This window comes from Acinetobacter sp. AOR34_HL, assembly GCF_027854795.1.
Lineage (GTDB): Bacteria > Pseudomonadota > Gammaproteobacteria > Pseudomonadales > Moraxellaceae > Acinetobacter > Acinetobacter junii.
Map to the genome: position 1 here is coordinate 1 of NZ_JAKTID010000082.1, position 57,671 is coordinate 57,671.

Sequence of the window (57,671 nt, forward strand, 5' to 3'; positions counted from 1 at the left end):
AGACAACAAACCAGTAGCAATTAAGTTTGCAACGATAACACTCACTTGTATGTGTTAACGACTGTTTGGGGTTGTATAGTCAAGTAATTAAGTGCATGTGGTGGATGCCTTGGCAGTCAGAGGCGATGAAAGACGTGATAGCCTGCGAAAAGCTCCGGGGAGGCGGCAAATATCCTTTGATCCGGAGATTTCTGAATGGGGGAACCCACCCGCTATAAGGCGGGTATCATAAACTGAATACATAGGTTTATGAAGCGAACGAGGGGAAGTGAAACATCTCAGTACCCTTAGGAAAAGAAATCAATTGAGATTCCCTTAGTAGCGGCGAGCGAACGGGGAGCAGCCCATTAAGTTATGTGTGTTTTAGTGGAACGCTCTGGGAAGTGCGAACGTAGAGGGTGATATTCCCGTACACGAAAGGGCACACATAATGATGACGAGTAGGGCGAGGCACGTGAAACCTTGTCTGAATATGGGGGGACCATCCTCCAAGGCTAAATACTCCTGACTGACCGATAGTGAACCAGTACCGTGAGGGAAAGGCGAAAAGAACCCCTGTGAGGGGAGTGAAATAGATCCTGAAACCGCATGCATACAAGCAGTGGGAGCCGACTTGTTCGGTGACTGCGTACCTTTTGTATAATGGGTCAGCGACTTATATTCAGTAGCGAGGTTAACCGAATAGGGGAGCCGTAGAGAAATCGAGTCTTAATAGGGCGTTTAGTTGCTGGGTATAGACCCGAAACCAGGCGATCTATCCATGAGCAGGTTGAAGGTTGGGTAACACTAACTGGAGGACCGAACCCACTGTCGTTGAAAAGCCAGGGGATGACTTGTGGATAGGGGTGAAAGGCTAATCAAGCCTGGTGATAGCTGGTTCTCCCCGAAAGCTATTTAGGTAGCGCCTCGGACGAATACCATTGGGGGTAGAGCACTGTTTCGGCTAGGGGGTCATCCCGACTTACCAAACCGATGCAAACTCCGAATACCAATGAGTACTATCCGGGAGACAGACTGCGGGTGCTAACGTCCGTAGTCAAGAGGAAAACAATCCAGACCGCCAGCTAAGGCCCCAAAATCATAGTTAAGTGGGAAACGATGTGGGAAGGCATAGACAGCTAGGAGGTTGGCTTAGAAGCAGCCACCCTTTAAAGAAAGCGTAATAGCTCACTAGTCGAGTCGGCCTGCGCGGAAGATGTAACGGGGCTAAAACTATGTGCCGAAGCTGCGGATTTGACATTAGTCAAGTGGTAGGGGAGCGTTCTGTAAGCCGATGAAGGTGTATTGAGAAGTATGCTGGAGGTATCAGAAGTGCGAATGCTGACGTGAGTAACGACAAAACGGGTGAAAAACCCGTTCGCTGAAAGACCAAGGGTTCCAGTCCAACGTTAATCGGGGCTGGGTGAGTCGACCCCTAAGGCGAGGCCGAGAGGCGTAGTCGATGGGAAATTGGTTAATATTCCAATACTTCTGTGTAATGCGATGAGAGGACGGAGAAGGTTAAGTCAGCCTGGCGTTGGTTGTCCAGGTGGAAGACCGTAGGCATGCATCTTAGGCAAATCCGGGGTGCTCTATGCTGAGAGTCGATAGCAAGCTGTACTTGTACAGTGAAGTGGCTGATACCATGCTTCCAGGAAAAGTCTCTAAGCTTCAGTTACACAGGAATCGTACCCGAAACCGACACAGGTGGTCAGGTCGAGTAGACCAAAGCGCTTGAGAGAACTCTGCTGAAGGAACTAGGCAAAATGGTACCGTAACTTCGGGAGAAGGTACGCTGCTGACGGTGATGGGACTTGCTCCCTGAGCGGTTGGCAGCCGCAGAAACCAGGCCGCTGCAACTGTTTATTAAAAACATAGCACTCTGCAAACACGAAAGTGGACGTATAGGGTGTGATGCCTGCCCGGTGCTGGAAGGTTAATTGATGGGGTTAGCGTAAGCGAAGCTCTTGATCGAAGCCCCAGTAAACGGCGGCCGTAACTATAACGGTCCTAAGGTAGCGAAATTCCTTGTCGGGTAAGTTCCGACCTGCACGAATGGCATAATGATGGCGGCGCTGTCTCCAGCAGAGGCTCAGTGAAATCGAAATCGCTGTGAAGATGCAGTGTACCCGCGGCTAGACGGAAAGACCCCGTGAACCTTTACTGCAGCTTGACATTGAACTTTGACCTTACTTGTGTAGGATAGGTGGGAGGCTTTGAAGTTGGAACGCTAGTTCCAATGGAGCCGTCCTTGAAATACCACCCTGGTAATGTTGAGGTTCTAACTCTGTCCCGTAATCCGGGACGAGGACCATGTCTGGTGGGTAGTTTGACTGGGGCGGTCTCCTCCTAAAGAGTAACGGAGGAGTACGAAGGTGCGCTCAGCGTGGTCGGAAATCACGCGTAGAGTATAAAGGCAAAAGCGCGCTTAACTGCGAGACCCACAAGTCGAGCAGGTACGAAAGTAGGTCTTAGTGATCCGGTGGTTCTGTATGGAAGGGCCATCGCTCAACGGATAAAAGGTACTCTGGGGATAACAGGCTGATACCGCCCAAGAGTTCATATCGACGGCGGTGTTTGGCACCTCGATGTCGGCTCATCTCATCCTGGGGCTGAAGCAGGTCCCAAGGGTATGGCTGTTCGCCATTTAAAGAGGTACGCGAGCTGGGTTTAGAACGTCGTGAGACAGTTCGGTCCCTATCTACCGTGGGCGCTGGAAATTTGAGAGGATCTGCTCCTAGTACGAGAGGACCAGAGTGGACGAACCTCTGGTGTACCGGTTGTCACGCCAGTGGCATCGCCGGGTAGCTATGTTCGGAAGGGATAACCGCTGAAAGCATCTAAGCGGGAAGCCTACCTCAAGATAAGATTTCCCTAGGAATTTATTCCTCTAAAGAGCCGTTCGAGACTAGGACGTTGATAGGTTGGGTGTGGAAGCACGGTGACGTGTGAAGCTGACCAATACTAATTGCTCGTGAGGCTTGACTATACAACACCCAAACAGTTGTTGTATTCAAGATAAATTCAATACACAACTTGATTTAGTGTATAAACTAGTTAAAATGCTGAACACAAAGTTAGACTCAATATCTAATCCGTTAATAACTCTTTGGATCGTAAGTAAGGCAAACATTATTAATTAATGTGAATAAGACCCGAAAACACCACAACAGTTTGCTGGCGACAATAGCAAGAGTGAACCACCTGATCCCTTCCCGAACTCAGAAGTGAAACCTCTTCGCGCTGATGGTAGTGTGGCGTTTGCCATGTGAGAGTAAGTCATCGCCAGCTTTTAATTCTAAACACCCCCAACCTAACGGTTGGGGGTGTTTTTTATTGCGTGGTTGAAAATTTAAATAAATAAAAATAAAGTGAGTTATGATCTCGGTGAGAAATGAGCAAATATGACTGTTGAAATAAGGCGAGCAGAGCCATTAGATGCTAAAGAAATAAAAAAAATTTATGACGGAATAAACTAAACTTAACTATGTGAATAATTCAAATTAAATCTCTATCTATATGCAGGCTTAAAATCAATGTTATAAATTAATAATGCAAAATGATCTTGATGCAAATTTTACTATTTTATAATCTAATCAAGATATAGTTAAAATAAGAAATCCACCACTTATATTGCATTTAGGTGGTTATCTCGTATAACTACAATTGATTCTCTAGGAGAAATAAGTGGCATCTGTATTATCTGATCTTGACGAGCTTGTTTTAAAGTGCCGAGACCAAAAGGCTAAGAGTTATATAAGGGAAGCTGTTGCTTGCTATAAAGCAGGTGCTTTTCGTTCTGCAATCGTTTCAACATGGATTGCTGTGTCTTTTGACATCTTAGATAAGTTAAAAGAGTTATCTCTTGCTGGCGATAAGGAAGCTGAAAGACAAATTGAATCTTTTGACAAAGCTAGGAGAATTGGAGATGTTGCAAACTCATTAAAATTTGAAAGAGAGATATTAGTAGTTTGTAGAGATAAGCTTGAGTTGATATCTCATGTAGAATTCATTGATTTGAACCGTTTGCAAGAAGATCGCAATAGGTGTGCTCACCCATCTATGGCATCAGATGGAGAGGTTTTCAATCCGTCAGCTGAACTTGCTAGAATGCATATAAGATCAGCTGTAGAGCATTTACTTCAATATCCACCAGCTCAAGGAAAATATGCACTAGATTCTCTAACTTCAGAGGTTGAGTCAGAGTATTTTCCAACTGACGTTAAAAAAGCTGTTGTAGCATTTGAAAGTAGTCCATTGAATAAAGCTAGAGATAGTTTAATTCGGAATTTCACAATTGTCCTTCTAAAAAAACTAATCAATGATGCTAAGGATTACAAGGAAATATATAGAATTTCAACAGCTTTAAATGCAATAGAGGTTATTCATCGAAAGCTTTATAGAAAAATATTAACAGAGAAGCTATCAAGTATTGTTAGATCTTTGGCTGTTGAAAAGCTAGATAGAGTTATTCCTTTAATAAGGCATGTTGAAGATAGCTGGTCTTACTTGGAGGCTGATATCAGGCAAAAAATCCAGACTTATGTTGAAAATCTACCAAAAGAAGAAATTGAGAATATTGATATATTTTTATCAATCCAAGGTCTGAAAAGTTTTGCAGAGAAAAGATTGAAGAAAGCAACTAGAACAGAATTAGATGAGGCAATATTCTTTGTTATCCCTCTGCAAGTAAGTGATAGAATTATTGAGTTATACTCTGAATCCCGAAATTTTGACCAAGCAAATAATTTTGCTTCTACTGTAATAAGATATGCTACTGATTACAGTAAAGAGCAAATACAGAAAATAATAAGCGTATGCGGTGATAATGATCAAATTAAACACAGTTTTGATGTTGGTTCAGTAATCAACTCAATAAGAAAGAATAAGAATGCGAATGACGACGAAATAGATGGATGGTTGGTAGAGGCAGACTTAAAAAGGTTTGCTAAGATAAAAGATAATGAAGCTGACGTTGGTAATTGATAAGGCATTATTGTGATGATGTTTGAATTTATATTAAGTGATATCTCAAAATGGCTTACTTTTTAGAGTATACGCTTTTCAAATGATTACTTATATAAAAAAGAATAGATAAAAAGAAGCTCCGTCATCCTGACGGGGCTTCTTCATATTCAGTTTATGTCGTTGATATCCTATTAACGACCGCTTCCTGCGTATCTTGTTATTTTCAATGAGACTTCCTGTCTCTTTATATTTTTTATATTAGCGGTCTAGTCGACAGTCGAATAGACGTAAATCTACCTGATCAATGTACGCTTAGACGTACAACTAAACGATATTATATTTCTGTAATTTGGCAACGAGTGCTGCTAATCCTTTCACTTCAAACTCATTAGCTTCAAAATTGTCGTCTTTATTACGTTTAAAGATGTCGCGAATTTCAATCACTGCATTTGGATCAATAATTCCTAAGCTTGAAGTTACTTGACGAATTTGGCTAATTGAACGTGAACCATTGGTTGAACCATAGCCGATAAAAGCTGCTGTTTTGCCTTGCCATTCTTTACCGACATAATCCAAGGCATTCTTCAGTGCTGGACTATAGCCATGGTTATATTCAGGGTTAATAAATATGAATCCTTGTGCTTGTGCAATTTTATCTGCCCAAGCCTGCTGTTTAGGTTGGTCATAGATACCTGTTGCAGGTGGGTGAGCACCTGCAAATAACGGTAAATCCCACTCTTTAAGATCGACGATTTCTGTTTGAAGATTATTTAACGCGAGTTCAGAGATTGCTTGTTGTACCCAGTTTGCAACTTTAATTGCAGTCCGACTTTCACGAACACTGCCGACAATAATATAAATGAGCATATTTAAAATCCTATGTGTTATTGCTTTGATTTAAAAATGAATGTTTCTATGATCTTATACAATTCTTTAGCGTTAAAAAAAGCTCTCATTTGAGAGCTTTTGTGTTACATCAATTTGATGCCTTGCTGACCTGCTGGGGTCACTTTAAAGATTTCAACTTCAAAGGTAATGTTTTTACCAGCAAGTGGATGATTAAAGTCAATCTCTGTGATGTCATCATTGACTGATTTTACGATGCCAAACAAGGTTGCTTTAGCTTTATCTTCAAATTCAATCATATGCCCGATGATAGGACGTTGTTCAAACTTCACGGTATCAAAAGTTTGAATATTTTCAGGATTCCATGGACCAAAAGCATCTTCTGGCGGTAAATGTACAGTACGACGATCGCCTGCACGTAAACCAAATAATGCTTTTTCAAATCCTGGGAGTAGGTTGCCATCCCCAATGACTAGACTAACAGGCTCTTCACGACCACGGGTATTATCAATTTCAACACCATTTTCGATCGATACTGAAAAATGTAAATCAACTTTTGAACCATCTTCAATCCGAATTTCTTCGTTTGGTTGGATAATTTCAGACATTTTTTGTTTCCGCATTTTGGATACGTTTCTTTTCAAGGAAGAAAGTATCAATAAGTAGCAGGATTGTTCCTAAGGTAATCGCACTATCTGCAATATTAAAAGCAGGGAAGTGACTGTCTTGATAATAGACATGAATAAAGTCAACGACATAACCCAATGAGACGCGGTCTATAAGGTTGCCTATAGCACCACCGAGAATTAATGCAATTGCCATCGGAAGGATGATCATTTTTTTTGGCATTTTCATTAACCAAAAAATAAAGATAATCGAGACAAAGCCTGCTAAAGAAGTAAAAAAGTAACGTTGCCAGCCACCAGCATCAGAAAGAAAACTGAATGCAGCACCATAGTTATGCAGTAATGTCCAATTCAGGAAAGGTAATACAGGAACAGGATCGGCATAGTTTAAGTGTGTACTTGCAATCCATTTTGTCCATTGATCTAACACAATGGCAAGGACTGAAAGTCCAAGCCACATGAGATTATGAGGATAAAACTGGAACAAGCCTTTTTTTGCTTGTGTATTAGGCATACTTTCTCACTTCGCCACTACCAGTGACATTGACGATACAACGAGCGCATAAACCAGCATGACCAACGTGGGTATTCACGTCTGGCAATACATGCCAGCAACGTACACATTTTTCACCATCAGCCGCAGAAACTTTGACACGTAATCCTGTTAAGTCAGTGCTTTCACCTTGTTCAGCATACGGGTAAACGATGACTTGAGACGTGATCAAGACGAAACGTAATTCATCAGCCAACTGATTTAATAATGTTTGTAATGCTTCATCTGCCCAAAGTTCAACTTTTGCAGATAAGTTACTACCAACAAGTTTAGCGTTACGTGCTGCTTCAATCTGTTTATTTACTGCTGATTTTACGCTAATCAATGTTTGCCAATCTGCTTCTGAAAGCAAGTTTGCTGTTGATGCCGTTGGGATGTCATACCATTCAGCAGTAAATACATATTTCTCAGTTTGCTCTGGGATCAATGGCCAAGCTTCTTGAGCAGTAAAGCTCAGGATTGGTGACATCCAGCGCACAAAAGCTTGTACTAAATGATACAGCGCAGTTTGTGCTGAACGGCGAGCTTGTGAATCTGCTTTGGTGGTGTACTGACGATCTTTGATGATGTCGAGATAGAAACCACCTAAGTCATTGATACAGAAATTGGTCAATGCGTTAGTTACAATGTGGAAGTTCATCTCTTCATAGGCTTGCTGAATGGTTTTTTGTACTTCAGCAGCACGTTGCAAGATGTATTGGTCTAATGCGATCAATTCGTTTACAGGTAAAGCATCTGTTGATGGCTTGAAACCATTTAAGTTTGCCAACAAGAAACGTAACGTGTTACGGATACGACGATAACCATCAGACGCACGGCTAAAGATTTCTTTACCTGCGGTCATTTCATATCGATAGTCAGCCGAAGCAATCCAGAAACGTAAACCATCTGCACCCATATCTTTGATGATGTCTTGTGGGGTGATGATGTTGCCTAATGACTTAGACATTTTACGACCTTTCTCATCCACGACGAAACCGTGAGTGAGTAGACCTTTATACGGTGCACGTTCATTAATCGCAATTGAAGTTAACAATGACGATTGGAACCAGCCACGATGTTGGTCTGAACCTTCAAGATATAAATCTGCAGGGTCTTGTAACTCTTCACGTTCACGCAACACTGCATAATGTGTAGTACCTGAGTCAAACCAAACGTCAAGTGTATCGCGTACGGCATTGTACTGTTCAGCATCTGCGCCAATGAAGTCGCTAGCATCGCGGTTATACCAACCATCAATACCTTCTTGTTCGATCAGTTTAGCGACTTCTTCAATGAGTTCAGGTGTACGAGGGTGTAATGCATTAGTATCTTTGTGTACAAAGAATGGGATTGGTACGCCCCAAGTCCGTTGACGTGAGATACACCAGTCAGGACGACCTTCGATCATCGATTGAATGCGATTTTTACCCCAATCTGGAACAAATTCGATGTCATTCTCAATCGCATTTAAAGCAGTTTGACGCAAACCTTTGGCATCCATGCTGATAAACCATTGTGGTGTTGCACGGAAGATAATCGGTGTTTTATGACGCCAGCAATGTGGATAGCTATGTTTAATCGGCTGATGTGCCCATAAACGACCTACAGCACCCAAAGCTTCGATAATTTTTGGATTGGCTTTGTAGATGTGCTCACCCGCAAAAATCGGTGCAGTTGGTAAATATACGCCATTACCACCAACTGGATTATCGACTTTTAGATTGTATTGCAGACCGACTTTATAGTCGTCCACACCGTGTCCAGGAGCAGTGTGTACCGCACCTGTACCGCTAGTCGCAATTACGTGCTCACCAACAATTACTGGGACTTGACGATCAGTAATTAAAGGATGTTGTAATAATAGCTTCTCAATGACAGCGCCTTTAAAATCAGCCAATACAACTGGATTTTCGAGCTTGTAACGTTCGATTGCTGATTCAACTAAATCTTTGGCAAGAATGAAGTTTTGTGAGCCTCGTTCAGTACTTACTTGTACCAGTTGGTAGTCAATGTCGGCATGTACTGCAACAGCTTGGTTGGCAGGTAAAGTCCACGGTGTAGTTGTCCAAATGACAATATCAGTCACATCTTGAACATCAATACTTAGACGTGCGCTTAAATCTTTAAGATCAATGACGGTGAAACCTACATCAATTGCATCAGATTTTTTGTCTTCGTATTCAACTTCTGCTTCTGCAAGTGCAGAACCACAGTCCAAACACCAGTTCACAGGCTTCAAACCTGGTTCAATATGACCCGCTTTAGCAATCGCACCCAAAGAGCGTACTATGTCAGCTTCTTGTTTGAAGTTCATGGTGAGGTAGGGATTATCCCAGTCACCAAACACGCCCATACGCACGAAGTCTTTTTTCTGTAACTCGACTTGTGTGTAAGCATATTCACGGCAGGCTTTGCGGAAGGTAGATGCGTCGACCTTGATACCAACCTTACCCACTTTCTCTTCTACTTTAAGCTCAATCGGTAATCCGTGACAGTCCCAACCAGGAACATAGGGTGCATCAAAGCCATCCATCACGCGGCTTTTGATGATGATGTCTTTTAAAACTTTATTGACTGCATGACCTAAGTGGATTTGACCATTGGCATATGGAGGGCCGTCATGAAGTACATATTTTTTCTTGCCAATACGCGATGCGCGAATCTGCTGATAAATGTTGTCGGCATACCACTCTTCTAACCATTTGGCTTCACGCACAGCCAAATTTGCTTTCATTGCAAATTCAGTATCAGGCAAATTGAGTGTGGCTTTATAATCCACTGCATTTTCAGGAGTTTGCTTATCGCTCATGCAAGTTTTCTTCCAGTTTTATCAGTCTAAACTGACATGTTCTACAAAAATGAAATTTAAAATTTAAAAAGGAAATTCTGGTGTGCGCTTACGATAGTCTCGTAGTTTTTGCACATCATCATCAATCCCAGCTTTGAGTGCTTCAAGCGAAGGGTAATTCAGTTCGCCATGTAAATAGTGAAGAAAAGTTACCCGCATCAATAGGCCATACAGATTAGCAGAAACATCAGGGAAATGTACTTCTAATCGCCACTCTGGATGATCTTGTTGAATAGCTGGACGTGTCCCGACATGACCTGCACCAAACAAACTATCAGCTTGATAACCAGCAATTCCATTCAACTCAGTATCTATATGTTGAATTTTGGCTGTGAGAGAAGCATTCTCACATACCACGTCCACCGCATAAATACCACTTAAACACGGTTTATGGCGATTTAAACGGACATTAATCGTTGGAAAATCAAGGGTACGTCCAATCTGATCGCCATATTGCACACGACCTGTAATGCTGTATGGACGACCCAATAATTTAGCAGCTAAAGCAAGATCACCTGCTTGTAAAACTTGGCGAATACGAGTTGAACTCACACGTTCACCATTTAAAGCCACCGTATTTAAATTAGTGACGTCAAATCCATAATCGCGTAGGAATTCGCTATTGCCTTGGCGGTCTTTACCAAAATGAAAGTCATCACCTAATACTAAGCTTTGAGCATTGAGTTTTAATTTGAGTAACTCAGCAAATTCGGTTGCATTAAGACTTCTAAAATACTGATCAAACTTGGCGACAGCAATATAATCCACCCCTAACTCAGTTAAATATTCTACTTTTTCTCTGAGCGAGCTAATACGTGGTGGTGCGTCATAACCTTTAAAAAATTCAAGCGGTTGTGGCTCAAAAATCATCACTAATGTTTTTAAGCCTTTGGCATCAGCCAATGTTTTCAGTTGAGCAATCATCGCTTGGTGACCCAGATGGACACCATCAAAATTGCCAATCGTTACCGCGCTCGGAGGTAACTGAAAATCTGGCGATAATGCGTTGAGACGAAGCAACTTCATGGGCGTTAAATTCAGTGAATTTTGCAAAGGCTATATATTGCCATATTCTCAGCGATTCGTCTTGTTGTTGTGTTTTTACGCAAGGAAATTTCAATATTTAAACGCAATATATCATTTTTATTGATTCATTAAATAAAAATAAATCAGTTTTTCTTATTAATTGGGTCGCTTAAGATAGCTTAATCGCCGCTATAGATCGAGAAAAAGATGAAAAAGCCATTTTATCAGCTAGAACAAAGCAGAGATGTGATTCGCCATTTTACCCCAAACTGGTTTACTGCAACCATGGGAACAGGTGTGGTCGCGATGATTTTAGCACAGCTGCCTTTCGCTTCATCAATCTTGTTTATGCTTGCGACTAAATTATGGCAGTTCAATATCTTATTATTTATCACTTTCAGTATCCTTTATGGCTTGCGTTGGATTCTATTTCCGACTGAAGCAAAACAGATTTTTAACCACCCAAACATGAGTTTGTTTTTAGGTGCGATACCGATGGGACTAGCGACGATTGCGAATGGTTTCCTGAGCTTTGGGGTGCATTTATATGGTGATATTGCGGTTCAGATAGCGACTTATCTTTGGTATCTCGATGTATTTTTTGCGGTGCTGATTGCCTGGGTGGTGCCATTTTGTATGTTTAGCTGCCAGGACCATCAATTGCAACGCATGACTGCGGTTTGGTTGTTGCCAATCGTGGCATGTGAGGTGGCTGCGAGTTCTGCAGGGTTACTATTACAGCATTTGGCGGCTGATCAGCACGCTTTAGCGATCTTGATCATGGGTTATGTGCTGTGGGGGATTTCTGTATTGCCTGCTTTTGCAATCTTAACCATTTTAATGTTACGTCTGGCTTTGCATCAGTTGCCTGAAAAAGAAGTCGCGATTTCTAGCTGGTTATGTTTAGGACCGATTGGAACAGGGGCAATGGCTTTGTTGTTACTCGGTCAGCAAGCTCCACGTATTTTGAATGCTGCTGGATTAGAAGAATTGGCGACAATAGTGCCAGCCTTAGGTGTCATTGGTGGCTTGGTGTTATTGGGCTTTGGCTTGTGGTGGTTTGGCATCGCAGTTTTAACGACTGTACGTCACGCGCGTACAGGGATTCCTTTTAACCTTGGTTGGTGGGGGCTGACTTTCCCATTTGGTGTATTTATTTTAGCGATCTTTAATTTGGCGCATCAGTTACAGTTCAATTTCTTTACGTATATTGCTGTAGCTTTGAGTATTGTTTTGCTAGCGTTATGGGCTTTGGTGATGAAAAAAACAGTGGTTGGTGCATATAGTGGTCAACTATTTTTCTCTCCTTGTTTGGTCGCCTTACAGCAAAAGATGCAATAAGATAATCGTTGTGCAAGAGCACACCTTTTTATGTGTGTTGGCTTTAATCTGAATAGAGTATGTGGTTATGAATGCTGATGTTGCTTTGATGATGGCACTGCCAAATGAATCAAAAGGTCTATTTGAGCAAGCTGGAATTGAAGTTCACTATAGTGGTATCGGTAAAATTAATGCAGCATTCAAGGCATTTGAGGTAATCCAAAAAACGGGATGTAAAACCTTGATCAACTTGGGTAGTGCTGGGAGCTCTCATTTTAATGCACATAGTTTAGTTGAGGTGACGACTTTCGTGCAGCGTGATATGGATGTATCACCCTTGGGCTTTGCGGTCGGGGTCACGCCTATGGATGAACATTTACCTGCTGAGATTCATACACCAGCCTATTTTGAATATTTACCTAAAGGTATTTGTGGTACAGGCGATTCATTTGAAACTGGGGTTCCAAAGGTTCATTGCAATTTAGTAGATATGGAAGGTTATGCTCTGGCAAAGGTATGTCAAAAACTTGGTGTGCGGTTGATTTCCGTAAAATATATTACGGATGGAGCAGATGATACTGCTCATTTAGACTGGGAAGAAAACCTATTGGTAGGAGCACAAAAACTGCTCGCTTTGTATCAAGTTCACTTCTAATAAAAAAGCCCATCGATCGAGATGGGCTTTTTTTAATGGGCTAATTTAGCGAGGGATCACACCATAAAGCATCATGTGCACGGTATGTTCAATCGTGCGTTGGTACATGCTGCGATTGCGTAAAGTTTTGCCTGTCACCATCTCCATTTGTGTAGCAAAATCCGCATAATTCTGCGTAATTGCCCAAATGTTAATAATCAACAGTTCTGCATCGATTTCTTTTGAGATTTTTCCTTGTTCTTGCCAAGTTTGGATCACTTTAGTTTTGCGTTTAAACAACTTTTTTAAAGGTCCTTTTAAGATCGGCAAGATATGTGGAGCACCTTGGATGATCTCTAAAGCAAACAAACGAGATGCTTTAGGTTGGTCGCGTGAGCTTTCGAGTTTTTGAATGAGATAGTCAGTAAGTGCTTGAGTAGGCTCAAGTTCTGCTTCTAAAATTTGCAAAGGTGCAAGCCATTTCTGTAATACAGTTGTCAGCACCTCAACATAAAGCGATTCTTTATTTTCATAGTAATAGAAAATATTCGATTTATGCATATTTGCAAGTTGTGCAATCTCATCCAAACTTGCGCCGCTGAACCCATAGACGGAAAAAACATCTAGGGCAGCATTCAGCAGTTGATTGCGCTTTTGTGTACTTTTTTTCTGTTCCATCTGCGAGCTTGATTCAAAAAATGTCCTTGACATTGTAAGATAAATTCATATATCTGTGCACAAGAACACATTTTTTTTTAGCAAAAATCGTTCAGTTCTTAGATTAACGGTAAAAACTGACCATTTTGGGTATCTTCTGCCGCTTATTTTGTAGACAAAAACAGAACGATCAGTCATTTTTCTTAGTCGTAAAACATATAGCTCAAGTGGCTAAAACAGCCTCTAAAACCTGCTGTTCTAGGCGTGTGAAGGCAATATTCTTAACGCGTGGACGAGCTAAATCTACGTTGAAACTCTGTTTAATGTGACCTTGATCGAGCAAGATAATACGATCTGCCAGTTGAACGGCCTCACTAACATCATGGGTCACTAAAATAGCGGTAAAACCTTGCTCATTCCAAAGTTGTTCGATGAGATTTTGCATCTCTAATCGTGTGAGCGCATCTAATGCACCTAATGGCTCGTCCAGTAGTAGAATGCGAGGCGCATGCGATAGAGCACGCGCTAAAGCAACACGTTGACGTTGTCCCCCTGAAAGTTGAGTGGGCCAATGTTCGGCTTTATCTTTTAAGCCCACTTTTTCTAGCAATTGCTCGGTAAATTTATATTTTTCTTTGGCTAATCCAAGTTGCGTATTTTTCAATACACTTTTCCATGGTAGTAGACGTGGATCTTGAAACATGACCCTAATATCAGCATTGGTAATCCCTTCTCTAAAATGGCGTGCAGATTGATATTTGATTTCGCCATAACTTGGTTTTTCCAGTTGGGCGATTAAACGTAACAATGTGCTTTTACCACAACCACTACGTCCAACAATTGCAACAAATTCACCTGCTTGAATATCTAAATCTAGATCTTCTAATACTTTGACATCACCATAATATTTATAGAGTTGCTCAATTTGAATAGCAGCCCCATTGCTATTGTCATCCTTTGATAGTGAGTCTTGGGTGCGAGATTCACTTAAGAATTTTAGGTTGAGATTCGTCATAAATTGATCCTTTTTATTTTTGATAGCCTGCATGCCAACGCAATAAATAACGTTCTAATATCTGTGCAAAAACATCAGCTAGTTTTCCAAGTAGGGCATAGAGCAAAATGCCGACCAAAACGATATCTGTTTGTAAAAATTCACGTGCATTCATAGTCATATAACCAATACCAGATTGCGCTGATATCGTTTCAGCTACGATCAGAAGCACCCAAACCAAGCCGAGTGAAAAACGAAAACCGACTAAAATCGAAGGCATGGCCCCAGGTAAAATAATTTCTTTATACAGTTGCCAGCGACTCAGACCATAACTTTTTCCCATTTCGATTAGTTGAGGGTCAACAGAACGAATACCGTGATAAGTGTTGATATAAATTGGGAAAAACACACCGACTGCAACTAGAAATAATTTGGCTGTTTCGTCAATACCGAACCATAAAATAACCAATGGAATCAGTGCTAAAGCAGGAATATTGCGGATCATTTGTAGAGTGGTATCGAGTAAGGTCGATGCGATCCGTGATGAACCATTCAATAACCCGAGCAGTAGACCTAGACCGCCTCCGATGAGTAATCCTAGTAATGCCCGTCCAGCGCTGACCTTTACGTGCTGCCAAAGCTCGCCACTAATTAGTAAGTGCCAAAAGGCACTCACTACAGAGGTCGGTGCGGGAAGAACACGACTTTGCAATAGACCCGAACTTGATGCAACTTGCCATATCACGATCAATAAAATAGGGAATAGCCACGGTAAAAGATTGGTAAAAATGCGTTGTGTTCCACGTGAAACATTTTGTGTAGTCATACGGTCTCCTTATTTAACACTTTAGGCTGTTTGGCTTCGGGCACATAATTGTTGGCAATGATTTCTCCGAAGGGGCCTGTTAAATGAGGTTGTGCAAGTTTCTCTCGTGTTCTTAGTGGCAATAACGGAAACACCAATTCTGCAAAACGGATTGATTCTTCTAAATGTGGATAGCCTGAGAAGATAAAAGTATCGATACCTAACTCAGCATATTCTTGAATACGTGCAGCAACGGTTTCTGGATCACCAACCAAGGCTGTGCCTGCGCCGCCACGGACTAAACCAATACCTGCCCATAAGTTTGGTGAGACCTCCAACTGATCTTTACGCCCGCCGTGCAAAGCTGCCATGCGCTGCTGGCCGACAGAGTCCATTTGTGCAAATTTTTTCTGCGCTGCTGTAATAGTCTCATCATCTAAATATTGAATTAATTCATCGGCTGCTGCCCAAGCTTGTTGGTTGGTCTCGCGTACTATCACATGTAAACGGATTCCATAATTCAAGCTACGGCCTTTGGAAGCGGCCTTAGCTTTTAAATATTCGATTTTGTCTTTTACAGCAGCAGGTGGTTCACCCCATGTTAAATAGGTATCCACTTGTTCCGCCGCAAGTTCAGTAGCATCTTCTGATGAGCCGCCAAACCAAAGGGGAGGATAAGGTTTTTGCACAGGTGGGTACAAAAGTTTGGCATCGTCAACGCTTAAGCGCTCACCATGAAAAGTGAATGATTCACCAGTATGTGATCGGCTTAGGATTTCACGCCAAATTTTTACATATTCAGATGCCGTTTGATAACGCGTACTATGGTCTTCATATAAACCATCACCTTTGAGTTCTTGCTCATCACCACCAGTCACAAGATTCAATAAAATACGACCATTTGATAAGCGATCAAATGTGGCAGCCATTCGTGCAGCGAGTGCAGGCGTCGTGATTCCTGGTCGAAGTGCGACTAAAAATTTAAGCTGTTTTGTGGCATCGATGAGGCTTGCTGCGGTGATCCAAGGGTCTTCACAAGAGCGACCAGTTGGAATTAATACTCCTGCATAGCCAAGATTATCTACAGCAACCGCAATCTGTTTCATATAAGCATGATCGACCTGACGAGCACCCTTGCTGGTGCCTAAATAACGACTGTCACCGTGAGTGGGAATAAACCAAAAAATATTCATGTCGATGTTCCTTATGAAAGTAAAATAAGCATTTATTTGGCAGACCAGACGCTGCGCTGAACGTCTATTTGCACAGGGATCAATTGCTCTTGTTGAAATAAATCGGCAATCTCTTGTTGGTGGAGAGTTACCTCTGTTGTGAGAGGAAGTACAGGCGAAGGTTTTGGTCTTTTGTCTAAAACACGTTGAGCAACTTGACTATCTAAGCCTGTACTGCCTGCATAGATTTTTAAGGCTTGATCTTGGTGTTTTACGATCCAGTGATCTGCATCATTGATCGCATTTATGACTTTCTGTACAGCTTGAGGATGCTTCTGGATGAAATTTGGGTTGCCAATATAAAAAGAATAAGTGGTTGGGAAAGATCGCCCGTCAATCAACGTTTTGGTATGACCCTGTAATTCTGCAGTGCCCAAATAAGGTTCCCAAATTGCCCAAGCATCTACCGCTTGTTTGTCAAATGCAGCACGTGCATCAGAGGGCGGTAACCAAATGGGTTCGATATCTTGCCAAGACAATTGAGCTTTCTGTAAGGTCTTAGCGAGCAGCTCATGTGCACTAGAACCTCTTTGCACAGCAATTCGTTTACCTTTCAAATCTTGTAGTGTATTGATTTGGCTATTGGGGTGAACCAATATGGCTTGTGCAGTAGGTGCGACAACTTCATAAGCCACATAAGTTAATGGCTTGGCAGCTGCTTGAGCAAAAATAGGTGGTGTATTTCCAACAGAACCAAAATCGACAGCACCAACAGCCAATGCTTCAAGTAATTGTGGACCTGCAGGAAATTCACGCCATTCAATTTTGGCATTTGGAAAGGCTTGCTCGAATAATTTCTGTTGTCTTGCGACCAGTAGATTCAGCGAAGATTTTTGGAAGCCGATGGAAAGTGTTTTTACCGCACTATTTTCAGTAGAGCTCGCAGTGTCTGCCGACGGCTGTTCGATTTTTTGACAGCCTCCGATTGTCGCTGCCGCGATCAATAAACCCAAAATTGAAACCTTAGAAAACACCTTCATCGGGATCTCCAATTATTTAACATCGTTTTTTAGAATGGCATCTTGGATGACAAGCTGCTTTGGAATAAGTTTTTGCGCAAAAAATGCATCAGCAACGTATTGTTGTTCTTTAGCGACTTTTTCAGAGATTGGTTGAACACCGAAACCCATACGAGAGATTGATGTTTTTAAAACCGCAAATTCCAGCCCTGTCGGTTTTTCGAGTAATTTAGCTGCGTCATCAGGATGTGCTTTGACCCAGTCAGTTGTTTGATTCAGAGTGGCAACTAGAGTTTTCAAAACTGCTGGATTGGATTCAGCAAACGTACGATCAGCCAAATAGAATTGATGATTACTAACCAGATGTTCACCGTTCGCAATTACTCGAGCTTGGATTTGATGTTCTGCAGCAGAGAAGAATGGGTCCCAAATCACCCAAGCATCGACGGCACCTTTTTCAAAAGCAGCACGGGCATCAGAAGGAGGGAGATAAACGGGTTGAATGTCATTGAGCGTGAGGTTATGCGCTTCAAGCAGTTTTAATAAAAGATAATGAACGTTTGAACCTTTGTTTAAAGCAACACGTTTACCCTTCAAATCTTGTATTGATTGAATCGGAGAATCTTTCTGCACAATCAGAGCTTCAGCAGTAGGTGCAGGTGGTTGGTTTGCAACGTAAACTAAGTTAGGGTTCGCTGCTTGAGCAAAGATAGGTGGTGCTTCACCTGCTTCACCAAATACTACGCTCCCAACATTTAAACCTTCTAAGAGTTGAGGACCCGCTGGAAACTCGACCCATTTAATATTCACACCCTGAGCAGCAAGACTTTTTTCTAATTCACCTTTTGCTTTGACAATCGGCAAGATGCCATATTTCTGGAAGCCGATGTTTAATGTTGTGGTTTCTTGTTTTGTTTCTGCTTGCTGTTCAGGTTTTTTAGCACAACCAGAAATACCCAATAAGCTGCCAAGACTTGCAGCAAGAAGTGTGTATTTTAGCCATGAAGAATGCATTGAAATGTTCATAGTGGTTGTGCTCCCCGTAAATCCAAAAAGATCTAAATAAGTGAGCAACTAAACTAGAACGCTTTTTATTGCAGAAAAAATAAATAATCAGGCTTTAGTTATCAGTAAAAGTGCAAAATAGAAAAAAGAATAAGTTTAGTGATTTATTGAATAATGAAGGAATTAAAAAATCTCACCTAAGCTAATGTTTATTATATCTTTTAAATTTTCTTTAAGGTTTTAGATCAAATTAAATTAAAACAATAATCACAGTATTGAGCGATTCGAAGATATCTTTATCAGAAATAAAAATATCTTCACGTACTTGAATTAGTTCAATGCCTTTTTAAACACAAGTGAATTTCTTTGATAATTATAGAGCGCTTGGCGAGCGTTGGGTAAGTCATCCACAGTGGCAGGAAGAAATCCTTGCTCTAAAAACCAGTGACCTGTTCGAGTGGTGAGAACGAATAATTGTTGTATACCTTGCTGTTTGGCTTTGCTTTCCAAGAATTGCAGAATTTGGCTGCCACGATTGGATTTTCGATAGCTAGAATCGACTGCAACACAGGCAATTTCCGCTGAACGAATTTCATCGTCCTGTGCAGGTATTGGATACAATGCAGCGCAAGCCAAGATCATGCCATCTCGTTCAATCACTGCAAATTGTTCAATCTCACTCTCAAGACGTTCCCGAGAGCGATAAACCAAAATACCTTCTTGTTCGAGTGGACGAAGTAGATTAATGAGACCACCAACATCATGGATATTGGCAATTCGAACTTCTTCATAATGTGCATCGGTAATCATGGTACCTATACCATCACGAGTGAATAACTCCTCGATCAATGCGCCATCATAAGCATAAGAAATTAAATGTACACGATGAACCCCTGATAAAGAGGCTTGTTGAGCTTGTTTTAAATGTAATGAAAATTCAGGATTATCTGCTTGGAACTGTTGAATATAAGGTTCAAGTTGACGAGGGCTTAGTTCACGAAGCAAGTGCTGTTTTTGATTCATTAAACCTTGTTTTTCACCCAAGAAAATAAGTTTATCGGCTTTAATCGCAGTTGCGGTTTTGGTTGCAACCTCCTCAGCCAGTAAATTAAACACCTCACCTGTGGTGGAGTAGCCTGTCGGTCCTAGCAATACAATATTGTGATTATCTAAATGACGCTGAATTGCATCTGTATCGATTGAACGTACATCACCTGTCAGTTGGAAATCGATACCATCACGAATACCATAAGGTTTTGCGGTGACAAAATTACCCGATACAACATCAATACGGGCGCCGTACATCGGTGAGTTCGCAAGACCCATAGACAGGAGTGCTTCGATTTCTAAGCGAATCGAACCAACAGCATTCATAACGCCGCGTAAAGACTCGCGTGTCGTTACACGACGATTTTGATGAAAAGGTGTTTCAATTTTGCGTTCAAGCAAATTTTGATTAATTTGAGGACGTGCACCATGTACTAGGATCAGACGAATACCTAACGAGTGCAGTAAGGCAATATCATGGATGATATGTTGGAAATTATCATGTTGAACCGCTTCACCGCCAAACATCAGGACGAATGTTTTATCACGATGAGCATTGATATAAGGTGCTGAATGGCGAAACCAATGTACATAATCTTGCGCTGTACTATTTGAAGTTTCAGTGATTTGGTTCGCCATATCGATCTCAGATTTACTGCAATTTATTTGATTCTAACCAAAAAAAGCAAAAGATAAATCTCTTAGTACTGTTGTAGCGAATTTAAATTGCTCAACTGAGGTTTCAAAGGTTTAGAAACCGACAATACGAATAATACTATTATCATCGGAATTGACTAGAATGTAGTCATTATTGATTTTATACCATTGTTCATTTCGACCCGGTTTCGGAAGATTATTTTGTTTATAATCGACTTTATAACCATTACCTCGATAATGTTGAGGCATCACATAACCTGCTTGCCAGCGATGTTGTTTCAAACGTTCAACACCACGTTCTTCGCGCATACGACGTTCACGCATACGATTTTCATTATCCGAGTTATCTAAACCACGACCTTGCCAACCACCTCGCGCGTCTTCTCCGCGATCAAAGTGTGGACCTGCGATGCTGTTCATACTACTTAATACAGCGGTTGAACCTAAAACAAAGATAATGAAAATTTTTTTCATGATGCACCTTAGTGACTTCGGATGTCTCTCATGTGAAAACTGTAACTTAAAAATGCAGAGAAACTGTGAAGATCAATTCATGATTCGTTTAAAACTATGAAGATTCCTTCAGCAGCCTCTCTCACTCATCCATTAGAATTTTTATCATTCTAGCTTTGAGCATCTATGCTTTGACCATTCATTTCTAAACTGTCATCACCCATCAAATATAAATAGGCAGGCATGATGCTATCTGGTGTTGGTAAAACCTTCGGATCCTCTTCAGGATAGGCTTTTGCTCGCATGGCTGTTCGCGTCCCACCAGGATTGATGCAGTTGAATCGAATATTCGGATAAGTGTTTTCAGCTGCAAAAATTTTACTCATCGCTTCAATAGCGACTTTTGAAACGGAGTAAGCCCCCCACAATGCACGAGCTTCTCGACCTACACTTGAACTGGTAAATACAACTGAAGCGCGATCAGACTTTTCGAGTAAAGGTAATAATGCTTGAGTTAATGCAAAAGGCGCTCTTAGATTAACGGCCATAACATCATCCCAAACATCTACAGGATAATGTGCTAATTCGACGCGATCACCTAACATGCCTGCATTATGTAAAATACCGTCTAAACGACCAAACTGTTGCTCGAGCGTGTCGACCAATAGCTCATAGTCATGGCTTGATGCGGTAGACAGCTGTAAAGGTAAAATTGCAGGTTGAGGTGCACCTAAGCCCTCAATTTCATCATAAATAACTTCAAGCTTATTCAGTGTGCGACCATGTAATACGACGGTTGCGCCATGCAAGGCATAACTAATAGCAGCCGCACGCCCAATTCCATCACCCGCACCTGTAATTAGAATAATGCGGTCTTTTAATAGATCAGGATGAGGTTGATATTCTGAATATTTCATTGTTATGCCTCCTATAATTATCTTTAATGCTTAACCCATCATACGCTGATTTTCTGACAAAACAGTGATTTTCTGTTTGAGCAATTCATGTAATTCCGGAACTGTTTGGATAATCGCATCTGCATTCCACGCATCAAGGTCGTCACGTGATTCAATTGGTAAATAACCATACGCGGCCAAAATCGTATACATACTCGCATTACGACCTGCATCGATATCACGAGGATGATCACCAACATAGATGATTTCTTCGGCAGCAATTTGAAGTTGTTTTGCAGCCAAATACATCGGTTCAGGATCTGGTTTGGTATTTTGAACATCTTCGGGGCAAACCAAGACTGAACAACGTGAGCTGAGATTTAACTCTTTAAGCAATGACTCACTCAGACCACGTGGTTTGTTGGTTACGATACCCCATGGAATTTGTTTTGCTTCTAGCTCTTCGAGTAAAGGGTACATACCATTAAAAAGGTTTGTATCTACAACGATATTTTCACCATATACATCTAAAAAGCGTTGGCGATGAGCGAGAAACACTGGATCAGTCACGTCTAATTCTGGATAGACCAATTTCACCATGGCTCGAGCGCCTTCTGACACTTGAGTTCGAATTAACTCTGCATCAACAACTGGACGTTGTTCATCACGACACATCTGTTGAATGATGCGAATAAAGTCAGCCGCAGTGTCTATGAGCGTTCCATCAAGATCGAATAATACCGCTTTCATTAGGCACCTGTATTGGTAGTATGAACCATATAATTCACATCGACATTTGGGGCTAACCAATAGTGCTTGGTGATTGGATTATAGTGAAGACCAATCATTTCTTTTAAGCTAAGACCAGCGTTGCGAATATCATGCGCCATTTCAGATGGGCGAATGAATTTATGATAATCGTGTGTGCCTTTTGGTAGTAAACGTAACACGTACTCAGCGCCAATGATCGCAAACAAATACGATTTAGGATTACGGTTGATCGTTGAAAAGAATACATGACCACCTGGTTTCACCAAGCTTTGACATGCTTTTACAATCGAAGCTGGATCAGGCACGTGCTCCATCATTTCCATGCATGTGACAACATCGTATTGACCTGCTTGTTCTAGCGCAAGCTGCTCAACAGGGATTTGGCGATATTCAATGTTTTGTACATTTTCTTGTTGTGCGTGCAGACGACCGACCGCGAGCGGGGCTTCGCCCATATCAATACCGAGAACATCTGCACCACGACGTGCCATACTTTCCGCGAGGATGCCACCACCGCAACCGACATCCAAAACTTTCTTGCCTGCCAATCCACCTACACGCTCATCAATCCAGTTTAAACGTAATGGGTTAATTTGATGGAGAGGGCGGAATTCAGAATGTTGATCCCACCATTTGGCAGCCAATGCTTCAAATTTTGCGATTTCTTGTGGGTCAACATTCAATTGCGACATGGTGTCACCTCTATTTATTGGCATAATGATCTAGGTCTAGTGTAGCGATTCTTGAAAAAAAAGCGATAAATCCTATAAAAAACTTCACAGAAGCAAAACGAATTGATCGTGTTTGATTTATATTTAGCATATAAACTTACGAAAAATGCTTAGAGGAAAAGCAAACTCAATGAAAAAGTTAGTATTAGGTGGTTTAAGTGCGGTTGCAATGGCGTTTTCAATGAATGCTATGGCGGCTAATTTTGTTGCTGGTAAAGATTATACGGTGGTTGCGAATCCAGTGAAGACCGCTGCACCAGCAGGCAAACTCGAAGTACGTGAATTCTTTTGGTACGGATGTCCACATTGCTTCAAACTTGAGCCACATATGCAAACGTGGTTAAAGAAGATTCCAAGTGATGTTTATTTCTTACGTACACCTGCTGCGATGAATAAAGTATGGGAGCAGGGCGCACGTGGTTACTACGTTTCTGAAGCGCTTGGCGTACGCAAGAAAACCCATATTCCATTGTTCCATGCGATTCATGAAGGTGGTCAACAAATCTTTGACCAAGCTTCTCAAGCAAAATTCTTTGCACGTTATGGTGTGCCAGAACAGAAATTTAACAGTATGTTCAATTCATTCCCTATTACTGCAAAAATTGCTGAATCTAACAAATTAGCTCAACAATATCAGTTGACGGGTGTTCCAGCAGTTGTAGTAAATGGCAAATATGTGGTGCAAGGTGAAGATGCTAAAGTGACTCAAGTCGTTGACTTCCTACTTGAGAAAGAGCGTAAAGCTAAATAATTGGCATGCTTCGATCATAAAAAAGGACTGTCATCACAGTCCTTTTTTTATTTAAGCGTTTTCATCGAGCTGAAATTCTTTTAGATCGATCTGTACTGTTTGAGTAGGTAAAGATAGCGCTTGGCTGACATAGAGATTAATCAGTTTTTGGCGAGAGCCAATTGAACGTTGGTAATAGCTTGAGTTCAATAATAGTGCTGCGCCATAAGTCAGAGACCAAATATAAGATAAATAGTCTCGAATCGACATATCGTAGTTCTGTGATTTTAAATATTTTTCAGTCATGTCTTTGAGTGAAACAATACGTTGTTGGCGAACAGCGTATAGTTCATCAAACAAATGTTTGAGTTTCGACTCTGTCATGGTCAGATGTTCTTCTAACTGATGTAAAAGAATCGTACGACTCGGCGCCGTTAAATGATGCAGCATATAACGAGGGGCATATTCTTTGAAATCTGTATTGTATTGATCCGAAATCTTGAGAATTTCTTTTTCATTTTGAATGATCAGTTCAAGTAACAATTCATTTTTGCTACGGAAATGCTTATATAAGGTGCCTTTTGCGATATCCAGTTCGGCAACCAGTTCATCGAGGGTCATTTCTTGGTTGTTTTCTAATAATAGCTTTTCCGCAACCTGCAAAATTTTTTCTTTACGTATTAAGAACTGAGTATGACGATCAGGATTCATGATGCTTTTAAGCTCCTCATAGTGTTCTAAACGGCATCGCGCTATTGTCTAATGCATCATAACGCTTAGCAATGCTTTTATATATCAACCTTTCATATTGATATGATCAAGCGTTTTGAGGTTCCCAGTTTGAGATCCCACGAAATAGTAAGCGCACTTGAGTCGCTGCATTATCGATAAATAAATTTTGCTGTTCTAACAAATGATCAATCGTGAACTGTTTGGGTAAGTTGATCCATGTCATCGCCCATGTAAAGGACATATTAATCAAAATCGTTGATAAGACTTGGAGGTCTTTGGCTTCCCTAATATGTTTGAAGGTTTCGAGTTTGCACAGGTCAATGGCAAGATCTTCAATCAAAAATTCGATTTCACGGGCAATCGCAATTCGTACTGTTTCAGAACCACCCCAACGTTCAGCGATCATAAATTGCCACTGTTGAGGGCTATGATTTACTGCTTGGACAAACAACTCAATGCTGGTTCGTGTTTTCGCAGACCCGCTGTGTTGTAAATAACTTTGCCCCAGTTGATGAATCAGGCTTTTGAGATGCAAAGAAACTTGATCAACGAGTTCTTGCCCTAACGCATCCATGTCTTGGAAATGACGATAAAACGCCGTTGGTACTAAACCAACTTCGCGAGCCACTTCACGCAAACTGATACTACTAAATGAGCGTCCAGAAGTACTGAGATGGAGTGCTGCATCAAGCAGAGCTTGTCGGCTCTGTTGTTTTCGTTCATCTCTAATCGACATGAAAAAGATCCATTGAATTCATACAGCAGAGTCTAGCAAAAAAAACATGATTTTTTTAGCCCTGAGCGAGGATTAAACAAAGCAACTTTGTCCTGAGAGGTGTCTAAAGCCTAGCAAGAAAATGAGCAGCTAGGCTGCAAATAGAATTTATATCAATACTTTCTTTGTTCTCATAACCATTTAATGCCTGTTAAGAAGTGAAGTTGCCAAGCGAGAAAAGAAACATGTTTTGTTAGGGCTAGATTTGCTGATTAATCCATTATTTTTTTCTCGTCATTTTAGCGATTTATAAAAAAGTATTAAAAATAACCAAAAAATAGTGAACAAGTGTTGACTCAGTGAACACAAATTAATATAGTGTACACATGTTCACTACATGAACATTTGTTCACTCAATATAAATAGCCAGATACAAAACGAGGAACGTATGAACGCTAAGTTAAATTATCAACCGCATTGGGTTCGTGAAGATTTTGTTGATTTTATCCTTGCAAAGGTTAACCCGATGTGGACTTTGCGCCGCATTATGGCAAAAATCGAAGCGATTGAGCCGATTGCAGATGAAATGATCAAGGTCACTTTAAGCAGTAACAATAAATTTACAACCTATCAGCCTGGTCAATTTGTGATGGTGACGGTTCGTATTGATGGTGTGCTGCATCAACGAGCGTATAGCTTGGTGAGTTCACCAAGTCACGACAAATTGGTATTGGGTATAAAAAAACAAGGTCGTGTATCTAACTATTTAGCCAACAGCGCACGTGCTGGTGATGTGATTGAAATTACTCAGGCGATGGGCGAATTTACGCTAAAAGACTTTGATACAGAAGAAGGTAAACAACCAATTCTTTTGGTATCTGCAGGTAGTGGTATTACGCCGATTATTCCGATTGCGAAACAGGCTTTAGCACGTTCAAATCAACCTGTAACGTTGATTTATTACTCACGTGATCCAGCGTTCCGTACTGAATTGGAAACACTGGCAGCAGAATATGCGCACTTTAAGCTACACATTATTGTCGATAGTGCTGAACAACCTGCTTATTTTGATGAAGAAACTTTGGATCGTTTGTGTGTCGATGCTGCTCAACGTCAAACCTATGTGTGTGCTGCTCCAGGGTTGATGAAAGCGACACGTCAAATCTGGGCGAAACGTGGTTGGTTAGACCGTTTAACGCAAGAAAGCTTCTTGCCAGTGACGATGGATGTGGATGCTCAAATCCAACCAGTCAATTTCCGCCGCAGTATGCAAGAGTTTGAAGGCCGTGGCAACCTATTGGCCAGTGCTGAAGCTGCGGGTTTGAAACCATCTTTTGGTTGTCGTATGGGGATTTGTAATACCTGTGTTTGTACCAAGGTTAGTGGTGCAGTGAAAAATCTACTTACAGGTGAAATCGATAACCAAAACAATGTGCAAATTAAGTTGTGTGTGAGTGAAGCGGTGAGTCCCGTTGAGATTGACCTTTAATTCATATTGACCAGATAGAGAATAATATTATGAACATGATGACAGTAAATCCGACTAAAACGATTCCTCCAATCAAATTTGGCGGTAATACAAGCCGTGCATTAACACCAGAAGAAGTACAAGAGTTTGGCCGTAAGATTGAAGCCATCCGTACTGAAACCATGGCTAAAATTGGCAAAGAAGATTCTGATTATATTTATAAAGTACGTAACTTTGTACGCTACACCGAAATTGCGTCACGCGGCATGTTGATGTTTGGTGGTTGGATTCCACCTGTATGGTTATTAGGTACCGTTATGCTAGGCGTATCTAAAATCGTTGAAAATATGGAACTTGGTCATAATGTGATGCATGGTCAGTTCGACTGGTTAAATGATCCAACGCTTAATGGTGCAACCTACGACTGGGATACGGTGTGTACGGGTGAAGATTGGAAATATACGCATAACTATAAACACCATACTTATACTAATGTGTACGGCATGGATCATGACATTAGTGGTTATGGCGTGATGCGTATGAGTCGTGAGCAAAAGTGGGAACCTCGCTTTTTGTTTAACGTACCAACGGGTTTTGTATTATCTACGGGTTTTGAATGGCTATTGGCTTTACAACGTCTAGAGATGGAAAAAGTATTATTTGATGGCACCAAAACTTGGAAAGAAGTGTATGTAGAATCCAAAAATCTACGCAAAAAGATGGTACGTCAGTTTGGTAAAGATTATGTGCTGTTCCCATTGATTGCTGGCCCAATGTTCTTGCCAGTATTAGCGGGTAACTTTGTTGCCAATCTGATCCGTAACTACTGGGCATCGACCGTGATTTATTGTGGTCACTTTACAGAAGACTCTGAAATTATCACTGACAATATTGATAATGAAACCAAAGCAGAGTGGTACTTGCGTCAGATTCGTGGTTCAGCAAACTTTACTGGCGGTAAAATCATGCATTTCTTAAGTGGCAATTTGAGTCATCAAATCGAACATCACTTGTTCCCTGATGTACCTGCCAACCGCTATCAAGAGATGGCACCTAAAGTACGTGCAGTCTGTGCAGAGTTTGGTCAACAGTACAATACAGCGCCGTTTGGATCTCAAATTGTGAGTGTGTATAAACGTCTGGCGATTCACTCTTTGCCTGACAATGTAGTAGACCGTTTGGTGGCGATCAAACATAGCTTTGTTGATGCAGTGAAAAGCATGTTTGGTAAAGCTGCTTAATTAAGATAGAGCATTGCTTGAGTCATTAAGCGATGCTCTTTACCAACAAGCAAAAGGGAAAGTACGTGTAATTGAGATATACTATGGTGCAATTATAGTTGTGCTATCGTTTTAAGGAATTATTATGCGTATTGACCAAAGAGCATTAGACCAGTTACGTGACGTAAAGATTACGCGTAATTATACCCGTTACGCTGAAGGTTCAGTTTTGGTTGAATTTGGCCATACCAAAGTGTTGTGTACAGCAAGCATTGATAATTCAGTACCTCGTTTCTTGAAAGGTCAGGGACAAGGTTGGGTAACTGCGGAATATGGCATGTTACCACGCTCAACGCACACGCGTAGTGATCGTGAGGCAGCACGTGGTAAGCAAACGGGTCGTACTCAAGAGATTCAACGATTAATCGGTCGTAGTCTTCGTGCGATGGTGGACTTGAAGAAGTTGGGTGAAAACACGATTACGATAGACTGTGATGTGATCCAAGCGGATGGCGGTACACGTACTGCTGCAATCACAGGTGCAGCGGTTGCATTGGTAGACGCAATGAATGTATTGCTGAGCAACAAGAAAATTAAACATGACCCATTAAAAGGTTTAGTGGCAGCGATCTCAGTCGGAATGTATCAAGACGAAGTCCTACTAGATTTATGCTACGAAGAAGATTCAAATTGCCAAACGGATTTAAACGTGGTGATGACACAAGCAGGTGAATTTATTGAAATTCAAGGGACGGCAGAAGACAAACCGTTCACACGCCAGCAGTGTAATGCCATGTTAGAGCTTGCAGAAAAAGGAATCTCAGAGTTGATTCAAAAGCAACAGCAAGCACTCGGTTGGTAAGTTCCAGTTGATAGTGCGGGCGGTCTGGTTTTTTTAGACCGCCTTTTTTTATTTAAGATTAGATCAGAAGGAAATAATAAATAGCCAAAAAGATAACCATGCCCCATGTAATAAAACCAACAATTAAAACCTCAGTGCTCTCAATATCAACGTGACGTCTCAATCGATAAGCAGATACAACACAATATCCAGTGCCACGAATTAAGCCTTCGATAATCACTTCAAAAATGATATACAGAAAAAAACGGATGATTTGAAAAAGCAAAGTAAAGAAGGCTTCGAAAATAGATTCCATTTTTTATGATTTAAAATAGTTTATGGGTCAATGTATCTCTAAGCGACATAAAAATAAACATGATCAATGAATATCTATCTCTACATAGACGCATTATAAATTTTCAAACGGTAACAATACCCGCTTATTCAGCTCATCTTAGTTTGGTACGCTTGCGTAAATTGAAAATAACAAGGAGGGGGAATAATGGTTCAAGTATTTCTCATTTTTTTAACAGCAGTGACTTTTGTTTTGATGGCTGTTGATCCACGCCCTACTGATTCGACACAAGCTAAGTCAGCTTGGAATGAAAAAGTCGAAGTATCTCGTGACACTTCGACTCAGAAGGAAACAAAAGATGTTGATGATGCTTAAGCATTAAAACGCATAGATAAATCTACAGCTCTCACATCCTTAGTCAGTACACCCATTGAAATATAATCTACGCCAGTTGTTGCAACTTCGCGTAAGTTCTCAATAGTAATATTGCCTGAGGCTTCTAACTTACAACGTCCAGCAACATGCTTCACTGCATCAATCATTTGTTGCTGGCTGAAATTATCTAACATCACGATATCAGCTCCAGCTTCGAGTGCTTGATTCAACTCGTCCCAAGTCTCTACTTCTACTTCTACTGGTTTACCTGGTGCGATTTGATGTGCTTTGGTAATGGCTTGGGCAATACCACCTGCTGCCATAATGTGATTTTCTTTAATTAGGAAAGCGTCAAATAAACCTAGACGATGATTTTGACCACCACCGATTGCCACTGCATATTTTTGAGCAATGCGTAAGCCTGGTAAGGTTTTACGTGTATCCAAAAGTTTAGTGTTTAAACCATCCAATTGTTTTACGTAATTTGCCGTTTTGGTCGCCACAGCAGAAAGCGTTTGCACAAAATTCAAAGCAGGACGCTCAACTGTTAGTAAGCTACGAGCTGAACCTGCAAGTTTTAGAAAAGCTTGATTGGCTTGAACAAGTTCACCTTCTTGCTTTAACCACGTGATTTGAACATCTTTATCATAAGCTTTGATCAAGGCGTTAACCCAAGGTTGACCAGCCAATACCATGTCTTCACGAGTGATAATCGTTGCCGTAGCTTGCTCATCTTCTGGTGTGAGCATTGCGGTAATATCACCGTCCCCAATATCTTCCTGTAATGCTTGTTGAATATTAATTTGAATCGATTGTTCAAGCAAAGATTGAGGAATGCTCATACTATTTCCAGTATAGGTTGACCAAAAAACTAGTGCGTTATATTAGCACCCTCAACATAAAAAATAAGCATTTCATCTCGATTATTGCGCATAAAGCATGTCAAAATGGCAAAGATAAAGATTAAATTGCCGATTTGATAAACCATGCAACGTTCTAGATTTGCGCAAATTCGAAATGGTGTATTAGAAGGTGCGACGCAACTCCCATCACCAAATTTTAATGCACGTCCAGTGGATGCTGACATTCAACTGATTGTTATTCATAACATCAGTTTGCCACCCTCTCAATTTGGTGGTGGTTATATCCAGCAATTCTTTCAAAATAAGTTAGATTGGAATACTCATCCTTATTTTCAGACTATTGAAGGCATGCAAGTATCCGCACATCTATTGATTTTGCGCACTGGTGAAGTGATTCAATTTGTAAATTTCAATGATCGTTCGTGGCATGCAGGACGTTCGAGTTATCTAGCACACAAAGAATGTAATGATTATTCGATCGGCATTGAGTTGGAAGGCAGCGATGATCTTCCTTTCGAGGACGCACAGTATCAAGCATTGGTTGATGTTGTACTGATGCTAGCTAAAAGCTATCCAAAAATTCAGAATCATATCGCGGGGCATTCTGATATTGCACCAATGCGGAAAACAGATCCAGGTCCTTATTTTGATTGGCAAAGATTCCGAAAAGCGCTATCACAAGCCAAATTAACTTAAAAAATATCCGCCAATTTATGATTTCACAACGAAATCTATTTTGAGTTTCATTACAATAACGCTTTTTAAAGATAAGCCGTAGGTGAATGCGATGGCATTGTGGCGATCGACTATTATTGTCAGTGCAATGACGATGTTATCTCGAGTTTTGGGATTAGTGCGTGATATCGTGCTATTAAATGTATTTGGTGCGGGTAAAGATTTCGATACTTTCGTTGTTGCCTTTCGTATTCCAAACTTTTTTCGACGCTTATTTGCGGAAGGGGCTTTTTCTCAAGCTTTCATTCCTGTTTTAACCGAATATAAAACTAGTAAAACACATGCAGAAGTGCAGATTCTGATTAGCCGAGTATTTGGTTGTTTGCTGACGGCTATGTCATTGCTAACTTTTGTGGCGATGGTTGCCGCACCAGCGATTATTTATTTGTATGCACCAGGATTTCATAACGATCCAGAGAAATTTGATTTAGCGGTGGATATGTTCCGCCTCACGATTCCTTATTTAATGTTCATGTCGTTGACGGCTTTTGCGAGCAGTATCTTAAATAGCTATGGCTCATTTGCATCGCCAGCATTTTCACCTGTGCTTTTGAACATTGCGATGATTGCAGGAGCATGGTGGTTAACACCTTTTATGGCAGAACCTATTATGGCATTGGGTTGGGCTGTCGTGGTTGCAGGTGTTTTACAGTTAGCGATACAAATCCCTGAGCTTTGGAAAAAGAACTTACTTATTCCACCTAAAGTTGATTTTAAGCATGAGGGTGTTGATCGTATCTTGAAACTAATGTTGCCTGCATTATTCGGTGTTTCAGTAACACAAATTAATTTACTGTTAAATACGATTTGGGCATCGTTCATGCAAGATGGTTCAGTATCGTGGCTATACAGTGCTGAACGAATGACTGAACTGCCATTAGGTCTCATTGGCGTTGCGATCGGGACAGTTATTTTGCCTTCACTATCTGCGCGTCACGCTGAGCAAGATCAAGCTAAATTTAAAAGCATGATTGATTGGGCTGCTAAGATCATTATGTTGGTCGGTATTCCTGCAAGTATTGCATTATTCATGTTATCGACACCGATTATTCAAGCTTTATTCCAACGTGGCGAATTTACTTTAGAAGATACACATATGACGGCACTTGCATTGCAATGTATGAGTGCAGGTGTAATTTCATTTATGTTGATTAAAGTGTTTGCACCAGGTTTTTATGCACAACAGGATACCAAAACACCAGTTCGTGTCGGTCTCATGGCAGTTGCTGCAAATGCGATTTTAAACGTTGTATTTATTGGGTTCTTTAAATTAATTGATTGGCATGCTGAGCATATGGCTTTAGCACTCGCTTCTTCGGGCTCTGCTTTAGTCAATGCTGGAATGCTGTATTTTTATTTACACAAACGAAATATCTATCGTTTTGGGGCGCATTGGAAAAAGCTAGGTTTCCAATTTTTAGTGGCCAACATAACCATGATTGCTGCTCTTGCATATGCTTTAACATGGTACCAAGGTGATATCGCTCAGTGGTTGCGAATCGCAGAAGTTGTTGGCTTGTGTGTATTGGGTGTCGCTGCTTATGTTATTGGTTTACTAATCACGGGTTTTCGCCCAAGACATTTGAAACATTAAAAAGATAAACCCTCCAACAAGGAGGGTTTATTACTATTTCACTTCGAGTAATTCAATATCAAAAATAAGTGTGCTGTTCGGTCCAATTGCATCTCCAGCACCCACGTCACCATATGCTAAGTTAGATGGCACAAAGAAACGACTTTTGCCGCCTTCTTTCATCGTTTGGACACCCTCAGTCCAGCCAGAAATGACTTGATTCAGTTTAAATTCAACAGGGTGGTTACGAGCAATCGAGCTATCAAACACAGTTCCATCAATTAATCGACCTTCGTAATTTACTTTTACTGTCGATGTTAACTTTGGCGATTTACCAGTACCTTGTTGAAGAACTTGATACTGTAAACCTGATTTTGTTGTGATGATATCTGGTTTTTTAGCATTCTCTGCTAGAAAGTTTTTTCCTTCTTGGGCATTTTTTTCTGCCTGCTCTTGGAATTCAACTAATTGTTTGGCTTCAAGTCGCTTTTTATATTGGTTGAGAATTGTCGCCATTTGCTCATCACTGAGAGTTGCTGGTTTTCCCTTAATTGCATCTTCAAGCCCTAGCACAAAGGTTTCGATGTTTAAGTCTTTGAGTGTTTCTGTATTTCCTTTCCCCATTAAATAACCGTAGCTATAACCCAATTGATCTTTTTGTGGACTTTTTAGGGTGATAGGAGCTGCTTGAACCGTTCCAATCATCAATGTTATGAGAGTAAGTGTAAGTTTTTTCATTCTTTCTTCCAAAATAAAGGAGAGCACAAGCTCTCCCTATATCATTATTTTACAGCGATTAATTCGACATCAAAAATCAAAGTACTATTTGGCGGGATAGAGCCTGGCACGCCTTGTTCACCGTAGCCTAAGTTAGCAGGGATATAAAGCGTTGCCTTACTGCCTTCTTTCATGAGTTGTAGACCTTCAGTCCAGCCAGGAATGACTTGATTTAATGGAAACTCAATTGGTTCACCACGATCGTATGAGCTGTCAAATACTTTACCGTCAGTTAATTGACCTTTGTAATGTACTTTAACGACAGAAGTTGCAACAGGTTGTTTGCCAGTTCCTTCTTTGGTGATTTTGTATTGCAAGCCAGATGCTGTTGTTTGAACACCTTCTTTTTTAGCATTTTCAGCTAAGAAACTTGAGTTGCTTGCCTCAACTTTTTTGGTTTCGTCTTGTTGCTTTTGTTGCATCTCTTTTTGGAATTCTACATATGCTGCTTGTAATTCTTCCTCAGAGTATGCTGCAGGTTTTTGAGCATGTGCATCACGAAAACCTGTAATAAATGCATTCGTTTCAAGCTCTGGTGGAGTTTGTTTTGCAACTTCATAACCGAGAGCATAGCTGATCTTAGCAACAGGTGCTGCATTTTTATCAGCTTTCGTGCCAAACTCAGTGGTTGGATTTTGTGTCGCATAATAAACAGGTACTAGGGCCGCACCGCCTAACACAACTGCAGCAATGAGAGGTAAAGCTTTACTCATGAGATGTCCAAATCATTTTTTGCATAAAATTGATGCCATTGATCTTAGCATGGTTGAGTTAAAGCATAGAATCATTGATCTTAAAATCGAGTGAATTTTTGCTACGTTTCTTATGTATTTGTGAACATACTCTTTATATATGTGATATCTGAAGAATCAAAATAAAAGCGTGATTTTTTTAGTGCTTCTTTGCAGTACAGTTTGAGAATGGATTTAGTGCTAAATCAAAGTCTGATATTATATCAAACTCTAATATTCAAACTATCTACAGATTGAATTTTCTTAGATAGTTCTCTCGCTTGTCACTTAGGGCTGAAAACAGGATATATGTCGTGAAAAAAGTCTTATTGGTTTTCGGTACACGTCCAGAAGCAATCAAAATGGCACCACTTGCATTGCATCTTCAGCAGCAGAATGACTTTGAATGTAAAGTCTGTGTGACAGGTCAGCACCGAGAAATGCTGGACCAAGTCTTAGCACTATTTCAACTGAATCCCGATTATGACTTAAATCTGATGAGGCAAGGTCAGACATTGTCGGACGTGACAGCGGGTGTTTTAAAAGGGCTTGAGCAGGTCTTTTTAGAGTGGCAACCAGATCTGGTTTTAGTCCATGGTGATACAGCGACGACATTTGCAGCATCTTTGGCTGCATACTACCATAAAATTAAAGTAGGTCATGTTGAAGCGGGTCTACGTACAGGTGATCTCTATTCACCTTGGCCAGAAGAAGCTAATCGACAGTTAACAGGCGTTTTAGCCAATTATCATTTTGCGCCGACACAATCGTCCTATCAAAATTTAATCAAAGAAAATGTGCAACCTGAATGCATTGTCATTACGGGTAATACCGTGATTGATGCCTTACTCCAAGTCAAAGAGAAAGTTGAACATGATCAAGCCCTGATTGAAGAATTTCAACATACTTTTACCTTTCTGGATTCAACAAAAAAATTACTTTTAGTGACCGGGCATCGTCGGGAGAATTTTGGCCAAGGTTTTCTCAATATTTGTTCAGCATTGGCTGAACTTGCAGAGAAATATCCAGATTTACAAATTGTGTATCCTGTACATTTAAATCCGAATGTACAACAACCTGTACAACAGTTATTGTCCAATATTCCAAATATCTTTTTAATTGCACCGCAAGACTATCTACCTTTTGTGTATTTGATGAATCGTTGCGATCTCATTATGACTGACTCTGGGGGCATTCAAGAAGAAGCACCTTCCTTAGGCAAACCAGTATTGGTAATGAGAGACACAACAGAGCGACCAGAAGCAGTTGAATCAGGCACAGTGAAATTAGTTGGGACAGATAAAGCACAAATTGTGCAAAATGTCTCTGCATTGTTGGATGACCCAGCTATATATCATGGTATGGCTGGAGCACATAATCCCTATGGGGATGGTACAGCTTGTCAGAAAATTATTGATTTTCTTCGACAGCACGCATTGTAATTTAAAATTTTTAAGTGATTTAAATCATTAAGTTGGGTATATGAAGCATTCTTTTAAACATCTTTGTGTTGTGGGCTTGGGTTATATTGGATTACCCACTGCGGCGACGTTTGCTGCACATGGTTTAAAAGTGACAGGAGTCGATGTTAATCAGCATGCTGTAGATATTATTAACCAAGGTAAAGTGCATATTGTAGAGCCAGATTTGGCTGCTTTAGTCCGTGATGTGGTTGCACAGGGACAACTTTCGGCGCAAACGGAGCCTTGTGCAGCTGATGCCTATATTGTTGCGGTGCCGACACCCTTTAAAGACGATCATGCGCCTGATTTAGCGTATATTGAATCTGCAGCAAAGGCTCTAGCACCTTATTTAAATGCAGGCAATTTGGTGATTTTAGAATCTACCTCACCTGTAGGTGCGACCGAAGAAATGGAAGCATGGCTCAGTGCTGCTCGACCAGATTTAACGTTTCCTCAACAGGCTGGAGAGGCTGCTGATGTTTTGATTGCCCATTGTCCCGAGCGCGTCTTACCAGGTAAAGTATTACAAGAGTTGATCAGTAATGATCGTATTATTGGGGGGATGACGCCTCGATGCTCAAAAGCTGCGATTGAATTGTATCGAACCTTTGTCAAAGGGGAGTGCATTGAAACCAATGCACGGACTGCGGAAATGTGTAAGCTGACAGAGAATTCATTTCGTGATGTTAATATTGCTTTTGCCAATGAACTTTCAATCATTTGCGATAAGTTAGACATCCATGTGGCTGAATTAATTCAATTGGCCAATCGCCATCCACGCGTCAATATTTTGCAGCCTGGTCCGGGTGTTGGTGGACACTGTATTGCAGTTGACCCATGGTTTATTGTGTCTAAAACACCAGAGCAAGCTCGTTTAATTCGTACAGCCCGTGAAGTGAATGACAGTAAACCTCACTGGGTGATTGATCAGGTCAAGATTAAAATTGCCGACTATTTACAACGACATCCAAGCAAAACAATTAAGGATATTAAGCTGGCTTGTTATGGCCTAGCGTTTAAAGCGGATATTGATGACTTACGTGAAAGCCCAGCCTTAGATATTAGTTTACATTTGTTCAAACACAGTGGTTGTCAGGTGGTTGCTGTAGAGCCGAATTTGGATGTGAATCAGTATCAAGACATTCCTTTGGTGGATTTAACCGAGGCTGAGCAGGCGGATATTCGTGTATTATTGGTCAAACACCGTGAATTTAAGTCGATTGACTTTGGTGCAAAAGCTTTCGATTTAGTCATTTGAGTTGAAAAGATGATACGAATCCTTGCGCGTGGTTTAGCCTACCTGCACAACTTCTGTTTTAGGGCATGTAACCGAGTCTTGATGTATGGTTATTTGCAAAAATTTCATAGTGTAGGTGAGCATGTCCTATTTAGTCCCTTAGGTTCGGTATTCAGTTATTCCACCATTACTTTGGGGCATCATGTTTTTATTGCCAATCGCGCTTGGTTCTCTGGCGAAATTGAGATTGGTTCTTATGTGATGTTTGGTCCTAATGTCACCATATTGGGCGGTGATCATGAATTTAAGGACACCACTCAACCGATGTTTTTTGTCAAAGACAATCAACAGCGTCAAGCGAAAATAAAAATTGGAAATGATGTCTGGGTGGGGGCCAATGTCACCATTTTAAAAGGTGTCGAGATTGGTCAAGGTGCAATTATTGCCGCAGGAAGTGTGGTGAATAAATCGGTTGAACCATTCACTATTGTAGGCGGTATTCCTGCGAAAAAGATTGCTGAGCGATTCACCCAAGACGAAAAACAAGCGTATATTTCCCACTCACACCATTGGTCTAAGTAGCAATGAGCCCTCATGTGATTATGGTGGTCGGTGTAGGATCTGCACGATTCTTACAATTACTATTTAGTCTGTATTTGGCATGGTATTTTGGACACGCGGCACTCGCCAGTTTTGTGTTAATGCTGAGCCTGAGTGCTGCATTTGGCGCATTTCCCTCTTTAGGAGGGGGGCCACAAATTTTACGGGCAGGTGCATATTCACAGCCCGAGCAACATATTCAAATGACGCTCGCAACTAGCATATTGCTGCTTGTATTGAGTTTGTTACTGTTGCCTTTTGCGACCATATTGTGGGGAGGAGATACGCAAAATCTGCGCTCAAATGGTCTACTCACTGCTGCAGCTGTATTTTTTACGACAGGCAGTGTGTGTTTTGCCATGATTCAATCCTTATGGTCCTATCAACAAAAATATAAGGCCTTAGGGTTATTTGCTTTATTGAGCTACATTTTGGCCTTCATCATTGCTTGGATGGCCAGTGTGTTTTTGGGTAAAACCGCTGCGAGTGAGATCATTACGATTTATGCACTGGTGTTTATGTTGTTGAATGCACTTGTATTCTATCACGTTGGCTTTCGGCCTTATACTTTAGTGACTGGGTTGTCGCAACTGCTGGATAAAACGGTTCTAAAGCAATGTTTAGAACAATCAATTAAAGCAGCTCTATTTGGTTTTATCACGCTTTTTGGTCTTTATGCGTTGATGAAAGCGGTGAATGTTGACTATTCCGCATATGATGCCGCAGTATTTTCTTTAAGTTTCCAGTTCTTTCAAATCGGTATTTTTATTCCGAGTGTGCTCGGTGCGGTATTTGTGCCGAAATTGGTCAAACAACAACAGGCGGCGGTTCAACAGAAAACCATTTATCTGTGGATCTCGATGTTTTGGGTATTCTGCTCGGCTATAGCATTAGTTCCTGTATTCTATCTATATCATTTTGCCTTAGAGGCATCTGCGATACTCACCTTTGTATTGTTACAGTGTGCGGTGCCCTTATCTGCGTTACAGGCGATGTACATTCAACAACATGTGGCTATGGGGAAATTTAGTCGTTTATCATTGAATGCATTATGCTGGGCGACAATCACTTTAATTTTGCAAGCGATATTGCCAACACAGATTTACTTTTCTGCATTGGCCATTTTCTTGGCTTATGCAGGTAGTGTATTGCTATTTTTTTGCCGTCAACCTCAGCGAGTGTGAAATCTAATCATGGCGATGCAGACCCCACCCATTAGTTATGTAGCCAATGCCAGTAGTCCGCATGTCAGACATTGGGTGGAATATCTAGATGAATTAGGTTTGCCTTATCACATCTATAGCATTCATAAGAATAGCTTTTTCCCACCAGAACAGGTGACGACAAAGTTTAATGGTTTACTTCGCTTTGGTGCTTTAGGAAGTATTGTGGCCTATATCCTGTTGGGATTATGGTTGCGACTGTTTGTGCCGAAAGCTTTGCAATTACATGCGCATAATACTTCAGGTTATGGTTTGAGTGCATATTTAAGTGGTCGAAAATATCTGCTGACCACCTATGGGAGTGAGATTTTTTCTGCACCGCAAAAAAGCATAATCTATCGATTTTTGATTCGACGGACCTTACATGCTGCAGAAAAAATCACTGCATCTTCACAATATATGCAAGACACTTTGACGCAACACTTTTCAGTACCAGCATCACGTGTAATGACCTTTAGTCTCGGAGTTTCTTCGGTATTTCGTGTATCCACTGAAAAACGTTCAATTGTTCGCCAACAGTTAGGCATCTCTGAACAGGACACGGTGTGGATTTATAACCGACGCATTACTCCGCTGTATCGTACACTGGATGTGGTGGAGGCTTTTCAACAGTTTGCACGAGGTCGTCAGGGCTATCGACTGCTGCTCTTGGCAGGAGATTTTGATGCGCAATATTTGGCTAAAGTGAAATCACATATTCAAGGTGATAATAATATCCAGTTAATTGATGGTTTTATTGATCAGGCGCAATTGTCAGGTTATTTGTGTGCAGCGGATGTTGCCTTGTCTTTACCCAAGAGCGATCAGTTATCTTCATCAATTTTAGAAGCCCTGTCTTGTGGGTGTTTACTCATTTTGGCGAAACTGTCTGCTTATCAAAACATTACAGATCACTTTCCCTGTGTGGTGATTGATGATGTCTATGTAACCTCCATTCAACAGGCTTTTCAAGACAGTGTATTATCCCTGCAGTCGGATATTTCTCATCTGCAACAACAGCAACTGAAACAGGTGGCATGGGGGCGTCAGCAGGTGATGTTATGGATCAAAAAATTGTATGCGTGAATACGAATATGGCGATGAGTTGAATTTTGCTTTAAATACAAAAAATCAGTTGCTGCTGATACATGCAATTATTCTCGGCTGGGGTAAAATAAAACTCACGTGTGCTAAGTGGTTTTATTGGTGTTTGAGGCTGCATGGCTTGCACTTCAAGTGGGATTTTCTTTTTCTAAGGTGATGTGAATGCGTCAAATTCTTCAAGACATGGCGAATGGTGGAACAACGGTGACGGAAGCACCTGCACCCCAATGCACATCAGGACATGTGCTGATTGCGACGACTACATCGTTGATTTCCGCAGGCACCGAACGAATGTTGGTGGGATTTGGGAAAGCGTCTTTAATTGATAAAGCACGTCAGCAACCTGAAAAAGTCAAAATGGTTCTTGAAAAAGTGCAGACCGATGGTTTATTGACAACCTATGACGCAGTGAAATCAAAATTGGCACAACCTTTGGCTTTAGGTTATTGCAATGTTGGCGTGATTCATGAAATTGGGCATGGTGTCGACGGGCTGAAAGTGGGTGATCGTGTCGTATCGAATGGTCCTCATGCCGATGTGGTGAAAGTGCCGAAAAATCTCTGCGCGAAAATTCCAGATCAAGTCTCCGATGAAGCGGCCGCTTTTGCAGTTGTTGCCAGTATCGGCCTACAAGGAATTCGCCTTGCTGAACCGACCTTGGGGGAGTGCTTTGTCGTCACTGGTGCAGGACTGATTGGTTTATTAACCATTCAAATGCTCCGTGCAAATGGTTGTCGTGTACTGGCGATTGATTTTGACCAAAGCAAGCTGGAATTGGCGAAGCAATTTGGTGCCGAAGTGTGCAACCCTGGGCGTGGAGAAGACCCTGTTGCAACAGGGTTGGCATTTAGTCGTGGTTTAGGGATTGATGGCGTGATTATTACTGCCTCGACTAAAGTTAGTGACCCAGTAACTCAGGCCGCACGGATGAGTCGAAAACGCGGACGCATTATTTTAGTGGGTGTGACAGGTTTAGAGTTGAACCGTGCTGACTTTTATGAAAAAGAACTGAGTTTCCAAGTTTCATGTTCTTATGGGCCTGGTCGCTACGATGCCGAATATGAAGATAAAGGGCATGATTATCCACTTGGATTTGTACGTTGGACAGAACAACGCAACTTTGTAGCTGTTTTGGATATGTTGGCTGCAGGTACCTTAAATGTTGATCCTTTAATTACCCACCGATTTGATTTTGAAGATGCGCCACAGGCTTACAATGTGCTGACCGAAGATCAGGCAGGGTTGGGTATTTTACTCAAATATCCTTCAGCAATTGCCTCACGTCTTGGACAAAATGTGGTGTTGAAACCGATACAGGTTGAACCAGAGAATGCTGTAGTTGGTTTTATTGGAGCTGGTAATTATGCCTCACGTATTTTGATTCCCGCATTTAAGAAAGCTTCCGCACAACTTCATACCATTGTGACTGCTGGCGGAATTAATGGCGTCATTCATGGTAGTAAAACAGGATTTGCCGAAGCATCGACAGATCTGAACGCCATGTTACAACATCCAGAAATCAATACGATTGCGATTGTGACACGGCATAATAGTCATGCATCGATGGTGGAGAAAGTGCTTGCTGCAGGTAAACACGTTTTTGTAGAAAAACCGTTGGCGTTACATGTCGATGAAATTGATCGCATTGAACAATTGTATCAACAGCAAAGTACAACCGATCGTTATAGTCGTGTTATGGTAGGTTTTAATCGTCGTTTTGCACCGCAAGTGCAAAAAATGAAAGCCTTGCTTGACACAGTAAAAGAGCCAAAAAGTTTTATTATGACTATGAATGCAGGGGCGATTCCTGCAGAGCATTGGACACAAGATTTACAAATAGGTGGTGGTCGCATAATTGGTGAAGCGTGCCATTTTATTGACTTGATGCGTTTTCTTGCAGGTTCGAAAATTGTATCGATTCAGGCTCGTCGTATGGGTGAAACCGATGCTGTGCAGGTTCTAGAAGACAAAGCCTCAATGACGTTTGGTTTTGAAGATGGATCATTTGGTACGATTTTTTATTTGGCGAATGGTGCATCCAGTTTTCCAAAAGAACGCATAGAAGTCTTTACAGCAGGGCGTGTTTTACAGCTCGATAACTTTAGAAAACTGAAAGGTTTTGGCTGGCCTGGATTCAATAAAATGAATCTGTGGCGTCAAGATAAAGGTCAAGAGGCATGTGCGGCAGCATTTGTGGAAAGTATTCGACAAGGGCAACCGACACCCATCCCTGCTGATGAAATCTTTGAAGTCGCACGTGTGACTTTACAAGTTGCTGAAATATTACGAGCACAAACATGAGTCAACTCCAACTCAAGGCAAAGACGGCATGGGCATTAGGCTTTATGAGTCTATTTCGTGTATTGAAATATCGCTTGAGTGTAAGAATTGGGTTGAATTCTGTGCAAAAATTGACAGCACAGTTGCCTCGAGGCAATTTTTTTTCTTCGCCACGACCAAATGAAGAATCGGGTGCCACAGTAACGGATATACCTAATTGGTTTTATAATCGGTTTAGCCATCGTCAATTTAAAGATACACATTTACCTTGGTATCAAATTCCCGACTTTGATGAACAGATCGGTGACATTAAAGGAATTTGGGAAATTTCTCGCATGCAATGGGTGCTTGACTTTGTCGTGCGAGAGCGCAAACAGCAAGATGGTCTGGCCTTACTTGAGCTGGATTGTTGGCTGAATGATTGGTGTTGCAATAATCCAGCTTATTTTGGGCCGAACTGGAAATGTGGTCAGGAAGCATCGATTCGTGTTATGCACCTGATAGCTGCCTATCTTGGTTTACCAAATCGGGCTGATCCACAAATTCAATTACTGGACTTAATACACGTTCACTTGCAACGAATTTCCCCCACCATAGATTATGCGATAGCCCAAAACAATAATCATGGTACCTCTGAAGCCACCGCACTGTATATAGGTGGAGTTTTTCTCAATCATTTTCGACCATCATCACAAGCCAAGCAATGGCAAGATACAGGGCGTTATTGGTTAGAAAATCGGGCCAAATGCTTGATTATGGCAGATGGTGGTTTTAGTCAATATTCAGTCAATTATCATCGTGTAATGCTTGATTCTTATTGTCTAGCCGAGATTGTTCGTCGACAGTTTGACGATAAGACCTTTTCCATACGATTACAACAGCAATTACAACGTGCAACAGATTGGCTTCATGTGTTAACACAAGTACATGGGAATGCTCCCAATTTAGGTGCGAATGATGGTGCACGGTTGTTGGTAGTATCGGCAACCGATTATGCGGATTTTCGACCAAGTGTACAGCTAGCTAGCACGCTATTTGTGGGACACAGTTACTATCAAACTGCGGGCACCTATGATCAGGTATTGGTATTTTTTGCCTTAGAAAAAATGCAAAATCAGGCCTTTGAATTGCCGAGTAAGCAACAGTTTTTTCAGGACAGTGGCTTAATGACCGCTACAATCGGACCCTTTTTTTTGGCATTTAAACTACCGATCTTTCACTTTAGACCGAGTCAATGCGATAGTTTGCATCTGGATGTATGGTGGCACGGAGAAAACCTGTTACGTGATGGGGGAACCTATAGCTATAACTCTACCCTAGAAGATTTGGACTATTTTTCAGGAACAGCCAGTCACAATACCGTACAGTTTGATGATCATCTGCAAATGCCACGTTTGAGTCGTTTTTTATTTGGTGATTGGCTGAAACCCAAAAATCTTCACTATGCAAAAGATCATTGGCGTTGTGGCTATCAAGACGCTTGGGGTGGACAACATGAACGTGAGATTATTTTAACTCGTCATTCTATTAGGGTTATTGATCGTGTCTCTGACTTTAAGCGTCAAGCCATCTTACGTTGGAGACTACAGCCTGATCATTGGGTACTCACGCCAGACGGAGTAAGCAATGGTCAAATCATGTTGCAGCTTGAACGACCTCAGAATGCGCAAATGCATTTAATACAAGGCGAAGAATCTCGTAACTATTATCAAAAAAATCCATTACCTGTGCTCGAGATCACTGTGACACAGCCCACTACCATTGTGACCATTATCAAAGATTTGACATGAAAATTCTCTATTTCCATCAGCATTTTTCAACGCCAAAGGGATCGACTGGTATTCGTTCATATGCCATGGCACAAGCTCTATTACGTCAAGGACATCAGGTCACTATGGTGTGTGGTTCTTTTGGTGCAGGGCAAACTGGATTAAGCCAGCCTTTTGAAAAGGGTGTGCGTCGTGGCATAGTTGATGGCATCGATATTATTGAATTTGAATTGCCTTATTCTAATGCTTTGTCCTTTCTTAAACGCGTACTTATATTCTTAAGTTTCGCATTTAAGTCGATTCGCGTGGCACTCACCGAACCTTACGATGTGGTTTTTGCCACAACCACACCGCTCACAGCAGGTATTCCTGGTATTTTTGCAAAATGGCTACGTCGTAAAAACTTTGTATTTGAGGTGCGTGATTTATGGCCAGAATTACCCAAAGCTATGGGAGTGATTAAGAATCCCATCATTTTGATGATGATGTCTATGCTCGAATGGTTGTCTTACCATTCAGCCGATCGTTTAATTGGACTGTCACCAGGGATTGTGGATGGCATTATTGGTCGTGGTATTCAGCCTGAGCGTGTGGCCTCAATTCCCAATGGATGTGATTTGGATATTTTCGATCAGCCGATTGAGGTATGGCGACCAGAAGGAGTCAATCGCGGTGATTTGATGGCGATTTTTACAGGTACACATGGTCTAGCCAATGGTTTAGATGCAGTGATTGCTGTGGCAAGTGAATTAAAACAACGTGGACGGGATGATATTAAATTGGTGTTGGTCGGTGACGGTATGCAGAAACCAGCCTTACAACAACAGGCGCATCGCTTAGAATTGAATAATATTATTTTTCATGATCCTGTAAATAAGCAACAACTGGCGGCATTAATGGCAGGCGCCGATATTGGTATGCAAATTTTAGCCAATGTTCCAGCCTTTTATTATGGAACATCGCCCAATAAATTCTTCGACTATATTGCAGCTGCATTACCTGTATTGAATAATTATCCAGGATGGTTGGCGGAGTTGATTGAAAAAGAGCATTGCGGTTTTGCTGTGCCTCCCGATCAGCCGAAGGCCTTTGCGAATGCGCTAGAGAAAGCTGCGTCAGATCGTGATCAACTGAAGCGTATGGGAAAAAATGGACAAAATGTTGCTAAGACGCAGTTTAATCGCGTAGCTTTGTCACAGCAGTTTGTACAATGGGTGACTGGAACAAAACATGATTAAACGCTTATTAGACATCGTGATTGCTTTATTAGCGCTTATCTTACTTTCACCTATTTTAATTATGGTTGCATTACTGGTTCGTAAGAATCTAGGCTCACCTGTTTTATTTCAGCAAGAACGTCCTGGTTTACATGGTCTACCCTTTAAAATGATTAAATTCCGAACCATGAAAGATGCTTATAATGCCCAAGGTGAGGCATTACCCGATAGTGAACGTCTAACCGCTTTTGGAAAACTACTGCGATCCACCAGTTTGGATGAATTGCCTGAGCTTTGGAATGTGTTGAAAGGGGAAATGAGCATAGTAGGACCTCGACCGTTATTGATGGAATATTTACCATTATATAATGCTGAACAGGCCAGACGACATGAGGTTCGACCAGGCATTACGGGTTATGCACAAGTGAATGGCCGTAATGCTATTAGCTGGGAACAGAAGTTTAAGCTTGATACATGGTATGTTGACCATCAATCGCTGTGGTTAGATATTAAAATTATGCTGAAAACGGTTAAAAAAGTTCTCATTCGTGATGGTATTCATGCTGAAGGAGAAGCGACCATGTCGAAATTTATGGGTTCGGAGTCAGGTAAGCATCATGACTAAACCTATTTATGCAATTTATGGCGCATCGGGGTGTGGGCGAAGTTTAATGCCTGTTGCGAGACAGCAATTACAGCGTGATGGATTAACCGCAGAACTCTATTTTATTGATGATCGTTTTGATCAGCCAACAGTATGGAATGGTCATCCTGCTGTAAATTATGCAACATTTCAGCAGTTGCAAGCGAGCTCTAAACATGTGGTTATTGCAATCGCGAACAGCCGAATTCGAGAAAAAATTGCTCTACAATTGCAGCAAGATGAGATCAAAATGTGGTCTATTTGTGCAGACAATGTGGTACTCATGGATGAAGTTGACCTAGGTGAAGGTTCAGCATTAAGTCCATTTGTTACAGTGACATCTAACATTCGTATTGGTAAGTGTTTCCATGCCAATTTATACAGTTATGTAGAGCATGACTGTTTGATTGGGGATTATGTGACTTTTGCACCAGGCGTCAAATGCAATGGTAATATCCATATTCATGACCATGCTTACATTGGTGCTGGAGCTGTGATTAAGCAGGGAACGCCTAATCAACCCCTCGTTATTGGTCAAGGTGCTGTGATAGGTATGGGGGCTGTAGTGACTAAAAGTGTCCCAGCAGGGGTGACCGTTGTTGGTAATCCTGCACGAATTATGCAGAAGAAATAGTTGATAAACGAATTATTTGGAAGAACAAAATGTTAAATACCGCATTTGAACCTTGGCCAAGTTTTACGCCCGAAGAGGCAAACGCGGTACAGCAGGTTTTATTGTCGAATCGAGTTAATTATTGGACAGGACAAGAATGTCGTGAATTTGAAAAAGAATTTGCACATTATGTCGGTACACCGTTTGCGGTTGCACTGGCCAATGGAACTGTCGCATTAGATGTGGCGTTAAAGGCTTTAGGCATTGGCGCGGGCGATGATGTGATTGTCACTTCTCGTACCTTTTTGGCATCTGCTAGTTCGATTGTCACAGCAGGTGCAAATCCTATTTTTGCTGATGTAGAGCTGGATTCTCAAAACATTTCACGCCGTACCATTGAAGCGGTTTTGACAGATAATACCAAAGCGATTATCTGTGTGCATTTGGCAGGTTGGATGTGTGACATGGATCCCATCATGCAATTGGCTGAAGAAAAAGGCATTTATGTCATTGAAGATTGTGCGCAAGCACATGGCGCGATGTATAAAGGTCGAGCAGCAGGTTCGATCGGACATATTGGTGCATGGTCATTTTGCCAAGATAAAATCATGACTACAGGTGGTGAAGGTGGCATGGTTACTACCCATGATGAGCAACTTTGGAAAAAGATGTGGTCTTACAAAGATCATGGTAAGAATTACGACAGCATCTACCATAAACAGCATCCACCAGGATTCCGTTGGTTGCATGATTCATTTGGAACCAATTGGCGAATGATGGAAATGCAAGCAGTCATCGGTCGTATTCAATTACGCCGTATGTCTGAATGGACGCAAAAGCGTTATGAAAATGCTCAACAACTTTTTGATGTATTTAAGAAGTCTCCTTACTTTACAGTCCATGAACCTTCGGTAGATTATCAACATGCTTATTATAAATGTTACGTTCAGGTGAATACTGACGCCTTACCTGAAGGCTGGTCGCGTGACCGTATTATGCATGAATTAAATTCTTTAAATGTGCCATGTTTTAGTGGCTCATGTTCAGAAGTGTATTTGGAACATGCCTTTGATCATACCCCTTGGCGTCCGCAGCAGCGTTTAGTCAATGCACAGAAACTAGGTGAAACCAGTTTAATGTTTCTTGTACATCCCACGCTGAGTAATGAGAATATGAATACAGTGTTAGAAGCAATTCAAAAAGTACAGCAAATGATTGAATAGGGGATGTCCCAAAAATGTGATAAATGATGCGATAGCATCGTTTATCCTCAAATGACTCGTATTTTGTACCCCTTTGCCCAGAAGATACCTTGTGAAACAAATTATTGAACAACTTGATACCGCTCCACGTCCATTCAAACAAGCATTTTTAGTGCTATTGGATATTATTGCGTTACCAATTTTATTTTGGCTGTGTTATGTCATTCGTTTGCTCAATTTTGATGTCGAAGCTATGTCAGGGTTAGATTTTTGGTGGATATATCTTGATCTAATTGCGATTACTTTGTTTTGGGCATTAGGTATATATCGTTTTATTGTTCGAGCCTTTAACGAAGCATTTATTGTCAAGTTGGCATTGGCTGTATGTTGCATGATGATTGCTTTATATGCGATGAAAACTACCACACCAGCTTTTATTCCAATGTCTATTCCGATCATGTTCGGTTTCATGATGTTTGCTTGGGTATGGTGCAGTCGTGCTTTAATTCGTTTTGTAGTGAATAATGCATTAGGTGTATCACATCAACAGAAACGTATTGCAATTTATGGTGCAGGCTACGCAGGTCAGCAAATTGCAGCAGCTCTATTTCGATCAGATAATCATCTTCCTGTTTTTTTTATTGATGACTCACCATCTCTACAAGGTCAGATGCTCGGTGGTCTAAAAGTTTATTCATTAAAAAAAGCATTGGGTCGTCTTAAGCAACGTCATGTAGCAGAAGTATTATTGGCATTACCATCCGTAGGTCGCGAGAAGAAAGCAGATATTATTCAGCAATTAGAGCCAGCACATTTAAAAATTACTGAATTTCCAGATTTGACTAAATTAGTCAATGGGGATATTCGAATTAATGATATTAGGGAAGTTGATATTATCGACTTATTGGGTCGAGACCCAGTACCGCCTATTTCGGAATTATTAGCTAAAAATATTAGTGGCAAAGTGGTCATGGTGACTGGTGCTGGTGGATCGATTGGTTCTGAACTTTGTCGTCAAATCATTAAGAATCAACCAAAACTTTTAATTCTATTCGAGTTAACTGAGTTTGCATTGTATAGTGTAGAAAAGGAACTTAATTCGCTTACAAATTGCTCAATAGTGCCAATATTAGGCAGTGTTCAAGAACAGCACAAGCTTGAGCGAATTATAGAGCAATACCAAATTCAAACAATCTATCATGCAGCTGCCTATAAACATGTACCTTTAGTTGAATGCAATCCGATCGCAGGGCTAAAAAATAATGCAGTTGGTACAGCTAGTTGTTTAAATGCAGCGGTTGCAAAAGGGGTAGAAACTTTTGTCCTGATTTCAACTGACAAAGCCGTACGCCCAACCAATGTAATGGGTGCGTCGAAACGTATGGCAGAGTTGTATTGCCAAGCAATGGCTGAAACTCAGAAATCTACACAAATTAGTATTGTTCGCTTTGGTAACGTGCTGGGTTCATCTGGTTCCGTAGTACCATTATTTAAGCAGCAAATTGCTAAAGGTGGTCCCGTTACAGTAACACACCCAGATGTAACACGATACTTTATGACTATCCCAGAGGCTGCACAACTAGTCATCCAAGCAGGAGCTTTAGGGCAAGGCGGAGATGTCTTTCTACTTGATATGGGTGAATCGGTAAGGATTCAGGATTTGGCTCGACAAATGATTGCTTTGAGTGGTCTAACAGTTCGAGAAAAACCTACAGGTGATGGGGATATTGAAATTCAATATACTGGCTTACGACCTGGTGAAAAACTTTATGAAGAACTTTTGATTGACCAAGAAAATACGGAATATACTGAGCATCGTCGTATTTTACGTTCTTTTGAAAAATTTTATCCCTTACATGAAATACAAGCAGTTTTTACAAGATTTGGTCAAATGACTGCTGTTGCTCAGGATATTGATTGGGCATTACTTCAACTTGAGTATTATGTAGATGGGTATCGCCGTAATAGTGAAATTCAAATCAATTAATTTATAAAAACTATTGAGTTGCATATTATCCTAAACAAACTCTTAGCGATTTAGCTTAACCAATGAACGAAAAAACCGAGTACTAATGTACTCGGTTTTTTTGTTCTAGGATGAAAATTTTAATCTTCTTTATCATCCTTATGTGCAGTATAAGCATATGCATAGCTATAGCCATAACCCGCACCAACTGTTTGTTGGATGTCATTAAGAATGAAACCATTGACTTTAACATTGGCTTGTTCGAAACGATTCAATGTCAATTCTAGCTCTTTCATTTGCGTTTTAGCATAACGGGCAACAACTAAATTTACACCACTATATTGAGAAATAATAATGCCATCAGTAACAGCTAATACAGGTGGTGTATCAATAATAATATGGTCGTATTGAGTACGTAATTGTTCTAGTAACTCACCAAAATATGAAGTGCTTAACAGCTCTGAAGGAGATGCTGGACTCTTGCCTCGTGTGATCATATCCAAGTTTTCAACGCTAGTTTGATGAATTACTTGTTGTACATTAGCTTGATTGCTAATTAAATCAGCTAAGCCAGGTTTCACATCCAAGTTAAAATACTTATGCATGTAACCACGACGCAAATCAGCATCAATTAAAAGAATTCTCTTCCCGCTTTGAGCAAAGATAGTTGCTAAGTTTGTAGAAATGAATGATTTTCCAATTTCTGGAGCAGGACCAGAAATTGTAATAATATTATTTTTTGCATTAGCTAATGCAAAGTGAATCGCTGTACGAATACTACGCAGACTTTCAATTGCAATATCGTCACTTTGTTTCACTGCTAAAATTGGAATACTCTTTTTCTTTTTCAAAATACTCATACGAGTTTCTTGAACAGGGGAGCGAGGTACTGTTGCATATACAGGTAAGTCAAATTCATTTTCAATTTGAGATGAATCTTTGATACCTGAACGAAGCATATTGCGAGCAAGTGCAATTAATACACCGATAAATCCACCAACAAAAATAGATAGAATAAGCACAATAAGCTTTTTGGGTTTGATGGGTTTGATGGGTTCAACTGCAGTATCAACCACGCGAACATTCCCAATTTCACCAGCCTCTGCAACACGTAATTGCTGATAGCTATTTAATAGATTCGTGTATAGTTCAGTGTTGACTTTAACATCACGGTATAGCTGCAAATACAATCTTTGTAATTCAGGTAGGCGTTTTAAAGTCAAATTTAACTCACCAATTTTTTTATTCACAGTTTCTAATTGAGCATTAATCTCCCGCATCAAAGGATGGTCATTAGTATACTTTGCTGCCATTTCAGCTTGTTTCTGTTGAATTTCAGTTTTCATAGTTTCTAACTGAATATTCTGCTTCAAAAATAACTCAGATTCTTGTGTTACATCTACAGTATTATGTTGTTCACGGAATTGGTTGAATTTCCGTTCAGATTCTTCTAACTGGTTTCTTAATTCTGGAAGTTGTTTATCTAGGAAGCTCAAAGTCTGTCTTGATTCTAGGTTTTTACGTTCAATATTTTGCGCATGATATACGGTTAATATATTATTTAATACCTTGGTAATATGTTCAGCATCTTGACCTTGGTAATATAGACCAAGAACACCAGTCATCTTCCCTTTTTCACTAACACTGTAGTTGTCAGTGATTAGCTTCACTGCTGTAGGTAGTGCTAATTTTCTAAGTGTGAAAGTTTGTTCAAATGGTGCTTTTGAGTTGATTTTAAGCGACCAGTATCCTTTATCTGAAATATGATTTGTCTTTTGGTTTAAAATACCTTCAAAAACTAAATTGTCCTTATAACTAAGAGTATATTCTTTATTATTTTTGAAATTTAAAGTAAGGTTTTTATCTAAATAATATGTTGGAACAATAAAATCTTGTATGTTAAATGAGTGATTATTTTTAGTAAATGATACTTCTTTTTTTGTGTATTCAATTGAACTTTTCTCATTTGTAAAAAGTCGATTGATAAAGGTATTTTGATCATCCTTTATAACAATATTAAGATTCAAATTATTGATCACTTGTCCTAAAACCATGCGAGAGGTTAAAACTTCACGTTCAGCATCTGCTAATGATTTTTGACCTGGTAGACTAGATAATTCACTAAGTTGTCCTAATAAAGCAGCGGAGGCAGCCCCTTTACTATCTTCAACTTGCACCATAGCATCTACTGCATAAATTGCTGTGCTTGTACGGATGTAAATTAACGCACAAATAAGACTGAGAATAATAGATAGCACAATGATTTTCCATTGAGCAATCATAGAGAAAAATAACTCTTTTAAATCAATCGTATCGTCGTGAGAACTTTGGTTTTGGCTCATGTTTATGCAACTAAATAAAATTAAATATGTGATTTCCAGTCAGAGACATATGACTGTATATTCAAACAAGTTTCATTAAAAAAATTTTGGTCATGTTGATAAGGATCAGGAACATTTTTTCCCTGCCAATGTCCCAGTCTGAATACTTTTCCTTTGGCAAAAGGCCAAGTTTGTTCAAGATGTTTTTGTTGATTTTGACTCATTACAAGTATCAAATCAGCTTTTTTTATGTGCTCGGCATTCAGCTTTTTTGCAATGTGTTGACGCATATCAATGTTGAAAGTATCCATACATTTGATTGCTTTATCGTCTGCAGAATGACCAACCAAACCTGATATCCCAGCAGATTCAATATGAATGTCAGGATGGAGTTGTTTTAAAAAATATTCAGCCATTGGGCTGCGGCAAATGTTTCCTACACAAATTACTAAAATATTTTTAATCTGCATTGTTATTTACCCAATTGATCAAAAGTATATAAAGTACTTGAGAATGGAATAATTTGATTCATAACACGTTGCCAGCGCGTTAAGCCAGTTGCATCAATATAAACGATATCGTTTTTCTTCATCTTGAACTGATTGGCAAGAGCCAAATTACCAAAACTACTTAAATTTAGGTGGTAAACGGTAGAAGATTTTGTAATTAAGTTAGATCGCATAACATATATGCGAGCTGCGCTTGCAGATGTTGGATTAATCCCTTCACTTTCACCTAACACATCGCTAAGCGTCATACCTTGATCTCGAAGCGCTATCGCTTGGCTACGACTAGATTCACCCATAACATAAAGTTTTTGATTTTGTTTAGTATTTACATAAATCGTATCATTTGGTTGGATTAGCAAATTATGTAATGAATAACCTTTTTCTTCTAAATTGACCGCATTTAAGTTAAATGTTTGACCATTGCGAATAAGTTGGATTGATGTGTTATCTCCCGTTTCAGCGTTCACACCTCCTGCCATACTGAGAGCGGTATATATACTAATAGGTTGATCATTAAGGGTATATTGTCCACTCTTCATGACCTGACCATTCACGAAGTAACGCTTACCTTCATACGATAAAACTCTTACAACCACATCAGGTGTCTTTAAAAAACGACTAAATTGTGAACGAAGAAGTTGATTTAGTTGTGTCAGTGTTTTTCCAGCAGCTAGCACTTTACCTACTAATGGTAAATATATATACCCATTGCTATCGATAGGGTAGCCAACAGCTTTAATATTTGTCGCATCTTGAACTGGAGGTGTTATTTCTGGATAAGCCCATAATTGTATTGATAGGACATCGCCAGCACTGAGTTTGTATTGGGTATGATTCTTATTGAATAAAGAATGAATGTTGATTTCATCTCTGTTGAGTTTATTATCATCAAGTGCAGGAAGATTTTCTTGTGTCAATTGAACAACAGACACTGCTGCACCTTGATCTGTTTTATAATTACCTTGTTCTGGAAGGTCATAAGTTTGGAGACCTGATGTGATAGCACAGCCTGATAGGCTAAACACTAACAAGGAAAGTAAAAGTGAGGTGCTCTTATCTGTCACAATGTAACCCTTTGCTTGTAATTCATTTTAACTTGAAATTTAGATTTATTGGGATTGTAGACGAAAATTTATTGTAGAAGTAGTTTTTTAGATAGTAATTTGTATAACACTCTTGCGTGGGAATCCTGTAATGGTAACTAAATTGGGTTTTTATGTTTCTTTTATTTCAAAAAAAGATGTTTTCATAAAAATAACTTCGTGAGCGATTTTACGAGATTGGTTTTATTACAAAATTTAAGTGTAAAATGTATCTGTTAATTATACAAAGTATTAGTTTCTTTTAGACAAATTAATGTAGGAAACAGTGAGGTTAAAAAACAACCAAACCTAATGGGTTTAATAAATTTTACTAAAAATTTCGATATAATTCGTAATTCTTTATAAGCGAAATGAAAGAATTTTTTAGTATAGTGATATGTTGCTATAAATTTTTAAAAAAGTGATAGGAAAAATATGAAATTTTTGGTTACTGGTGGTGCAGGCTTCATTGGCTCTGCTGTGGTCCGTTACTTGATTGAAGAAACAGAACATATAGTTTTGAACGTAGATAAATTAACCTATGCTGGCAATTTAGAATCATTAAATAGCATAGAGTCGAACCCTCGTTATCAATTTTCACAAACAGATATTTGTGTTCGTGCCGATTTGGATCAATTATTTGCTGGTTTTCAGCCTGATGTTGTGATGCATTTAGCGGCAGAGTCACATGTTGATCGTTCAATTACTGGTTCGGCTGCATTTATCGAGACCAATATTTTGGGCACGTATCAAATGCTAGAGGCTGCGCGCCATTATTGGAATGGGTTGAATGCTCAGTCAAAACAAGCATTCCGTTTCCATCATATTTCTACGGATGAGGTATATGGGGATTTAGAGGGTACAGATGATTTGTTCACTGAAACAACATCATATGCTCCAAGTTCACCATATTCAGCAAGTAAAGCTAGCTCTGATCATCTTGTGAGAGCATGGCAGCGTACTTATGGTTTACCTGTGGTTTTGACCAATTGTTCTAATAATTATGGTCCTTACCATTTCCCAGAAAAGCTTATTCCATTAACGATTTTAAATGCCTTGCAAGGAAAGCCTTTACCAGTTTATGGAAATGGTCATCAAATTCGTGATTGGTTGTATGTGGAAGATCATGCACGTGCTTTATATAAAGTGGTTACCGAAGCGAATGTTGGGGAAACTTATAATATTGGTGGACATAATGAGCAAAAAAATATTGATGTAGTCAAATCGATATGTGCGCTTCTAGAAGAGCTCGCACCGAACAAACCCGAAGGCCTATCACGTTACGAAGATTTGATTACTTTTGTGACCGATCGACCAGGACATGATCATCGTTATGCGATTGATGCAACTAAAATCAAACAAGATCTGGGTTGGGTTCCACAAGAAAGTTTTGAAACAGGGCTACGAAAGACTGTTGAATGGTATTTGGCAAATACGCAATGGGTGCAGCATGTACAAAGTGGTGAATACCAAAATTGGGTGAAGCTACAATATCAAGCTAATGAAAAATTAGGCTCATAATGTAGTGTGTGATTATGAAAATATTGTTATTAGGAAAAAATGGTCAAGTAGGTTGGGAACTACAACGAGCTTTACAACCTTTGGGTGAAGTGATTGCTCTAGATCGCCAAAGATCAGAAGAGGGGTTTTGTGGTGATATTAGTAACTTTGAGGCAATTGATTTTGTCTTACAACAACTACAGCCAGATGTGATTGTGAATGCGACAGCATATACTGCAGTTGATAAAGCGGAATCAGAGCCAAACCAAGCCGAACTTATTAATAGTCAAGCGGTGAAACACTTGGCAGTGCAAGCCAAAAAAAATGGTGCTTTACTCATCCATTATTCAACAGATTATGTGTTTAATGGTGAGGGGGAAAATGCATGGAAAGAGGATGATCAAACTGCGCCTGTAAATTTATACGGTCAAACAAAACGTCAAGGTGAAGTCGAACTAGAACAAAGTGGCGTTGCATTTATTAACTTTCGAACATGTTGGGTTTACGCAGCACGAGGTCATAACTTTATTAAGACCATGTTGAAACTTGGTCATATCAAAGAAGAGCTTAATATTATTAATGATCAAGTTGGGGTGCCGACTGGTGCTGCTTTGATAGCAGATGTAACAGCGCAAGTATTACGCTATTACTTTTTACAAACTGCAGAACAGAAATCACAGCTTCATGGTCATTATCATTTAGCGCCTAAAGGTGAAACCACGTGGTTTGACTACGCTAATTTTGTATTTGATCAGGCATCTAAACAAGGTCAAATATTTGTGTTGAAAAGCACAAACCCAATCGCGACTGAAGCCTATCCTACACCTGCTAAACGACCATTAAATTCGCGTTTGAATACAGAAAAGTTACAGCAAAAATTTAAGATCCATTTACCCTATTGGCAGCAAGGGGTTGTACAAGTATTAGAGGAAATTTTGTCATGAATCAAAAGAAACGCAAAGGCATAATTCTAGCAGGTGGATCGGGTACTCGTTTATATCCAATTACCATGGGTACATCAAAACAATTACTGCCAATTTATGATAAACCAATGATTTATTATCCGCTTTCAGTACTTATGTTAGCTGGAATTAACGAGGTTTTGGTGATTTCTACTCCTGAAGATTTACCTAACTTTGAAAAATTACTAGGGAATGGTGAGGATCTTGGAATTAAATTGTCATATAAAGTACAGCCTTCACCTGATGGTTTAGCGCAAGCATTCATCCTGGGCGAGGAGTTTATCGGTGATGATAATGTGTGTTTAATCTTGGGTGATAATATCTTCTACGGGCAACATTTTAGTGAGCAACTTTTACGTGCAGCAGCCCGTGATACAGGAGCAACAGTCTTTGGTTACTATGTTAATGATCCCGAGAGATTCGGTGTCGTTGACTTTGATACATCAGGAAAAGCTTTGAGTATTGAAGAAAAACCAGTTAAGCCAAAATCAAATTATGCGGTAACGGGGTTGTATTTTTACGATAACCAAGTTGTTGAGATAGCAAAAAATATTAAACCTTCTCATCGTGGTGAGTTGGAGATCACAGACGTTAACAATGTTTATTTAGAGCAACAACAACTCAATGTTGAATTATTGGGGAGGGGTTTTGCATGGTTGGACACAGGTACACATGATTCACTTTTAGAAGCTAGTCAATTTGTCCAAACGATCGAACATCGACAAGGTTTAAAAGTTGCGTGTTTAGAAGAAATTGCATTTAATAATGATTGGATTGATGCTGATCATTTGCTTGCTAGGGCGAATTTGTTCAAGAAGACAGGTTATGGTCAGTATTTGTTAAAACTACATGCTGAGCAGTAATCTATACAACTTTTATATTTAAAATTGAGTGAATGAATGAATATTATTGAAACGAAAATTAAAGGGCTTCTTATTCTAGAACCAAAGGTATTTGGAGACGATCGTGGTTGGTTCATGGAAAGTTTTAATCAGAAAAGTTTTGAAAGTGCACTTTTAGAACGTGGAATGGATATTCCTCAGTTTGTTCAAGATAATCATTCATTTTCACAAAAAGGTGTATTAAGAGGATTGCATTATCAGCTCAATCCTTGTGCGCAAGGAAAGTTGGTGCGTGTGGTACAAGGGCGAGCATGGGATGTTGCAGTAGATATTCGTCAGAACTCTCCAACATTTGGTGAGTGGGTGGGTATTGAGTTAACAGGTGAAAACCACCGACAGTTTTGGATTCCTGCTGGATTTGCACACGGCTTTATTGCTTTGGAAGACAATACACAATTTTTATATAAAACGACGAATTACTATTCTAAAGAATGTGAAAGAAGTATTGTCTGGAATGATGTTGACTTTGCAATCGAATGGCCAATAGAAAGCGGACTGGAGTTAAAGTTGACTGATAAAGATAAACTTGCTCCAGCTTTTAAAGATGCAAAAACATCAAATGATTTATTTTAAGTGATTGTAATAATGAGTCCTTTAGTTTCAGTCGTTGTTCCAAGCTATAATCATGAGAAATTCTTAAAAGAAAGGCTTGATAGCATCATTAATCAAACTTTTCAAGATTTTGAATTGATTATTCTAGATGATTTGTCGCCTGATAATAGTCGCGATATTATTGAAAGCTATAGGACTCATCCTAAGGTCAGTAACATTGTTTATAACGAAATAAACTCAGGTTCTACTTTTTTTCAATGGAATAAAGCTGTATTGGAACTAGCCAAAGGTGAATTCATATGGATTGCCGAATCTGATGATGTGGCTGAAATAACTTTTTTGGAAAAATTAGTTCCCGTTTTAGAAAATGATCCAAAAATTGTTTTAGCGTATAGTCAATCAGCAAGAATGGATAGTGAAGGTAATATAACTGGAAGTTGGAATGATTGGACTAATGATCTTAAGGGATGTGAGGTTTTTGATAAATCTTTTCAAACTTCAGG

At 40.3% G+C, this 57,671-nt stretch carries 50 protein-coding genes, 2 rRNA genes and 1 pseudogene (1 of these 53 running past the window's edge); 29 read left to right on the forward strand and 24 right to left on the reverse strand.

The window, feature by feature from the left end; genetic code table 11:
• Positions 1-77 precede the first annotated feature (77 nt).
• The 3 genes from MKL32_RS13865 (at position 78) to MKL32_RS13875 (ending at position 4,965) form a co-directional block, all read left to right on the forward strand.
• Positions 78-2,968, forward strand: a 23S ribosomal RNA gene (locus MKL32_RS13865).
• Positions 2,969-3,155: 187 nt separating this feature from the next.
• A 5S ribosomal RNA gene (gene rrf / locus MKL32_RS13870) occupies positions 3,156-3,270 on the forward strand.
• Between the two features lie 396 nt (positions 3,271-3,666).
• Positions 3,667-4,965 carry a hypothetical protein gene (locus tag MKL32_RS13875; protein ID WP_042893529.1) on the forward strand — a complete coding sequence of 433 codons (1,299 nt, stop codon included), beginning with the start codon at positions 3,667-3,669 and terminating at the stop codon, positions 4,963-4,965.
• A 306-nt stretch (positions 4,966-5,271) separates the two neighbouring features.
• On the opposite strand, the gene MKL32_RS13880 is transcribed toward MKL32_RS13875, so the two are convergent.
• From MKL32_RS13880 to ribF, 5 genes are all read right to left on the reverse strand, one after another.
• Positions 5,272-5,814 (reverse strand): NADPH-dependent FMN reductase, encoded by a 543-nt coding sequence (locus MKL32_RS13880; RefSeq protein ID WP_005403814.1) that lies wholly within the window; start codon positions 5,812-5,814, stop codon positions 5,272-5,274.
• Positions 5,815-5,918: 104 nt separating this feature from the next.
• Positions 5,919-6,401 (reverse strand): FKBP-type peptidyl-prolyl cis-trans isomerase, encoded by a 483-nt coding sequence (locus tag MKL32_RS13885; protein ID WP_004907359.1) that lies wholly within the window; start codon positions 6,399-6,401, stop codon positions 5,919-5,921.
• Positions 6,394-6,933 (reverse strand): signal peptidase II, encoded by a 540-nt coding sequence (gene lspA / locus MKL32_RS13890; RefSeq protein WP_004907358.1) that lies wholly within the window; start codon positions 6,931-6,933, stop codon positions 6,394-6,396. The genes MKL32_RS13885 and lspA overlap by 8 nt, the downstream gene beginning before the upstream one ends.
• Positions 6,926-9,763 carry an isoleucine--tRNA ligase gene (gene ileS, locus MKL32_RS13895; protein ID WP_270900672.1) on the reverse strand — a complete coding sequence of 946 codons (2,838 nt, stop codon included), beginning with the start codon at positions 9,761-9,763 and terminating at the stop codon, positions 6,926-6,928. The genes lspA and ileS overlap by 8 nt, the downstream gene beginning before the upstream one ends.
• Before the next feature lie 63 nt (positions 9,764-9,826).
• A complete protein-coding gene (gene ribF, locus MKL32_RS13900) occupies positions 9,827-10,828 on the reverse strand; it encodes a riboflavin biosynthesis protein RibF (RefSeq protein WP_004907352.1) in 1,002 nt (333 codons plus the stop codon).
• A gap of 207 nt (positions 10,829-11,035) precedes the next feature.
• On the opposite strand from ribF, the gene MKL32_RS13905 reads away from it, so the two are divergent.
• Positions 11,036-12,169, forward strand: coding sequence for a TDT family transporter (locus MKL32_RS13905; protein ID WP_005403817.1), 1,134 nt, complete (start codon positions 11,036-11,038; stop codon positions 12,167-12,169).
• Between the two features lie 67 nt (positions 12,170-12,236).
• Positions 12,237-12,803 carry a 5'-methylthioadenosine/S-adenosylhomocysteine nucleosidase family protein gene (locus MKL32_RS13910; RefSeq protein WP_270900673.1) on the forward strand — a complete coding sequence of 189 codons (567 nt, stop codon included), beginning with the start codon at positions 12,237-12,239 and terminating at the stop codon, positions 12,801-12,803.
• A 45-nt stretch (positions 12,804-12,848) separates the two neighbouring features.
• Here the strand turns inward: MKL32_RS13910 and MKL32_RS13915 are convergent, their stop codons facing one another.
• The 11 genes from MKL32_RS13915 to ubiG all read right to left on the reverse strand — a co-directional run bounded on the left by MKL32_RS13915 (position 12,849) and on the right by ubiG (position 22,950).
• Positions 12,849-13,460 carry a TetR/AcrR family transcriptional regulator gene (locus tag MKL32_RS13915; protein WP_004956922.1) on the reverse strand — a complete coding sequence of 204 codons (612 nt, stop codon included), beginning with the start codon at positions 13,458-13,460 and terminating at the stop codon, positions 12,849-12,851.
• Positions 13,461-13,662: 202 nt separating this feature from the next.
• Complete coding sequence (locus tag MKL32_RS13920) at positions 13,663-14,454, reverse strand: ABC transporter ATP-binding protein (RefSeq protein WP_075696867.1); 792 nt, start codon at positions 14,452-14,454, stop codon at positions 13,663-13,665.
• A gap of 13 nt (positions 14,455-14,467) precedes the next feature.
• A complete protein-coding gene (gene ssuC, locus MKL32_RS13925) occupies positions 14,468-15,259 on the reverse strand; it encodes an aliphatic sulfonate ABC transporter permease SsuC (RefSeq protein ID WP_004956915.1) in 792 nt (263 codons plus the stop codon).
• A complete protein-coding gene (gene ssuD / locus MKL32_RS13930) occupies positions 15,256-16,431 on the reverse strand; it encodes an FMNH2-dependent alkanesulfonate monooxygenase (protein WP_005403819.1) in 1,176 nt (391 codons plus the stop codon). Before ssuD ends, ssuC begins: the two co-directional genes overlap by 4 nt.
• Positions 16,432-16,463: 32 nt before the next feature.
• Entirely contained in the window at positions 16,464-17,450 is a 987-nt protein-coding gene (locus MKL32_RS13935; RefSeq protein ID WP_151760339.1) for an aliphatic sulfonate ABC transporter substrate-binding protein, read from the reverse strand.
• Between the two features lie 12 nt (positions 17,451-17,462).
• Positions 17,463-18,455, reverse strand: coding sequence for a sulfonate ABC transporter substrate-binding protein (locus MKL32_RS13940; protein WP_151834281.1), 993 nt, complete (start codon positions 18,453-18,455; stop codon positions 17,463-17,465).
• Positions 18,456-18,764: 309 nt separating this feature from the next.
• The gene (argA, locus tag MKL32_RS13945) at positions 18,765-20,120 is read right to left on the reverse strand and encodes an amino-acid N-acetyltransferase (protein ID WP_039048105.1); all 1,356 of its coding nucleotides are present in this window, start codon (positions 20,118-20,120) and stop codon (positions 18,765-18,767) included.
• A gap of 111 nt (positions 20,121-20,231) precedes the next feature.
• Positions 20,232-20,612, reverse strand: a complete 381-nt coding sequence (locus MKL32_RS13950) for an RcnB family protein (protein ID WP_005403823.1) — start codon at positions 20,610-20,612, stop codon at positions 20,232-20,234.
• A gap of 149 nt (positions 20,613-20,761) precedes the next feature.
• Entirely contained in the window at positions 20,762-21,508 is a 747-nt protein-coding gene (locus MKL32_RS13955; protein WP_039048106.1) for a YciK family oxidoreductase, read from the reverse strand.
• Between the two features lie 30 nt (positions 21,509-21,538).
• Positions 21,539-22,237 carry an HAD family hydrolase gene (locus tag MKL32_RS13960; protein WP_039048107.1) on the reverse strand — a complete coding sequence of 233 codons (699 nt, stop codon included), beginning with the start codon at positions 22,235-22,237 and terminating at the stop codon, positions 21,539-21,541.
• On the reverse strand, positions 22,237-22,950 hold the full coding sequence (gene ubiG / locus MKL32_RS13965) for a bifunctional 2-polyprenyl-6-hydroxyphenol methylase/3-demethylubiquinol 3-O-methyltransferase UbiG (RefSeq protein ID WP_004907314.1): 714 nt from the start codon (positions 22,948-22,950) through the stop codon (positions 22,237-22,239). Before ubiG ends, MKL32_RS13960 begins: the two co-directional genes overlap by 1 nt.
• Before the next feature lie 169 nt (positions 22,951-23,119).
• Between ubiG and MKL32_RS13970 the strand changes: the two genes are divergently transcribed.
• On the forward strand, positions 23,120-23,740 hold the full coding sequence (locus MKL32_RS13970; RefSeq protein ID WP_004907312.1) for a thiol:disulfide interchange protein DsbA/DsbL: 621 nt from the start codon (positions 23,120-23,122) through the stop codon (positions 23,738-23,740).
• 51 nt (positions 23,741-23,791) lie between these two features.
• Here MKL32_RS13970 and MKL32_RS13975 read toward each other — a convergent pair whose 3' ends face one another.
• Positions 23,792-24,430 carry a TetR/AcrR family transcriptional regulator gene (locus MKL32_RS13975; RefSeq protein ID WP_004907310.1) on the reverse strand — a complete coding sequence of 213 codons (639 nt, stop codon included), beginning with the start codon at positions 24,428-24,430 and terminating at the stop codon, positions 23,792-23,794.
• A gap of 106 nt (positions 24,431-24,536) precedes the next feature.
• Complete coding sequence (locus tag MKL32_RS13980) at positions 24,537-25,187, reverse strand: TetR family transcriptional regulator (RefSeq protein WP_005403827.1); 651 nt, start codon at positions 25,185-25,187, stop codon at positions 24,537-24,539.
• A 427-nt stretch (positions 25,188-25,614) separates the two neighbouring features.
• Here MKL32_RS13980 and MKL32_RS13985 point away from each other — a divergent pair, with 427 nt between their 5' ends.
• From MKL32_RS13985 to MKL32_RS14000, 4 genes are all read left to right on the forward strand, one after another.
• Positions 25,615-26,655 carry a ferredoxin reductase gene (locus MKL32_RS13985; RefSeq protein WP_005403828.1) on the forward strand — a complete coding sequence of 347 codons (1,041 nt, stop codon included), beginning with the start codon at positions 25,615-25,617 and terminating at the stop codon, positions 26,653-26,655.
• A gap of 29 nt (positions 26,656-26,684) precedes the next feature.
• Positions 26,685-27,875, forward strand: a complete 1,191-nt coding sequence (locus MKL32_RS13990) for a fatty acid desaturase family protein (RefSeq protein WP_004966919.1) — start codon at positions 26,685-26,687, stop codon at positions 27,873-27,875.
• A gap of 124 nt (positions 27,876-27,999) precedes the next feature.
• On the forward strand, positions 28,000-28,716 hold the full coding sequence (gene rph, locus MKL32_RS13995; protein ID WP_004907303.1) for a ribonuclease PH: 717 nt from the start codon (positions 28,000-28,002) through the stop codon (positions 28,714-28,716).
• Positions 28,717-29,197: 481 nt separating this feature from the next.
• Positions 29,198-29,365, forward strand: coding sequence for an ABZJ_00068 family colistin stress protein (locus tag MKL32_RS14000; RefSeq protein WP_165395627.1), 168 nt, complete (start codon positions 29,198-29,200; stop codon positions 29,363-29,365).
• On the opposite strand, the gene nadC is transcribed toward MKL32_RS14000, so the two are convergent.
• The gene (nadC, locus tag MKL32_RS14005; RefSeq protein WP_125318360.1) at positions 29,362-30,207 is read right to left on the reverse strand and encodes a carboxylating nicotinate-nucleotide diphosphorylase; all 846 of its coding nucleotides are present in this window, start codon (positions 30,205-30,207) and stop codon (positions 29,362-29,364) included. The two genes, MKL32_RS14000 and nadC, sit on opposite strands and share 4 nt — an antisense overlap.
• Positions 30,208-30,351: 144 nt before the next feature.
• Here nadC and ampD point away from each other — a divergent pair, with 144 nt between their 5' ends.
• Entirely contained in the window at positions 30,352-30,924 is a 573-nt protein-coding gene (gene ampD / locus MKL32_RS14010; RefSeq protein ID WP_125318361.1) for a 1,6-anhydro-N-acetylmuramyl-L-alanine amidase AmpD, read from the forward strand.
• A gap of 82 nt (positions 30,925-31,006) precedes the next feature.
• Positions 31,007-32,557: a murein biosynthesis integral membrane protein MurJ gene (gene murJ, locus MKL32_RS14015; RefSeq protein ID WP_171293815.1), complete on the forward strand. Its 1,551-nt coding sequence runs from the start codon at positions 31,007-31,009 to the stop codon at positions 32,555-32,557.
• Between the two features lie 33 nt (positions 32,558-32,590).
• Here the strand turns inward: murJ and MKL32_RS14020 are convergent, their stop codons facing one another.
• Together MKL32_RS14020 and MKL32_RS14025 are read right to left on the reverse strand one after the other, a co-directional pair.
• On the reverse strand, positions 32,591-33,274 hold the full coding sequence (locus MKL32_RS14020; RefSeq protein WP_125318362.1) for an FKBP-type peptidyl-prolyl cis-trans isomerase: 684 nt from the start codon (positions 33,272-33,274) through the stop codon (positions 32,591-32,593).
• Between the two features lie 44 nt (positions 33,275-33,318).
• Entirely contained in the window at positions 33,319-34,026 is a 708-nt protein-coding gene (locus MKL32_RS14025; protein WP_151707821.1) for an FKBP-type peptidyl-prolyl cis-trans isomerase, read from the reverse strand.
• Between the two features lie 332 nt (positions 34,027-34,358).
• Between MKL32_RS14025 and wecB the strand changes: the two genes are divergently transcribed.
• From wecB to MKL32_RS14085, 12 genes and pseudogenes are all read left to right on the forward strand, one after another.
• On the forward strand, positions 34,359-35,486 hold the full coding sequence (wecB, locus tag MKL32_RS14030; protein ID WP_270900674.1) for a non-hydrolyzing UDP-N-acetylglucosamine 2-epimerase: 1,128 nt from the start codon (positions 34,359-34,361) through the stop codon (positions 35,484-35,486).
• Positions 35,487-35,526: 40 nt separating this feature from the next.
• The gene (wecC, locus tag MKL32_RS14035; RefSeq protein ID WP_151790316.1) at positions 35,527-36,765 is read left to right on the forward strand and encodes a UDP-N-acetyl-D-mannosamine dehydrogenase; all 1,239 of its coding nucleotides are present in this window, start codon (positions 35,527-35,529) and stop codon (positions 36,763-36,765) included.
• Between the two features lie 9 nt (positions 36,766-36,774).
• Positions 36,775-37,326 carry an acyltransferase gene (locus MKL32_RS14040; protein ID WP_005403834.1) on the forward strand — a complete coding sequence of 184 codons (552 nt, stop codon included), beginning with the start codon at positions 36,775-36,777 and terminating at the stop codon, positions 37,324-37,326.
• A gap of 2 nt (positions 37,327-37,328) precedes the next feature.
• Positions 37,329-38,528 carry a hypothetical protein gene (locus MKL32_RS14045; protein WP_005403835.1) on the forward strand — a complete coding sequence of 400 codons (1,200 nt, stop codon included), beginning with the start codon at positions 37,329-37,331 and terminating at the stop codon, positions 38,526-38,528.
• Between the two features lie 9 nt (positions 38,529-38,537).
• On the forward strand, positions 38,538-39,632 hold the full coding sequence (locus tag MKL32_RS14050) for a glycosyltransferase family 4 protein (protein WP_270900675.1): 1,095 nt from the start codon (positions 38,538-38,540) through the stop codon (positions 39,630-39,632).
• A 180-nt stretch (positions 39,633-39,812) separates the two neighbouring features.
• Entirely contained in the window at positions 39,813-41,951 is a 2,139-nt protein-coding gene (locus MKL32_RS14055) for a bi-domain-containing oxidoreductase (RefSeq protein ID WP_004966943.1), read from the forward strand.
• Entirely contained in the window at positions 41,948-43,720 is a 1,773-nt protein-coding gene (locus MKL32_RS14060; protein ID WP_005403838.1) for a heparinase II/III domain-containing protein, read from the forward strand. The genes MKL32_RS14055 and MKL32_RS14060 overlap by 4 nt, the downstream gene beginning before the upstream one ends.
• Positions 43,717-44,937 (forward strand): glycosyltransferase family 4 protein, encoded by a 1,221-nt coding sequence (locus MKL32_RS14065; RefSeq protein ID WP_270900676.1) that lies wholly within the window; start codon positions 43,717-43,719, stop codon positions 44,935-44,937. The genes MKL32_RS14060 and MKL32_RS14065 overlap by 4 nt, the downstream gene beginning before the upstream one ends.
• Entirely contained in the window at positions 44,930-45,541 is a 612-nt protein-coding gene (locus tag MKL32_RS14070) for a sugar transferase (RefSeq protein ID WP_004966949.1), read from the forward strand. The genes MKL32_RS14065 and MKL32_RS14070 overlap by 8 nt, the downstream gene beginning before the upstream one ends.
• Positions 45,534-46,193: an acetyltransferase gene (locus MKL32_RS14075; RefSeq protein WP_039048117.1), complete on the forward strand. Its 660-nt coding sequence runs from the start codon at positions 45,534-45,536 to the stop codon at positions 46,191-46,193. Before MKL32_RS14070 ends, MKL32_RS14075 begins: the two co-directional genes overlap by 8 nt.
• A gap of 29 nt (positions 46,194-46,222) precedes the next feature.
• Complete coding sequence (locus tag MKL32_RS14080; RefSeq protein ID WP_151738155.1) at positions 46,223-47,395, forward strand: DegT/DnrJ/EryC1/StrS family aminotransferase; 1,173 nt, start codon at positions 46,223-46,225, stop codon at positions 47,393-47,395.
• A 298-nt stretch (positions 47,396-47,693) separates the two neighbouring features.
• Positions 47,694-49,361, forward strand: a pseudogene (locus MKL32_RS14085) (polysaccharide biosynthesis protein); the annotation flags it as partial.
• Between the two features lie 119 nt (positions 49,362-49,480).
• Here the strand turns inward: MKL32_RS14085 and MKL32_RS14090 are convergent.
• From MKL32_RS14090 to MKL32_RS14100, 3 genes are read right to left on the reverse strand one after another with little or no spacing between them, the layout of a single operon-like run.
• Positions 49,481-51,682, reverse strand: a complete 2,202-nt coding sequence (locus MKL32_RS14090; RefSeq protein ID WP_005403843.1) for a polysaccharide biosynthesis tyrosine autokinase — start codon at positions 51,680-51,682, stop codon at positions 49,481-49,483.
• Between the two features lie 20 nt (positions 51,683-51,702).
• Positions 51,703-52,131 carry a low molecular weight protein-tyrosine-phosphatase gene (locus tag MKL32_RS14095; RefSeq protein ID WP_005403844.1) on the reverse strand — a complete coding sequence of 143 codons (429 nt, stop codon included), beginning with the start codon at positions 52,129-52,131 and terminating at the stop codon, positions 51,703-51,705.
• Positions 52,132-52,133: 2 nt separating this feature from the next.
• Positions 52,134-53,234: a polysaccharide biosynthesis/export family protein gene (locus MKL32_RS14100; RefSeq protein ID WP_005403845.1), complete on the reverse strand. Its 1,101-nt coding sequence runs from the start codon at positions 53,232-53,234 to the stop codon at positions 52,134-52,136.
• A 453-nt stretch (positions 53,235-53,687) separates the two neighbouring features.
• Here MKL32_RS14100 and rfbB point away from each other — a divergent pair, with 453 nt between their 5' ends.
• The 5 genes in view from rfbB to MKL32_RS14125 are tightly spaced (at most 36 nt apart) and all read left to right on the forward strand, a layout consistent with a single transcriptional unit that may run on beyond the window.
• Entirely contained in the window at positions 53,688-54,773 is a 1,086-nt protein-coding gene (gene rfbB / locus MKL32_RS14105) for a dTDP-glucose 4,6-dehydratase (RefSeq protein ID WP_005403846.1), read from the forward strand.
• A 14-nt stretch (positions 54,774-54,787) separates the two neighbouring features.
• Positions 54,788-55,696: a dTDP-4-dehydrorhamnose reductase gene (rfbD, locus tag MKL32_RS14110; protein ID WP_270900677.1), complete on the forward strand. Its 909-nt coding sequence runs from the start codon at positions 54,788-54,790 to the stop codon at positions 55,694-55,696.
• Positions 55,693-56,577: a glucose-1-phosphate thymidylyltransferase RfbA gene (gene rfbA / locus MKL32_RS14115; protein WP_005403848.1), complete on the forward strand. Its 885-nt coding sequence runs from the start codon at positions 55,693-55,695 to the stop codon at positions 56,575-56,577. Before rfbD ends, rfbA begins: the two co-directional genes overlap by 4 nt.
• Before the next feature lie 36 nt (positions 56,578-56,613).
• Positions 56,614-57,189, forward strand: a complete 576-nt coding sequence (rfbC, locus tag MKL32_RS14120) for a dTDP-4-dehydrorhamnose 3,5-epimerase (protein ID WP_005403849.1) — start codon at positions 56,614-56,616, stop codon at positions 57,187-57,189.
• Positions 57,190-57,201: 12 nt separating this feature from the next.
• Positions 57,202-57,671, forward strand: the 5' portion of a protein-coding gene (locus MKL32_RS14125) for a glycosyltransferase (RefSeq protein WP_039909097.1). It continues 424 nt past the right edge of the window; 470 of the gene's 894 nt are visible here — the first part of the coding sequence; its start codon is at positions 57,202-57,204; its stop codon lies beyond the right edge, outside the window.

Coding starts and splice junctions, on each gene's coding strand:
- MKL32_RS13880 (WP_005403814.1), bottom strand. CDS start 5,814: ATGCTCATTTATATTATTGTCGGCAGTGTTCGTGAAAGTCGGACTGCA.
- MKL32_RS13885 (WP_004907359.1), bottom strand. CDS start 6,401: ATGTCTGAAATTATCCAACCAAACGAAGAAATTCGGATTGAAGATGGT.
- lspA (WP_004907358.1), bottom strand. CDS start 6,933: ATGCCTAATACACAAGCAAAAAAAGGCTTGTTCCAGTTTTATCCTCAT.
- ileS (WP_270900672.1), bottom strand. CDS start 9,763: ATGAGCGATAAGCAAACTCCTGAAAATGCAGTGGATTATAAAGCCACA.
- ribF (WP_004907352.1), bottom strand. CDS start 10,828: ATGAAGTTGCTTCGTCTCAACGCATTATCGCCAGATTTTCAGTTACCT.
- MKL32_RS13905 (WP_005403817.1), top strand. CDS start 11,036: ATGAAAAAGCCATTTTATCAGCTAGAACAAAGCAGAGATGTGATTCGC.
- MKL32_RS13910 (WP_270900673.1), top strand. CDS start 12,237: ATGAATGCTGATGTTGCTTTGATGATGGCACTGCCAAATGAATCAAAA.
- MKL32_RS13915 (WP_004956922.1), bottom strand. CDS start 13,460: ATGGAACAGAAAAAAAGTACACAAAAGCGCAATCAACTGCTGAATGCT.
- MKL32_RS13920 (WP_075696867.1), bottom strand. CDS start 14,454: ATGACGAATCTCAACCTAAAATTCTTAAGTGAATCTCGCACCCAAGAC.
- ssuC (WP_004956915.1), bottom strand. CDS start 15,259: ATGACTACACAAAATGTTTCACGTGGAACACAACGCATTTTTACCAAT.
- ssuD (WP_005403819.1), bottom strand. CDS start 16,431: ATGAATATTTTTTGGTTTATTCCCACTCACGGTGACAGTCGTTATTTA.
- MKL32_RS13935 (WP_151760339.1), bottom strand. CDS start 17,450: ATGAAGGTGTTTTCTAAGGTTTCAATTTTGGGTTTATTGATCGCGGCA.
- MKL32_RS13940 (WP_151834281.1), bottom strand. CDS start 18,455: ATGAACATTTCAATGCATTCTTCATGGCTAAAATACACACTTCTTGCT.
- argA (WP_039048105.1), bottom strand. CDS start 20,120: ATGGCGAACCAAATCACTGAAACTTCAAATAGTACAGCGCAAGATTAT.
- MKL32_RS13950 (WP_005403823.1), bottom strand. CDS start 20,612: ATGAAAAAAATTTTCATTATCTTTGTTTTAGGTTCAACCGCTGTATTA.
- MKL32_RS13955 (WP_039048106.1), bottom strand. CDS start 21,508: ATGAAATATTCAGAATATCAACCTCATCCTGATCTATTAAAAGACCGC.
- MKL32_RS13960 (WP_039048107.1), bottom strand. CDS start 22,237: ATGAAAGCGGTATTATTCGATCTTGATGGAACGCTCATAGACACTGCG.
- ubiG (WP_004907314.1), bottom strand. CDS start 22,950: ATGTCGCAATTGAATGTTGACCCACAAGAAATCGCAAAATTTGAAGCA.
- MKL32_RS13970 (WP_004907312.1), top strand. CDS start 23,120: ATGAAAAAGTTAGTATTAGGTGGTTTAAGTGCGGTTGCAATGGCGTTT.
- MKL32_RS13975 (WP_004907310.1), bottom strand. CDS start 24,430: ATGAATCCTGATCGTCATACTCAGTTCTTAATACGTAAAGAAAAAATT.
- MKL32_RS13980 (WP_005403827.1), bottom strand. CDS start 25,187: ATGTCGATTAGAGATGAACGAAAACAACAGAGCCGACAAGCTCTGCTT.
- MKL32_RS13985 (WP_005403828.1), top strand. CDS start 25,615: ATGAACGCTAAGTTAAATTATCAACCGCATTGGGTTCGTGAAGATTTT.
- MKL32_RS13990 (WP_004966919.1), top strand. CDS start 26,685: ATGAACATGATGACAGTAAATCCGACTAAAACGATTCCTCCAATCAAA.
- rph (WP_004907303.1), top strand. CDS start 28,000: ATGCGTATTGACCAAAGAGCATTAGACCAGTTACGTGACGTAAAGATT.
- MKL32_RS14000 (WP_165395627.1), top strand. CDS start 29,198: ATGGTTCAAGTATTTCTCATTTTTTTAACAGCAGTGACTTTTGTTTTG.
- nadC (WP_125318360.1), bottom strand. CDS start 30,207: ATGAGCATTCCTCAATCTTTGCTTGAACAATCGATTCAAATTAATATT.
- ampD (WP_125318361.1), top strand. CDS start 30,352: ATGCAACGTTCTAGATTTGCGCAAATTCGAAATGGTGTATTAGAAGGT.
- MKL32_RS14020 (WP_125318362.1), bottom strand. CDS start 33,274: ATGAAAAAACTTACACTTACTCTCATAACATTGATGATTGGAACGGTT.
- MKL32_RS14025 (WP_151707821.1), bottom strand. CDS start 34,026: ATGAGTAAAGCTTTACCTCTCATTGCTGCAGTTGTGTTAGGCGGTGCG.
- wecC (WP_151790316.1), top strand. CDS start 35,527: ATGAAGCATTCTTTTAAACATCTTTGTGTTGTGGGCTTGGGTTATATT.
- MKL32_RS14040 (WP_005403834.1), top strand. CDS start 36,775: ATGATACGAATCCTTGCGCGTGGTTTAGCCTACCTGCACAACTTCTGT.
- MKL32_RS14045 (WP_005403835.1), top strand. CDS start 37,329: ATGAGCCCTCATGTGATTATGGTGGTCGGTGTAGGATCTGCACGATTC.
- MKL32_RS14050 (WP_270900675.1), top strand. CDS start 38,538: ATGGCGATGCAGACCCCACCCATTAGTTATGTAGCCAATGCCAGTAGT.
- MKL32_RS14055 (WP_004966943.1), top strand. CDS start 39,813: ATGCGTCAAATTCTTCAAGACATGGCGAATGGTGGAACAACGGTGACG.
- MKL32_RS14060 (WP_005403838.1), top strand. CDS start 41,948: ATGAGTCAACTCCAACTCAAGGCAAAGACGGCATGGGCATTAGGCTTT.
- MKL32_RS14065 (WP_270900676.1), top strand. CDS start 43,717: ATGAAAATTCTCTATTTCCATCAGCATTTTTCAACGCCAAAGGGATCG.
- MKL32_RS14070 (WP_004966949.1), top strand. CDS start 44,930: ATGATTAAACGCTTATTAGACATCGTGATTGCTTTATTAGCGCTTATC.
- MKL32_RS14075 (WP_039048117.1), top strand. CDS start 45,534: ATGACTAAACCTATTTATGCAATTTATGGCGCATCGGGGTGTGGGCGA.
- MKL32_RS14080 (WP_151738155.1), top strand. CDS start 46,223: ATGTTAAATACCGCATTTGAACCTTGGCCAAGTTTTACGCCCGAAGAG.
- MKL32_RS14090 (WP_005403843.1), bottom strand. CDS start 51,682: ATGAGCCAAAACCAAAGTTCTCACGACGATACGATTGATTTAAAAGAG.
- MKL32_RS14095 (WP_005403844.1), bottom strand. CDS start 52,131: ATGCAGATTAAAAATATTTTAGTAATTTGTGTAGGAAACATTTGCCGC.
- rfbB (WP_005403846.1), top strand. CDS start 53,688: ATGAAATTTTTGGTTACTGGTGGTGCAGGCTTCATTGGCTCTGCTGTG.
- rfbD (WP_270900677.1), top strand. CDS start 54,788: ATGAAAATATTGTTATTAGGAAAAAATGGTCAAGTAGGTTGGGAACTA.
- rfbA (WP_005403848.1), top strand. CDS start 55,693: ATGAATCAAAAGAAACGCAAAGGCATAATTCTAGCAGGTGGATCGGGT.
- rfbC (WP_005403849.1), top strand. CDS start 56,614: ATGAATATTATTGAAACGAAAATTAAAGGGCTTCTTATTCTAGAACCA.